This window comes from Geomicrobium sediminis (assembly GCF_016908595.1).
GTDB classification, from domain to species: domain Bacteria; phylum Bacillota; class Bacilli; order Bacillales; family Marinococcaceae; genus Geomicrobium_A; species Geomicrobium_A sediminis.
In genome coordinates this window covers 1-56177 of the sequence record NZ_JAFBEC010000008.1, presented here as the reverse complement: position 1 = coordinate 56177, position 56177 = coordinate 1, and the positions used below count along the sequence as shown (strand labels likewise).

General features: G+C 41.3%; 68 protein-coding genes, 3 tRNA genes and 1 riboswitch (1 of these 72 running past the window's edge). Of the genes, 54 read left to right on the top strand and 17 right to left on the bottom strand.

Annotated features, from left to right (window positions below; all coding sequences use genetic code 11):
* Positions 1-266 carry the 3' portion of a Fur family transcriptional regulator gene (locus JOD17_RS13735; RefSeq protein WP_042359492.1) on the top strand. 142 nt of this gene lie to the left of the window's left edge, so only the last 266 of its 408 coding nucleotides appear in the window; its start codon lies off the left edge, out of view; it ends in the stop codon at positions 264-266.
* 139 nt (positions 267-405) lie between these two features.
* Entirely contained in the window at positions 406-801 is a 396-nt protein-coding gene (locus JOD17_RS13730) for a hypothetical protein (RefSeq protein ID WP_052360883.1), read from the top strand.
* A gap of 32 nt (positions 802-833) precedes the next feature.
* On the opposite strand, the gene ispG is transcribed toward JOD17_RS13730, so the two are convergent.
* A complete protein-coding gene (ispG, locus tag JOD17_RS13725) occupies positions 834-1949 on the bottom strand; it encodes a flavodoxin-dependent (E)-4-hydroxy-3-methylbut-2-enyl-diphosphate synthase (RefSeq protein ID WP_204698441.1) in 1116 nt (371 codons plus the stop codon).
* Between the two features lie 180 nt (positions 1950-2129).
* A complete protein-coding gene (locus tag JOD17_RS13720; RefSeq protein WP_204698440.1) occupies positions 2130-2501 on the bottom strand; it encodes a hypothetical protein in 372 nt (123 codons plus the stop codon).
* A gap of 185 nt (positions 2502-2686) precedes the next feature.
* Between JOD17_RS13720 and JOD17_RS13715 the strand changes: the two genes are divergently transcribed.
* The 10 genes from JOD17_RS13715 (at position 2687) to JOD17_RS13670 (ending at position 12103) form a co-directional block, all read left to right on the top strand.
* Entirely contained in the window at positions 2687-3589 is a 903-nt protein-coding gene (locus JOD17_RS13715) for a DUF1002 domain-containing protein (RefSeq protein ID WP_204698439.1), read from the top strand.
* A gap of 240 nt (positions 3590-3829) precedes the next feature.
* The gene (locus tag JOD17_RS13710) at positions 3830-4480 is read left to right on the top strand and encodes an NfeD family protein (protein ID WP_204698437.1); all 651 of its coding nucleotides are present in this window, start codon (positions 3830-3832) and stop codon (positions 4478-4480) included.
* Positions 4481-4852: 372 nt separating this feature from the next.
* The gene (locus tag JOD17_RS13705) at positions 4853-6469 is read left to right on the top strand and encodes a Na/Pi cotransporter family protein (RefSeq protein WP_239575543.1); all 1617 of its coding nucleotides are present in this window, start codon (positions 4853-4855) and stop codon (positions 6467-6469) included.
* 18 nt (positions 6470-6487) lie between these two features.
* Positions 6488-6979, top strand: coding sequence for a DUF456 domain-containing protein (locus JOD17_RS13700; protein ID WP_204698435.1), 492 nt, complete (start codon positions 6488-6490; stop codon positions 6977-6979).
* Positions 6980-7042: 63 nt separating this feature from the next.
* A tRNA-Met gene (locus JOD17_RS13695) sits at positions 7043-7119 on the top strand.
* 20 nt (positions 7120-7139) lie between these two features.
* Positions 7140-7215 (top strand) — tRNA-His (locus JOD17_RS13690).
* Positions 7216-7220: 5 nt separating this feature from the next.
* Positions 7221-7297, top strand: a tRNA-Ile gene (locus JOD17_RS13685).
* A gap of 272 nt (positions 7298-7569) precedes the next feature.
* Positions 7570-8181: a superoxide dismutase gene (locus JOD17_RS13680; RefSeq protein ID WP_204698434.1), complete on the top strand. Its 612-nt coding sequence runs from the start codon at positions 7570-7572 to the stop codon at positions 8179-8181.
* Positions 8182-8704: 523 nt separating this feature from the next.
* Positions 8705-9985: an MFS transporter gene (locus JOD17_RS13675; RefSeq protein WP_204698433.1), complete on the top strand. Its 1281-nt coding sequence runs from the start codon at positions 8705-8707 to the stop codon at positions 9983-9985.
* An 84-nt stretch (positions 9986-10069) separates the two neighbouring features.
* Complete coding sequence (locus JOD17_RS13670) at positions 10070-12103, top strand: peptidoglycan D,D-transpeptidase FtsI family protein (protein ID WP_204698432.1); 2034 nt, start codon at positions 10070-10072, stop codon at positions 12101-12103.
* A 55-nt stretch (positions 12104-12158) separates the two neighbouring features.
* On the opposite strand, the gene JOD17_RS13665 is transcribed toward JOD17_RS13670, so the two are convergent.
* Together JOD17_RS13665 and JOD17_RS13660 are read right to left on the bottom strand one after the other, a co-directional pair.
* Complete coding sequence (locus JOD17_RS13665) at positions 12159-12614, bottom strand: hypothetical protein (RefSeq protein WP_204698431.1); 456 nt, start codon at positions 12612-12614, stop codon at positions 12159-12161.
* A gap of 2 nt (positions 12615-12616) precedes the next feature.
* The gene (locus tag JOD17_RS13660) at positions 12617-12961 is read right to left on the bottom strand and encodes a hypothetical protein (RefSeq protein ID WP_204698429.1); all 345 of its coding nucleotides are present in this window, start codon (positions 12959-12961) and stop codon (positions 12617-12619) included.
* A gap of 125 nt (positions 12962-13086) precedes the next feature.
* Between JOD17_RS13660 and rpmG the strand changes: the two genes are divergently transcribed.
* From rpmG to JOD17_RS13605, 11 genes are all read left to right on the top strand, one after another.
* The gene (rpmG, locus tag JOD17_RS13655; protein ID WP_042413522.1) at positions 13087-13236 is read left to right on the top strand and encodes a 50S ribosomal protein L33; all 150 of its coding nucleotides are present in this window, start codon (positions 13087-13089) and stop codon (positions 13234-13236) included.
* Between the two features lie 51 nt (positions 13237-13287).
* On the top strand, positions 13288-13851 hold the full coding sequence (locus tag JOD17_RS13650) for a 5-formyltetrahydrofolate cyclo-ligase (protein ID WP_204698427.1): 564 nt from the start codon (positions 13288-13290) through the stop codon (positions 13849-13851).
* On the top strand, positions 13848-14594 hold the full coding sequence (locus JOD17_RS13645) for a DUF92 domain-containing protein (protein WP_204698425.1): 747 nt from the start codon (positions 13848-13850) through the stop codon (positions 14592-14594). Before JOD17_RS13650 ends, JOD17_RS13645 begins: the two co-directional genes overlap by 4 nt.
* Before the next feature lie 45 nt (positions 14595-14639).
* Positions 14640-14822, top strand: coding sequence for a hypothetical protein (locus JOD17_RS13640; RefSeq protein WP_169963144.1), 183 nt, complete (start codon positions 14640-14642; stop codon positions 14820-14822).
* A 76-nt stretch (positions 14823-14898) separates the two neighbouring features.
* A complete protein-coding gene (locus tag JOD17_RS13635) occupies positions 14899-16464 on the top strand; it encodes a rhomboid family intramembrane serine protease (RefSeq protein WP_204698423.1) in 1566 nt (521 codons plus the stop codon).
* Positions 16465-16685: 221 nt separating this feature from the next.
* Complete coding sequence (locus JOD17_RS13630; protein ID WP_042413540.1) at positions 16686-17177, top strand: hypothetical protein; 492 nt, start codon at positions 16686-16688, stop codon at positions 17175-17177.
* A 25-nt stretch (positions 17178-17202) separates the two neighbouring features.
* On the top strand, positions 17203-17424 hold the full coding sequence (locus tag JOD17_RS13625; protein WP_204698421.1) for a YqgQ family protein: 222 nt from the start codon (positions 17203-17205) through the stop codon (positions 17422-17424).
* Positions 17421-18383 (top strand): ROK family glucokinase, encoded by a 963-nt coding sequence (locus JOD17_RS13620; RefSeq protein ID WP_204698419.1) that lies wholly within the window; start codon positions 17421-17423, stop codon positions 18381-18383. Before JOD17_RS13625 ends, JOD17_RS13620 begins: the two co-directional genes overlap by 4 nt.
* A gap of 5 nt (positions 18384-18388) precedes the next feature.
* Positions 18389-19282, top strand: a complete 894-nt coding sequence (rocF, locus tag JOD17_RS13615; RefSeq protein ID WP_204698417.1) for an arginase — start codon at positions 18389-18391, stop codon at positions 19280-19282.
* 20 nt (positions 19283-19302) lie between these two features.
* Positions 19303-20721, top strand: a complete 1419-nt coding sequence (aspA, locus tag JOD17_RS13610) for an aspartate ammonia-lyase (protein ID WP_169963128.1) — start codon at positions 19303-19305, stop codon at positions 20719-20721.
* A gap of 164 nt (positions 20722-20885) precedes the next feature.
* Positions 20886-23171 (top strand): NlpC/P60 family protein, encoded by a 2286-nt coding sequence (locus JOD17_RS13605; protein ID WP_204698415.1) that lies wholly within the window; start codon positions 20886-20888, stop codon positions 23169-23171.
* A 98-nt stretch (positions 23172-23269) separates the two neighbouring features.
* On the opposite strand, the gene JOD17_RS13600 is transcribed toward JOD17_RS13605, so the two are convergent.
* Positions 23270-24463 carry an ornithine--oxo-acid transaminase gene (locus JOD17_RS13600; protein WP_204698413.1) on the bottom strand — a complete coding sequence of 398 codons (1194 nt, stop codon included), beginning with the start codon at positions 24461-24463 and terminating at the stop codon, positions 23270-23272.
* A gap of 123 nt (positions 24464-24586) precedes the next feature.
* Here JOD17_RS13600 and JOD17_RS13595 point away from each other — a divergent pair, with 123 nt between their 5' ends.
* The 14 genes from JOD17_RS13595 (at position 24587) to JOD17_RS13530 (ending at position 34181) form a co-directional block, all read left to right on the top strand.
* Positions 24587-25942 (top strand): sigma-54 interaction domain-containing protein, encoded by a 1356-nt coding sequence (locus JOD17_RS13595; protein ID WP_204698411.1) that lies wholly within the window; start codon positions 24587-24589, stop codon positions 25940-25942.
* Entirely contained in the window at positions 25939-26577 is a 639-nt protein-coding gene (gene thiE / locus JOD17_RS13590; RefSeq protein WP_338028799.1) for a thiamine phosphate synthase, read from the top strand. Before JOD17_RS13595 ends, thiE begins: the two co-directional genes overlap by 4 nt.
* Positions 26570-27151, top strand: a complete 582-nt coding sequence (locus JOD17_RS13585; protein WP_204698410.1) for a hypothetical protein — start codon at positions 26570-26572, stop codon at positions 27149-27151. The genes thiE and JOD17_RS13585 overlap by 8 nt, the downstream gene beginning before the upstream one ends.
* Positions 27152-27308: 157 nt before the next feature.
* On the top strand, positions 27309-27698 hold the full coding sequence (locus tag JOD17_RS13580; RefSeq protein WP_204698409.1) for a hypothetical protein: 390 nt from the start codon (positions 27309-27311) through the stop codon (positions 27696-27698).
* 79 nt (positions 27699-27777) lie between these two features.
* The gene (locus JOD17_RS13575; RefSeq protein ID WP_204698408.1) at positions 27778-28062 is read left to right on the top strand and encodes a hypothetical protein; all 285 of its coding nucleotides are present in this window, start codon (positions 27778-27780) and stop codon (positions 28060-28062) included.
* Positions 28063-28237: 175 nt separating this feature from the next.
* A complete protein-coding gene (gene comGA / locus JOD17_RS13570; protein WP_204698407.1) occupies positions 28238-29188 on the top strand; it encodes a competence type IV pilus ATPase ComGA in 951 nt (316 codons plus the stop codon).
* On the top strand, positions 29185-30222 hold the full coding sequence (gene comGB / locus JOD17_RS13565; RefSeq protein WP_204698406.1) for a competence type IV pilus assembly protein ComGB: 1038 nt from the start codon (positions 29185-29187) through the stop codon (positions 30220-30222). Before comGA ends, comGB begins: the two co-directional genes overlap by 4 nt.
* An 11-nt stretch (positions 30223-30233) precedes the next feature.
* On the top strand, positions 30234-30374 hold the full coding sequence (locus tag JOD17_RS13560; protein ID WP_193745335.1) for a hypothetical protein: 141 nt from the start codon (positions 30234-30236) through the stop codon (positions 30372-30374).
* Complete coding sequence (comGC, locus tag JOD17_RS13555; RefSeq protein ID WP_204698405.1) at positions 30371-30700, top strand: competence type IV pilus major pilin ComGC; 330 nt, start codon at positions 30371-30373, stop codon at positions 30698-30700. The genes JOD17_RS13560 and comGC overlap by 4 nt, the downstream gene beginning before the upstream one ends.
* Complete coding sequence (gene comGD / locus JOD17_RS13550; RefSeq protein WP_204698404.1) at positions 30678-31145, top strand: competence type IV pilus minor pilin ComGD; 468 nt, start codon at positions 30678-30680, stop codon at positions 31143-31145. The genes comGC and comGD overlap by 23 nt, the downstream gene beginning before the upstream one ends.
* Complete coding sequence (locus tag JOD17_RS13545; RefSeq protein ID WP_204698402.1) at positions 31111-31383, top strand: prepilin-type N-terminal cleavage/methylation domain-containing protein; 273 nt, start codon at positions 31111-31113, stop codon at positions 31381-31383. The genes comGD and JOD17_RS13545 overlap by 35 nt, the downstream gene beginning before the upstream one ends.
* Positions 31365-31832, top strand: coding sequence for a competence type IV pilus minor pilin ComGF (locus JOD17_RS13540; RefSeq protein WP_204698400.1), 468 nt, complete (start codon positions 31365-31367; stop codon positions 31830-31832). The genes JOD17_RS13545 and JOD17_RS13540 overlap by 19 nt, the downstream gene beginning before the upstream one ends.
* Positions 31832-32173, top strand: a complete 342-nt coding sequence (comGG, locus tag JOD17_RS13535; protein WP_204698399.1) for a competence type IV pilus minor pilin ComGG — start codon at positions 31832-31834, stop codon at positions 32171-32173. The genes JOD17_RS13540 and comGG (JOD17_RS13535) overlap by 1 nt, the downstream gene beginning before the upstream one ends.
* A gap of 604 nt (positions 32174-32777) precedes the next feature.
* Positions 32778-34181, top strand: coding sequence for a hypothetical protein (locus tag JOD17_RS13530; RefSeq protein ID WP_204698398.1), 1404 nt, complete (start codon positions 32778-32780; stop codon positions 34179-34181).
* A gap of 167 nt (positions 34182-34348) precedes the next feature.
* Here JOD17_RS13530 and JOD17_RS13525 read toward each other — a convergent pair whose 3' ends face one another.
* Positions 34349-34759 carry a hypothetical protein gene (locus tag JOD17_RS13525; protein WP_204698397.1) on the bottom strand — a complete coding sequence of 137 codons (411 nt, stop codon included), beginning with the start codon at positions 34757-34759 and terminating at the stop codon, positions 34349-34351.
* A gap of 134 nt (positions 34760-34893) precedes the next feature.
* Here JOD17_RS13525 and JOD17_RS13520 point away from each other — a divergent pair, with 134 nt between their 5' ends.
* The 6 genes from JOD17_RS13520 (at position 34894) to JOD17_RS13495 (ending at position 36908) form a co-directional block, all read left to right on the top strand.
* Positions 34894-35184, top strand: coding sequence for a hypothetical protein (locus tag JOD17_RS13520; protein ID WP_204698396.1), 291 nt, complete (start codon positions 34894-34896; stop codon positions 35182-35184).
* Positions 35166-35633, top strand: coding sequence for a competence type IV pilus minor pilin ComGF (locus tag JOD17_RS13515; RefSeq protein ID WP_204698395.1), 468 nt, complete (start codon positions 35166-35168; stop codon positions 35631-35633). Before JOD17_RS13520 ends, JOD17_RS13515 begins: the two co-directional genes overlap by 19 nt.
* Complete coding sequence (gene comGG / locus JOD17_RS13510; protein ID WP_204698394.1) at positions 35606-36052, top strand: competence type IV pilus minor pilin ComGG; 447 nt, start codon at positions 35606-35608, stop codon at positions 36050-36052. The genes JOD17_RS13515 and comGG (JOD17_RS13510) overlap by 28 nt, the downstream gene beginning before the upstream one ends.
* Positions 36053-36086: 34 nt before the next feature.
* On the top strand, positions 36087-36296 hold the full coding sequence (locus tag JOD17_RS13505) for a hypothetical protein (RefSeq protein WP_042413578.1): 210 nt from the start codon (positions 36087-36089) through the stop codon (positions 36294-36296).
* A gap of 44 nt (positions 36297-36340) precedes the next feature.
* Entirely contained in the window at positions 36341-36571 is a 231-nt protein-coding gene (locus JOD17_RS13500; protein ID WP_204698393.1) for a hypothetical protein, read from the top strand.
* A 94-nt stretch (positions 36572-36665) separates the two neighbouring features.
* A complete protein-coding gene (locus tag JOD17_RS13495; RefSeq protein ID WP_042359225.1) occupies positions 36666-36908 on the top strand; it encodes a DUF2626 domain-containing protein in 243 nt (80 codons plus the stop codon).
* Positions 36909-36957: 49 nt separating this feature from the next.
* Here JOD17_RS13495 and JOD17_RS13490 read toward each other — a convergent pair whose 3' ends face one another.
* Positions 36958-37593 (bottom strand): MBL fold metallo-hydrolase, encoded by a 636-nt coding sequence (locus JOD17_RS13490; RefSeq protein ID WP_204698392.1) that lies wholly within the window; start codon positions 37591-37593, stop codon positions 36958-36960.
* A gap of 123 nt (positions 37594-37716) precedes the next feature.
* On the opposite strand from JOD17_RS13490, the gene JOD17_RS13485 reads away from it, so the two are divergent.
* Positions 37717-37884, top strand: coding sequence for a DUF2759 domain-containing protein (locus tag JOD17_RS13485; protein ID WP_081831512.1), 168 nt, complete (start codon positions 37717-37719; stop codon positions 37882-37884).
* Positions 37885-37938: 54 nt separating this feature from the next.
* On the opposite strand, the gene JOD17_RS13480 is transcribed toward JOD17_RS13485, so the two are convergent.
* On the bottom strand, positions 37939-38715 hold the full coding sequence (locus JOD17_RS13480) for a YqhG family protein (protein WP_204698391.1): 777 nt from the start codon (positions 38713-38715) through the stop codon (positions 37939-37941).
* A gap of 1 nt (position 38716) precedes the next feature.
* Complete coding sequence (locus tag JOD17_RS13475) at positions 38717-40336, bottom strand: DEAD/DEAH box helicase (RefSeq protein WP_204698390.1); 1620 nt, start codon at positions 40334-40336, stop codon at positions 38717-38719.
* 155 nt (positions 40337-40491) lie between these two features.
* Positions 40492-40588, top strand: a riboswitch (glycine riboswitch).
* 147 nt (positions 40589-40735) lie between these two features.
* Between JOD17_RS13475 and gcvT the strand changes: the two genes are divergently transcribed.
* Genes gcvT through gcvPB form a run of 3 tightly spaced genes read left to right on the top strand, consistent with a single transcriptional unit; the run spans position 40736 to position 44644 of the window.
* Positions 40736-41827 (top strand): glycine cleavage system aminomethyltransferase GcvT, encoded by a 1092-nt coding sequence (gcvT, locus tag JOD17_RS13470; RefSeq protein ID WP_204698389.1) that lies wholly within the window; start codon positions 40736-40738, stop codon positions 41825-41827.
* Positions 41828-41837: 10 nt separating this feature from the next.
* Positions 41838-43190 carry an aminomethyl-transferring glycine dehydrogenase subunit GcvPA gene (gene gcvPA, locus JOD17_RS13465; protein ID WP_204698388.1) on the top strand — a complete coding sequence of 451 codons (1353 nt, stop codon included), beginning with the start codon at positions 41838-41840 and terminating at the stop codon, positions 43188-43190.
* A complete protein-coding gene (gcvPB, locus tag JOD17_RS13460) occupies positions 43187-44644 on the top strand; it encodes an aminomethyl-transferring glycine dehydrogenase subunit GcvPB (protein WP_204698387.1) in 1458 nt (485 codons plus the stop codon). Before gcvPA ends, gcvPB begins: the two co-directional genes overlap by 4 nt.
* A gap of 43 nt (positions 44645-44687) precedes the next feature.
* Here gcvPB and JOD17_RS13455 read toward each other — a convergent pair whose 3' ends face one another.
* Complete coding sequence (locus tag JOD17_RS13455; RefSeq protein WP_204698386.1) at positions 44688-44915, bottom strand: DUF896 domain-containing protein; 228 nt, start codon at positions 44913-44915, stop codon at positions 44688-44690.
* 134 nt (positions 44916-45049) lie between these two features.
* On the bottom strand, positions 45050-45445 hold the full coding sequence (locus JOD17_RS13450; protein ID WP_420827941.1) for a rhodanese-like domain-containing protein: 396 nt from the start codon (positions 45443-45445) through the stop codon (positions 45050-45052).
* Positions 45446-45581: 136 nt separating this feature from the next.
* Between JOD17_RS13450 and JOD17_RS13445 the strand changes: the two genes are divergently transcribed.
* Entirely contained in the window at positions 45582-46418 is an 837-nt protein-coding gene (locus JOD17_RS13445; protein ID WP_204698385.1) for a lipoate--protein ligase family protein, read from the top strand.
* A 235-nt stretch (positions 46419-46653) separates the two neighbouring features.
* Here JOD17_RS13445 and dat read toward each other — a convergent pair whose 3' ends face one another.
* Entirely contained in the window at positions 46654-47511 is an 858-nt protein-coding gene (gene dat / locus JOD17_RS13440) for a D-amino-acid transaminase (RefSeq protein WP_204698384.1), read from the bottom strand.
* Between the two features lie 198 nt (positions 47512-47709).
* Between dat and mntR the strand changes: the two genes are divergently transcribed.
* A complete protein-coding gene (mntR, locus tag JOD17_RS13435; RefSeq protein ID WP_042413600.1) occupies positions 47710-48126 on the top strand; it encodes a transcriptional regulator MntR in 417 nt (138 codons plus the stop codon).
* Positions 48127-48142: 16 nt separating this feature from the next.
* Positions 48143-48697 (top strand): phosphoribosyltransferase family protein, encoded by a 555-nt coding sequence (locus tag JOD17_RS13430; protein WP_204698383.1) that lies wholly within the window; start codon positions 48143-48145, stop codon positions 48695-48697.
* A gap of 62 nt (positions 48698-48759) precedes the next feature.
* On the opposite strand, the gene ytvI is transcribed toward JOD17_RS13430, so the two are convergent.
* The 3 genes from ytvI to JOD17_RS13415 form a co-directional block, all read right to left on the bottom strand.
* Positions 48760-49863: a sporulation integral membrane protein YtvI gene (ytvI, locus tag JOD17_RS13425; protein WP_042413603.1), complete on the bottom strand. Its 1104-nt coding sequence runs from the start codon at positions 49861-49863 to the stop codon at positions 48760-48762.
* 141 nt (positions 49864-50004) lie between these two features.
* On the bottom strand, positions 50005-51030 hold the full coding sequence (splB, locus tag JOD17_RS13420) for a spore photoproduct lyase (protein WP_204698381.1): 1026 nt from the start codon (positions 51028-51030) through the stop codon (positions 50005-50007).
* An 11-nt stretch (positions 51031-51041) separates the two neighbouring features.
* A complete protein-coding gene (locus JOD17_RS13415; RefSeq protein WP_042359079.1) occupies positions 51042-51278 on the bottom strand; it encodes a transcriptional regulator SplA domain-containing protein in 237 nt (78 codons plus the stop codon).
* Between the two features lie 157 nt (positions 51279-51435).
* Here JOD17_RS13415 and JOD17_RS13410 point away from each other — a divergent pair, with 157 nt between their 5' ends.
* Positions 51436-52320 carry a patatin-like phospholipase family protein gene (locus JOD17_RS13410; protein ID WP_204698379.1) on the top strand — a complete coding sequence of 295 codons (885 nt, stop codon included), beginning with the start codon at positions 51436-51438 and terminating at the stop codon, positions 52318-52320.
* Positions 52321-52338: 18 nt separating this feature from the next.
* On the opposite strand, the gene JOD17_RS13405 is transcribed toward JOD17_RS13410, so the two are convergent.
* Both JOD17_RS13405 and JOD17_RS13400 read right to left on the bottom strand, forming a co-directional pair.
* Complete coding sequence (locus JOD17_RS13405) at positions 52339-52674, bottom strand: SA1362 family protein (protein ID WP_204698377.1); 336 nt, start codon at positions 52672-52674, stop codon at positions 52339-52341.
* A 14-nt stretch (positions 52675-52688) separates the two neighbouring features.
* On the bottom strand, positions 52689-53672 hold the full coding sequence (locus JOD17_RS13400) for a DUF1385 domain-containing protein (protein WP_204698374.1): 984 nt from the start codon (positions 53670-53672) through the stop codon (positions 52689-52691).
* Positions 53673-53834: 162 nt separating this feature from the next.
* On the opposite strand from JOD17_RS13400, the gene JOD17_RS13395 reads away from it, so the two are divergent.
* The 3 genes from JOD17_RS13395 (at position 53835) to efp (ending at position 56043) form a co-directional block, all read left to right on the top strand.
* A complete protein-coding gene (locus tag JOD17_RS13395) occupies positions 53835-54320 on the top strand; it encodes a YqhR family membrane protein (RefSeq protein WP_204698372.1) in 486 nt (161 codons plus the stop codon).
* Positions 54321-54394: 74 nt separating this feature from the next.
* On the top strand, positions 54395-55465 hold the full coding sequence (locus JOD17_RS13390; protein WP_042359083.1) for a M24 family metallopeptidase: 1071 nt from the start codon (positions 54395-54397) through the stop codon (positions 55463-55465).
* Between the two features lie 20 nt (positions 55466-55485).
* Positions 55486-56043, top strand: a complete 558-nt coding sequence (gene efp / locus JOD17_RS13385) for an elongation factor P (protein WP_204698370.1) — start codon at positions 55486-55488, stop codon at positions 56041-56043.
* Positions 56044-56177: the final 134 nt, after the last annotated feature.

Here is a 56177-nt window from a genome sequence, read left to right as displayed (position 1 = left end):
ATAACGGTTTGAGCTTTGATACAGTTTATCGTAATTTATCTCTATTCGCTGAAATTGGCATTTTAGAAGCTAGTGAATGGGAAGGGGAGAAGCGTTTTCGATTAAGCTGTATCGGAAGCCATCACCATCATATGATTTGTTTAACTTGTGGAAAGACGAAGCACATTGATGCATGTCCGATGGAGCAGATGAGGTTGTCCCAAGATGATTTCTCTGTAACGAGTCACAAATTTGAAGTATTCGGCTATTGCAAGACATGTCAATAAAGACCAATCAAGCAGAACAGCTTGATTGGTCTTTATTTTTTGTTGAAACCAAAAATTCCCTATAAAGTTGTCAGCATAAATCTTCATGATCATCACATAATAGTAATGCCCGCTTGAGCCGGGTAGGGAGGGAATGTAGGTGGCAGATGATGAACGTTACAATGAGCGTCCAGAAGAAAGACGTGAAATGACGGACCCACTCATCGATAACTACAACCAAGGTTATATGGAAGAAACCTCCGCGGAAGTCAGCTCACCGAATCTAGATTACCGCATGGACCGGACAGGTCCAGGTGACAGCGATTTGGAGACAGATGAAGAAAAGGGTCGTAGCTCTGTGGGAGCTGGATTAGGTACAGCAGCGATTATTATGTCGATTGTTTCCCTCTTTTTTCTTCCTGTCATATTAGGTGCCGCTGGGATCGTAACTGGTTTTTTTGCTCGCCAGCAAGGAGCTGTCGGTCTAGGATGGTGGGCGATCGGGATCGGTGCACTCTCGATTCTCATGACATTTCTGTTTGCACCGTTTATGTAAAACAAAAGAAACCCCGTACGGGGTTTCTTTTGTTATGTCGTAGAATTCGCTGCTTCTTGATCTCGTAATTTTTGATAATGCTCTTCAGCGAGTTTATCGACTTCTTTCTTTAATTCATCAACCATAATTTCTTCTGGTACTTTACGGATGATTTCTCCGTGTCTAAAGAGAAGACCTTCGCCTTTTGCACCAGCAATTCCAATGTCAGCTTCTCGAGCTTCACCTGGTCCGTTTACCGCACAGCCAAGGACAGCTACTTTAAGAGGTGCTTTTACGTGAGAAATATACTCCTCAACTTCGTTAGCGATGCTAATTAAGTCAATCTCAATTCGCCCGCAAGTTGGACAAGAAATTAACGTAGCCGCATTAGATGCAAGACCGAATGTTTTCAGAAGTTCACGAGCTACCTTTACTTCTTCAACTGGATCAGCGCTTAAGGAGATGCGCATTGTGTTACCGATTCCTTTACTTAGAATTGTTCCAAGTCCAGCGGCACTTTTAATTGTACCTGCAAAAAGTGTCCCAGATTCAGTGATTCCTAAGTGAAGAGGGTAGTCAAACGCTTGCGCTGCTTTTTCGTAGGCTTCAACTGCAAGATCAACGTTTGAGGCCTTCATCGAAACGATAATGTCATGAAAATCGAGTTCTTCCAAAATCGAAATATGGTGAAGAGCACTTTCAACCATCGCATCTGCTGTCGGATAGCCATATTTCTCAAGTAAGTGACGTTCTAATGAACCAGCATTAACGCCGATTCGAATTGGAATCCCTTTTTCTTTCGCAGCTTTTACGACAAGTTCAACTTTGTCACGCTTACCGATATTTCCTGGGTTAATACGAATTTTATCTGCACCGGCTTCAATGGCCTTTAATGCAAGTCGATAATCAAAATGAATATCGACAACGAGCGGAATGTTAATGCGAGATTTAATCTCAGCAAGTGCATCTGCTGCTCGTGGGTCAGGGCATGCAACACGAACAACCTGACAACCAGCTTCTTCTAGACGGCTGATTTCAGCGACGGTCGCTTCCACATCATGTGTTTTTGTTGTCGTCATACTTTGGATGATGACTTCATCGTTACCACCGATTACAAGGTTACCGACGTTAACTGGCCTCGTTTTCGTACGATGGGTTAGTTCACTCATTATTCCTTCGCCCCTTTAATGACGCTATTCTTTATAACAGGAAGTCCTGCTTAAAAGTTTAACATATCATAAAGAAGTCAAACGGCAGTCGATGTCGATGACTTCTTGCTCTACTCATTGTAGCAACGCCTCATGTGTATTGGCAAGCTAAGAGCGTCAACCTTAATATCTCGTTCACAATTATTGTCCATAGATAGGAAATGTATAAATCTCTCCAGCTTTTAATTGTTCATATTCCGTGCCATCATTTAACGTTTCAAAGTCTTGTTTAATGTCTTCAATAGAAATAACGATCGCTTCTTCATGGAGTTGTTCGAGTATGGTGAGTAGCGTTTGTCCACTTTCAACCTCAATGGCTACAGTATCAACAATTCGATCAGGCAGTGGAGCTATTTCTTCAACATGATCTGCCTCATCTTGTTCTACAGAATCTGCTGTAGCGGGTTCTTCATTTATAAATGAACCTTCTACTGGCAAACTCCCACGTGACAAATCATAATAGACGGCAACAGCAACGAGTAGAATTGACGCAACCCAAATCCATTTTTTCATCGTGTAACCTCTCCATTCGAATAACGACTATATAAATAACTTATCTATGTATAAGTATATGCTTGTCTTGTGGAAAAATGCTGTGAAAATATAAAAAAGCTTCAGATTTTCTTTTCATTTCACAAGACGTGTGGTAGAACCGAAAAGAAGAATAGAACGGAATTTGACAGGGGGAAAACACTCCAATGAAAAAACTTTCAATTTTGGGGATGGCAGCTTTATTAATCGGATCGAGTTTTGCAGTTCCACAAACTGCGAGCGCGGATGCAGGTCCAGGAGATGTCATTGTAACGCTCGGTGAAGACTTAACACCTGCTCAACGAGAGAGTTTATTAGCAGAAATGGGCAGTGATGAAAACGCCAATATTGTAACGGTCTCAAACGCAGAAGAACATGATTATTTAGGTGAATACATCCCAGCTGGAAAAATTGGGAGCAACGCTTTATCATCTGCACGCATTACGATCGAAGAGCCAGGCACAGGTGTTAATGTAGAAACGAATAACATTAACTGGGTATCTGAAGGAATGTATGCAAATGCACTTGTGACAGCAGGTGTAGAGGATGCAGACATTTATGTTACTGCACCGTCATCCATTTCAGGCACGGGTGCATTAACGGGTATTCTAAAGGCGTATGATTCAGAAGCGGATGGTCTTTCAGAAGAACGGATGCGTATTGCGAATGAAGAAATGGTAGAGACGGGTGAACTTGGTGATCGGATTGGTATGGAGGAAGCAACAGAACTAGTCACACAAATTAAAGAAACCATTGCAGAAGAAAATGTAGAAAATGAAGATGATTTACGAGCACTCATTCAACGTATTGCTTCAGATTTAGGCATTGAATTAACGGATGAAGAACTGGACGGTCTTGTCTCTTTATTTATGAGAATGCAAGATTTAAACATTGATTGGAACCAATTAGGAGAGCAAGTGAATCAGATTCGCGATAATATTGGTGATTGGTTAAGTCAAGAAGAAACACAGAATTTCTTTCAATCGGTAATGGATTTCTTTAGTGAATTAATCGATTCGATTGCTGATTGGTTCAACTCAAACGAGAGTGAATCTTCGAGTGGTTCTTAAATAATATAATGTATAAAACCCCGAAACCGTTATACGATTCGTATAACGGTTTCGGGGTTTTATTGTTACACGAGAAGTCAATGAATAATAATAAACGATATTCAAACAAAGGAACGTCTATTTGATGATGAGATTGTGCAGAATAAAGCATTTTTTGCTATAATATACTTAGATATGAAACCGTTTTAGCCTTCTTTACGTATAGAAAAGAAAGCAACGTTTTGGGAGGGGTGTATAAAGATGGCTTGGTTGGATTACAGTTTTGTCGGTTTTCTCGTTGTTGTACTTGCCACGATGTTTCTAATTGGAGAATTGCTCGTGAAGTCACGAGGGATTTTTGGTGTGGTTGGTGTCGTATTAATTACCCTTTATTTTGCTCATCATTTAGACGGATTAGGCAATGCGTGGGTCGTTGGGGCGTATTTGATCGGTTTAACGTTAATTCTTATAGATGGTAAGTTATTTGGAGATGGGATGGTTTCTGCACTCGGTGTAGGGCTAATGATTGTCGGTTTAGCGATTCCAGCACCAGACTTGTTGTATTCTGTTCTCGTCGGTTTTGGCGTGTTAATCGGTGGCTCTGGAGCGTTTTTATTTATGAAAGTGTTCCCTAGACGTGAACTGTGGACGAAGATGACATTTAAAGATACGTTATCTAGTGAAGAAGGCTATAATTCGATGAATGAATCGTATCGTGATCTCGTTGGAAAAACAGGGAAGACACTTAGTGATTTCAGACCTACAGGAACCGTGGAAATTGAAGGACAACCGTACAGCGCAACGACAGGTGCCAGTTGGTTGAAAGCGAACGTTGACGTTGAAGTGAAGTCTGTTGATGGTACACGGATTTTAATTGCGGAGATTCCGAAAGAAAACAAAGAAGAAGTGTAAAGAACCCTCAGTGTTGAGGGTTCTTTTTTTAAGTAAACGATTAAATGGTCGTAGAGGTTCCTACCGAAGTAGCGTATTTACAAAATAGAACGTCTCAAAACAGTAGAATCTTCTGATGTATAAAGGGATCTTTGCATCGTGGAGAGGATCTTTGGGCAACCTAACTTGGAGTCAGGTATAAAGATAGATGGTATATACAATTCAAAAATGTACAATAAAGGAAGTGAGATTATATGCGGAAAAAAGAATCGTATGATAATCTTTACATAATCTTTACAAACCTTTGATGATACATTAATAATTGACACGTATGATCGATTTTGGGTAAACGATCTAATACTAGGTTTTGAAGGGATGAGGAGTTTGGACGTAATGGATCTCCTGTTTCTATTTCTCGGGGGTATAGGAATCTTTTTATTTGGTATGAAGTTTATGAGCGACGGCTTAACGAAAATTGCCGGTGATCGCTTACGAGATCTTTTGGATCGCTTCACATCAAATCCATTAAAAGGAGTCCTTGTCGGGATTGTTGTAACAGTGTTACTACAATCAAGTACGGCAACAATTGTATTAACCGTTGGACTTGTTAATGCAGGTTTTATGACACTGACGCAAGCGATTGGTGTTATTATGGGTGCGAACGTTGGTACCACAACGACAGCAATCATTATCGGGATTAACATTTCTGCTTACGCACTACCGATTATTTTCTTAGGTACATTCTTTATTTTCTTCTTTAAGAACAAAAAATTGAACAACATAGGACAAGTTATATTCGGTTTTGGTGCGCTATTCCTAGGGCTTGAATTTATGGGTGATGGTGTAGAACCACTAAAAGACAACGCCTTTTTTGCGGAGTTAACGCTTAGCATGAGTGATAACCCAATTCTCGGTGTTATTGTCGGTACGGTGTTTACAGCTATTATTCAAAGTTCTACAGCAGCAATTGGTTTACTTCAAAGCTTCTACGATTCAGGAGCGATGGACTTAAATGCAGCGTTGCCAGTATTATTCGGTGACAACATTGGTACGACAATCACAGCTGTCATTGCTTCAATTGGAGCAAGTGTCGCTGCGAAGCGTACAGCACTCAGTCACGTTATATTTAACCTAATTGGTGCTACCGTCATTATGATTCTACTCGTACCGTTTACAAACCTTATTGTTTGGTTTGAAGAAACGTTAAACTTATCACCGCCAATGACGATTGCTTTTGCTCACGGTACGTATAACGTTGCAAATCTATTGCTACAAGTTGCCTTTATCGGTGTACTAGCAACGATTGTAACGAAATTAATACCAGGCAAGAGTGAAGAGATTGAGTACAAAGCGAAACACCTCGATCCGACGTTCATACAACGAGCGCCATCGATTGCACTTGGTCAAGCACGTGCAGAAACACTACGTATGGCGAACTTTGCTGAACTAGGATTAGAAGAAGTGCTCAAGTATCTGCATACGAACAATCGTAAAAATGCGGAACGAACGATCCAATATGAAGAAGCCATTAATAATCTTGATCGCACGATTACAGATTATCTAATGCAAATTTCTAACCGATCACTTTCAAGTGATGATTCATTCACGCATACGATGTTGCTCGATACTGTACGTGACATTGAACGAATCGGTGATCATATGGAAAACATTATGGAACTCGTTGACTATCAAATCAAAAACAAAGTAATATTATCTGAAGATGCAAAAGCAGATTTAGAAGAAATGTTTACTCTTACACGTAAAACGTTGAAAGACGCTGTCTATGCATTAGAGCATCATGATGTTGAAGCTGCTCGTGCAACCGAACAACAAGAAGATGAAATTGACAAGATGGAACGTAAAATGCGTAAGAAGCACATTATGCGTATGAATGAAGGTCGTTGTTCTGGTTCAGCAGGAATCGTGTTCGTCGATATCGTAAGTAACTTAGAGCGAATCGGTGACCACTCGGTGAACATTGCTGAAGCTGTTTTAAATGAAGAGAAGTAATAGAAGGAGATGAGTGAGATGGATATCGTATGGATTGTACTTTCAATTGTTTGCTTTGCGTTAGCAATCATCGGTGTGGTATACCCAATCATACCGAGTGCACCAGCGTATATCCTTTCACTCGTTTTTCTAGCTCTTTATACAGGCTTTGATTATTTTGGTTGGTTTTTCTATACAGCGCAAGGTATTCTCGTCGTTTTAATGCTCGTCATTGACTTTTTAACGAGTTATTACGGCATTACGAAAATCGGCGGATCAAAAGCTGCGGTATGGGGAAGTGTTGTCGGGTTACTTCTCGGCCCACTTCTTATTCCTTTACCGTTATTCAATTTGTTGATCGGTGCCTTTATCGGTGCAATTGTTGGTGAACTGATAGCAGGCGGCCGTAATCTTAAGAAGTTATCACAAATTGGACTTGGGTCATTGCTCGGATTTATCGGTGGAGTGATCGGTAAGTTTGTACTAATTTTTGTCGGCATGATTCTAGTAGCCGCTGCATTAATTTGGTAGATTATTAGAATTTAGCTTGCGGCATATAGTTTTGTGTGGTATATTAGCAAATGTCCAATTCATGGCGGTGTAGCTCAGCTGGCTAGAGCGTACGGTTCATACCCGTGAGGTCGGGGGTTCGACTCCCTCCGCCGCCACCAATTACATAATTGCGAATATGGCGGCTGTGGCGAAGTGGTTAACGCACCGGATTGTGGTTCCGGCACTCGTGAGTTCGATTCTCATCAGCCGCCCCATGTTTGGACCCTTAGCTCAGTTGGTTAGAGCAGACGGCTCATAACCGTCCGGTCGTAGGTTCGAGTCCTACAGGGTCCACCATATCGTAATCATTCAAATCATTAACGATTGTTAATGGTTTTTTTATTTTATAGTAGTGTTTATAAAAATAGCGATACTAGCTTCATGAAAAAATATGTTTAGTAAATAAAGATGTAGGGAAGCAAAACTATAAGCGCACGAAGTTAATTTACTTGCCAAAAGTTAGGTGCTTTGCTAATGTAAAATTGAGGTAAGTTGAATAGCAATGATGAATGTTATTGCTACCATACTCAAATTTAACATTACAATCGATTCGTAGGAGGAGATTTATTATGACTAATTATCAACTTCCCGATCTTCCATATGCAGCAAATGCGTTGGAACCACACATTGATGAGACAACAATGAACATTCATCATGGGAAACACCACAACACGTACGTAACGAAACTTAACGATGCGCTTAAAGGACACGAAAGTCTTGCAAGCCAATCTGTTGAGGATCTTGTGACGAACCTTGATAAGGTTCCAGAAGACATTCGTACAGCAGTACGTAACAACGGTGGTGGCCATGCTAACCACAAGTTGTTCTGGACAATCCTTAGCCCAGAAGGTGGCGGCAAGCCATCTGGAGACCTACTCGCTGCTATTGAGAACAAATGGGGCACATTCGATGCATTCCAAGAAGAGTTCACAAACACAGCACTAGGCCGCTTCGGTTCTGGTTGGGCTTGGCTCGTTGTGAACAACGGCAACCTTGAAATCCAAAACACACTAAACCAAGATTCGCCACTTACAGAAGGTAAAACACCTGTACTCGGTCTTGACGTTTGGGAGCACGCGTACTACCTAAACTATCAAAACCGTCGTCCAGACTATGTAGCGGCATTCTGGGACGTTGTAAACTGGCAAGAAGTTGCTCGTCGCTTCGACGAAGCAAAGTAATGGATTAATATAAGACGAAGACCAATCGGTCTTCGTTTTTTTTGTGTAGAGCAAGCAAGAAGGCAAAGTTAGGTGCAAGAGAAGCGGTGCGCGTAGCAAGAGGCGTGTAGCGTAGTGCAAGAGAAGCGGTGCGCGTAGCAAGAGAGGCGTGTAGCGTAGTGCAAGAGAAGCGGTGCGCGTAGCAAGAGGCGTGTAGCGTGGTGCAAGAGAAGCGGTGCGCGTAGCAAGAGGCGTGTAGCGTGGTGCAAGAGAAGCGGTGCGCGTAGCAAGAGAAGCGGTGCGTGTTGCAAGAGAAGCTAGGCGTGTAGCAAGACAAACCAAGTATGGAGCAAGAGAAGCATGCAGGGATAATCCTCGTCAGTTTTTTACACTCTCATCTACAAGGATCAAATTAACGCTTACCTATGAAAATATTCGGTGTCTGATTTGAGGGTAGATTACATCATTCCAAGAAGTCTTTTTTGGAAAATCATGTATGATTGACCTTGCATCTGCACACGCTACTTTCGAGGTGAGGTGGCGGATGCGGTTGTGGTTAAAGAATTTAATTCCAGACTTCGTTTATCATAATAAAGACTTTAAGTTGTTACTACTTACGGGGGGCTTGTATGCATTAAGTACAGCGCTCTCTAATACGTTTGTGAACGTTTACTTATGGAAGCAATCTGAAGATATTTTAGCGATAGCTTTGTACAATTTAGCTTCGGTACTATTCCAGCCGCTGGCGTTTTTTTTAGCGGGGCGCTTGACGAAACGCCTTGATCGTACGACGGTCTTACGGATTGGGGTTGGAATGCTAGCAGTATTTTATTTAGTTGTGTTACTAGCTGGAACAAATGCCAGTCAGATGCTTATCATTCTCGGAGCGATTTTAGGTCTTGGTTTTGGTGTTTATTGGCTTGCGTTTAACGTATTAACATTTGAAATTACAGAGCCTGAGACGAGAGATGTCTTTAACGGGTTTTTAGGGTTGTTCTCGTCGTTTGCGGGGATGATTGGGCCATTTTCAGCCGGGATCATTATTCACTATTTTCCTGGGTTTGTTGGCTACCAGACGATCTTCGCAATTTCTCTATTATTGTTTGCGATTGCGGTCGTGTTATCGTTTTACTTCAAACGCAGAAATTCGTCAGGCATTTTCAGGATTAGTAGTGTGTGGCAACGACGCCATGAAGATGATAACTGGAGAAGGATTCTCTTTGCGCATTTTTTTCAAGGGTTAAGAGAAGGTGTCTTTGTTTTTATTATAGTGATTTGGATTTATACGACGACAGGAAGTGAGATGGCGCTTGGGACGTATGGATTGATTACGTCAGCGATTTCGTTTTTTGCATACTTTCTTGTTGGTCGCTATTTAAAAGCAAAGTATCGTAAAAGTGGTATTTTAATTGGTGCGTTATTGCTTTATCTTTCACTATTTATCATCATCGGCGATCAGACGTTTACCCGCCTGCTTATTTATGGGATGATCATTTCATTTGCATATCCACTCGTGTTCGTTCCTTACGTTTCAATGACGTACGACATTATCGGGAAAGCGTATAAAGCTGCTTCTATGCGCGTTGAATACCTAGTGATGCGCGAATGGTTTTTAAACGCTGGACGTGCGTTTTCAATTGTTGGATTTATGGTTGCCGTCCAATATATGGGTGAAGAGCGTGGCATTATGTTTACCTTGCTTCTCTTTGGTGCAGGGCACTTGTTTTTATATATGGCCATCCGTCCGATCGCTTTTGGACGAGCTGCGAAAAAACAACAAGAGTTCTCATCAAAAGGGATGGAAGATGCAGAGCGGCAGTCGTAGTCACAAAATCGTCGTTTATCGCTAAAGACCCTCGTGATACAATAAGAACGGTTATGTTGAACACACAAGAGGGGAGCTTACATAATGGTGAATGATCGACGAAAAAATCACATCCCTTTTCGATTAAATGTGCTATTTTTCGGTGTGTTTATTTTATTTTCTGTGTTGATTTTAAGGCTAGGCTATATTCAAATTGTTGAAGGCGAGTCTTACGATTTAATGCTAAGTCAACAAGAAGAGCAAACAGCAAATGTGGATGCACCGCGGGGGTTAATGATTGATCGCTATGACAATGTCGTTGTAGATAACGATTTGCAACTATCCTTGACGTATACAAATACACCGCGTAATGATCTTGAGCGTTATGAAATTGCGCATCAACTCGTGGACTATTTAAACATTGAAGATGAGCAAATTGAATCTGTGAATGCAAGAGAATGGAAAGATTATTATCTTTACAAAGGTTCTATGGAAGAAGACGGACCGATCTCGACACACGTTTCTAGTCTAACGACAGATCAAGAAGCGAACGAATTGGACGATGATGAGTTTTATCAATTGCAATTAAATCGATTAGACGAAGAAGAGATTGCAGATAGCTTTGCATATGAAGAGCAACAAGCAGTTGTCATTTGGGCTGAGATGCTTAGCGGATACAATTATTCTCCGAATCGAATTGCAAGAAATTTAAGTGAAGAAGAAGCGCATCGACTCGGTGAAGTTTTGCATGATATGCCAGGGACGGATATTTTACGAGATTCTGAACGAATCTATCCTTACGGTAATTCATTTAGACGCCTATTTGGTGGGACAGGTAGCATTCCAGCAGAACAGTTGGATGGGTATGTTGGTCGTGGATATGAACGAAGCGACACGGTCGGCACGTCGTTTTTAGAGTCACAGTATGAAAATGTGTTACGTGGCGAAAAAGCAGTCATGCGAACGGATGCAGAAGGAAATGTAACGACAGATCCTGGTCGTCGTGGCAATGATTTAATCTTAACGATTGATATGGCATTGCAACAAGAAGTAGAAGAGATTATCAATCAAGAAATGACAGGATCATTTATTGCCGATCGAGAAGCGTATGTCATTATGATGGAACCTAACACAGGAGAGATTTTAACGATTGCAGGATATGAAGGTGAAAACCTGGGTGCGACGACGAGTACCTTTGAAATGGGTTCAACGGTGAAGATGGCGACGATGTTAGCTGGTTATCATCACGGAGTTGTTGATCACGGCACGGTCGTTCGAGATGCACCGATTACAATCCCAAGCTCGCCGACCATTCGTTCTTGGCAGACGATGGGATACATTAACGATATCGATGCCATCCGAAGATCCTCGAACATTTATATGACAGAAATCGCAATGAGACTTGCGGATTATAACATGTCTACGAATAGTTGGGGCGCATTATCAGAGTCTTATCAAGCACTGCGGGATCATTACCGACAGTTTGGATTAGGAACGGAAACGGGAATTGATTTACCGAGTGAATCAACGGGTTTAATTGGAAACAACCAACAAGGTGAGGTATTGTTCTTAAGCTTTGGACAATATGATACGTACACACCAATGCAACTTGCGCAGTATACCGCAACGATGGCAAACGGTGGAAAACGTATGAAACCTCAACTCGTTCGTGAAATTCGTGAACCGAGTAACGGGGAAGAAAACTCAGGAGCAATCGTAAGACAAAGTCAACCAGAAGTATTAAATACCGTGGATAATACAGATGCCGATTTTGAGCGCATGCAAACGGCAATGAGACAAGTGATTAGCGTTGGTGGCCAAGGAGGCGGGACGGCGAATAGTTACTTTAATTCTGCTACGTATGAAGCGGCTGGTAAGACGGGAACAGCTCAAATTATGACGAATGGTATGAACGGAAACAACCAATCGTTCGTAGGATATGCTCCTTTTGATGACCCAGAAGTAGCGATTGCTGTTGTCGTACCAAATGTAGCACTCGAACGTGCGGGTGGAAGACAAGGGATTGCGAACCATATTGCACGCGAATCGCTTCAAGCGTATTTCGATTTACAAGAAGATCGAAGTAATCCAGAACAAGAAGAAGATGAAGAAGAAATATACGGTGACCCAGAAGCATAAAGGAAATGAAAATGCCATCAAAGTAGCTAAACTTTGATGGCATTTTCTAATTCGGTTAAGGTGTTGTGAATGTCTCGATAATCTCATCGATCGAGTACTCATTGGTTACGTTATGAAGACCGGTTTGGATTTGCGTTTGTCGTTCTCGTTCATAAAGCGGTTCAATAAATTCATTCGTTGTGCTTATGAAGCCGCTATCAACGAGTAGTTGTGCAACGTCGTCACTCGTCATCCCTTCATGTATAACGACATAAAGTACCGTTTCTTCATTTTGTTCATCAACAATCCGTTCAGTTTCTGAGACAGGGAAATCATAGTCTCGCTCGAGCAATGCATTGTATAGTGTTTCATCGGTATAGTCATCAATTGAACTCGTCGGAGCAGCAGGACGGGCGGTTTCTGAGATCGCGTCACTTTCGTTGTCATCTTGGAAGAAGTATTGAAACGAAATGACAACAACTGCTGCAATGAACAAGCCAGATGCAAGTCCTCGTAATGTGTGAGATGTCATCGTTACGATCCTTTTAGCGATGAAGGAAGCAGATGTAGCACTTCATCTTCACTTAGTTGTAGTTGTTTAGAAATTTCTAATACTGAATGACCGTGTGAGATTTTTTCAGCGATCGTCTGTTTTAGTTGGTGCAATGAGCTCGTTTGTTTTTCTTTTTTTGTTGTAGTGACTAATAATTCTTCTTCAAGTCGCTCTACTTTCGTTTGTAACGTATACACATCACCCATAAGTTGCAACGTATGCTGCTCAACCGATTGATCTTGTTTGACGTCTTGTTTTTGCTTTATTATAGACAAAATAAAGCAGAGGACGCTTAGACTTAATAAGATAATAACGACAATGTCCAACAAGATCCCCCCTTTTTTTAACGATAGTGCCATTATACTACGTGATGTGTACAACTTCATCTTGATTTATTGCCTAAAAACTGTTAGTATATGTTGGTATGATTGCGATGATAGGAGGGATACGGATGCGCGTTCAAGTAACACTTGCATGCACGGAAACGGGTGACCGCAACTATATAACAACAAAAAACAAACGTACGAATCCAGAGCGTATTGAATTTAAGAAATATAGTCCAAGACTACAAAAGCATACGCTCCACCGTGAAACGAAGTAAGCAGCAGATTTTTTGCTGCTTCTTTTTATATGGAAAAAAGGTGAGGATACGGTGAATGAAAAAGAAATTCTTCGTAAATCGATACTAAATGCTCTTAAAACAATGACAGATGATGAGTTAGAACAAAGAGCTGAACCATTATATGAGCGCTTCATGAAGCAACCAATTATTCAAGATGCGAAAACAGTGGCGCTAACAATAAGCATGGCACATGAGTTGCCGACGAGGCCACTCATCGAGAAGCTATGGTCGTTGTCAAAAACGATTGTCGTACCGAGGGTCACGTGCTCTAAAGCAAGACTGATGGATTTTTACATACTTTCATCCTTTGAAAACTTAGTCACGTCTTCGTTCGGTGTGTTAGAACCGGACCCAACGACAGCAAAACAGATCGACAAAGCGTTAATTGATGTCGCAGTCGTGCCAGGTGTTGCCTTCAACAATAAAGGATATAGAATTGGCTATGGCGGTGGCTATTACGATACATTTCTAGAAGAGTATCCTAGCATTGCGACGATTAGCTTGCTATATGATTTTCAATTACAACAGAAGGTCCATGAAGAGCCTCATGACCAACGTGTGGATCACTTAATCATTGAAGGTGATAAAGGATGATGATATATAGTAGTGCAATTGCTCTGATTGCCATCGTTGCGTATCGTTTTAAATCGTTAACAGGTTTAGGCGCACTGACTGCGTTTTTGATCGGGGTATTAATTGCTTATTTCTTCGAAGTTCAAGGGTTAATCATATTAGCGTTATTTTTTATTACGAGTACGGTGTTAGGGAGGTTAAAAGCTTCTTCGTTTACTCGTGAAAAGGAACAACGAACATCGCTTCAAGTGCTCGCTAATGGCGGAGTTGCAGCTGTCGCAGCCTTGCTCGTGCCTTTTTTTGGCGACATTGCGGTGTACCTTTTTCTAGCATCACTTGCTGCTGCGACGAGCGATACGTGGGCCACTGAAATTGGAAGGCGTTATGGCGGAAAACCGTTTCATTTAAGACAAATTTCCAAAGATGAAATCGGTCGTTCGGGTGCGATGACGATTATTGGGACGATCGCTAGTCTAGCTGGCAGTTTCCTTATCGCGATTGCAGGTTTTGCATTGTTTTCGTTACCTGCCATTTCAATTGTGATTATTACGTTGGCTGGATTTATCGGTGCGTTTATTGATACGGTCGTTGGTGCTTTTATTCAAGAAGAACGTCGTTGTGTCGTTTGCGGTGACTTAACAGAGGACAAGCATCACTGTGAAAGGCAAACGGTGTTCGGCCGTGGTGTACCAAAGATCACCAATAATGTCGTCAACTTCATATGTACGAGTTCGGCGGCGCTCATCACTTTGCTATTTGTATAGTGTTTTTCTTTTTAAAGCAAACTAAAAAGAAAAAGGTGATGAGCAATGAAAAGACTACTATGTTTTCTACTCGTAATGGTCGTTACGACGATTCTTTATCAATACCGACATGTGTTTATTAATAAATTACTTATGAATGAAGCGAGAAGACGTTTTATCATTTCTACGATGATGAACATAAAACCGATTCGTCGGAGAATGTTAGCACGTTATTCTCCATTTCAATAGGAGATATTGTTCGCAACTATTCGTCAACTGCCTTAGTATTAGAGATAAGGGAATGAATAGATAAAGGATGAATGCAATGGAGGTTAGAGATCAAGACGTTCTCTTTTGGGAACTCGCCCATCATCTCGTTACTAAGAATAACTTTAAAGCCTTACACGTGAGTGGCGATCGTAAGCAACTATGGCTTGAAAGAGAGACCGACCACGACGTTACGGTCATCAGTATGTCTAAGATTGATATGGCGTACAGTCGTGGTCTAGAAGACCACATGAAAGAAGTGGCCAATCAATTTCAAGTGCTAAAGAAACCACCAAGAAAAAAAGAAGTGAATTACTATCATCTCTACGTAACGTCAATTGCACCAGTAGACAATTGGCAACAGAAAACGAATGAAATTCTTTATACAGATGCAAGCAAGAAGCGGCCTGTTATCACAAAATTGTTTGCCGCTTCAATTGGTGCACATCATGGGGACGACATCACTCGCTTTTTAGAAACCATTCAGGCAAGTGAAGGCTTTCCGACAAAAGAGCAGATGTTGCCTGATCACGAACAAGTAAAACAGCATCAAGTGACGAGAAAGCGCATTGAAGTTCTCGATGAGTTGGAACGTGAACAAAAAGAAATTCAAAAAGTTTTCGCCTACGGAAAGCCTAGGTTTACGATGGTGCTACTCGTACTCATCGCAACCGTCTTTATTCTTATTGAAACGCTCGCTAGTTCTCAAGACGTGTTAGCGTTGATTGATTTTGGGGCAAAGTACAATCCAGCGATCGACAACGGGGAAGTATGGCGTTTTGTCACATCGATGTTTTTGCATATCGGCATTTTTCACTTGTTAATGAACGCATTAGCGCTGTTTTACTTAGGGAATGCGGTTGAGCGAATTTATGGTACCGGACGATTTGTGTTTATTTATTTCGCAGCTGGAATTGTCGGTTCAATTGCGAGTTATGCGTTCACATCCCAAGTATCAGCAGGTGCAAGTGGAGCAATCTTCGGTTGTTTTGGAGCGTTATTATACTTTGGTCTCGTATATCGTGACTTGTTCTTTAAGACGATGGGAAAAAGCTTGCTCATCATCTTAGCGATTAATATTGTCTTTGGAACCGTTGTTCCGATGGTTGATAACGGTGCGCACATGGGCGGATTACTTGGCGGGTTTTTAGCCGCATCCATCGTCCAGTTACCGCACGTTAAACACGGATTACGAAGAGTCATTGGAGCGGTCGCATTAGTGGTCGTTGCCGCAGGTGTTTTTACATACGGGTACGTTAGTGAATCTTCGGTTAGTTCACTACCCCTTGTGGAAATGCAAATTAGCCAAGAATTAATGGAAGAAGAGCGTTTTGACGAGGCGTATGATGTGATGTCTGAAGTAATTGATCATACAGAAGCTCCCGAAGCGTACTTCGTCATTGGTAACAGTGAAGTGGGTCGACACAATTATGAAGAAGCATTGCACTATTATGAGCAAGCCGTTGCAGGGAATCCTGAATTCCATGAAGCGGTGTACAACTTAGGGTATACGTACTATCAACTCGGTGATGCAGAACAAGGCCGTGAGTACGTGGAGCAGGCGATGGAGATGAACCCGGACAATTCTCATTATGAGGATTTCTATGAGCGGATGGAAGGGTAAATATCTTCTCACGTATTCATTAAATCATCAAAGTTACGACGTTTACTAGACGTCGTAACTTTTTTTGATCGATTTTTTGTGAAGTTGCATTCACAACCGATCTCTTCCGAACCTGCAATCTTGCTTTGGTATTCAAAACGTAGCAGTCTTAAAACAAATGACAAGTCTTCGTTTTTCTGTGCATACACATGTACGACCTAAACAAAAAGGAGCCCATAATTATGATTGCTGCGTTTATGGTTGCTGTTGCCTTTGGGGCAATGCTCGTACATCAACGTGTCACGGATGTCGAAAAATGGATGCTATTAATCGTCCTCTTGTTTGGAGGTTGCGGTTATTTAGGGTTAGTACTTGCGAACTCTTACTTTGCGTTTTTGTCGCCATCTTGGTTAAGCGGATTTTGGTCAACGTGTACGATCATCTTTATTACTGCAGCTGTCGTTGGTTATCATCCGTATTACGGGTTTTTTGGACGGAAAGATGTACGGATTTGGGCGAGTATGCTCGGGTTATTTTTCTTAACAGGGGCGCTTGTGAACGTCTGGTTCTCGCAAATCCTCACGTTTATTTTACTTCTTATTATATTTGTCATTGGATTGTTTGCAGGATTTTATTTACAAAATCTACTCTCCTTACAATGGTCGCGTTTTCGGTATTTACCTTTTGTTCCTCTCGTATTTCTAGTTTTCGCGACCGCGGGAAAGTTGCTATAATGTAGCTATGGAAGATTTTAAAAATGTGTATGATATACGTCAATTCTTAATGAAATACAACAGTGTCATTTATACGAGAGATCCAATTACCGATTTATACTTAATGGAGGAAGAACTACGAGCGCTCTACGATGTCAAACTGATTGACCCAAAGCGCTACATGCACGGCAAGTTATTGCTCGGTCGTGAAGCAGAGCGCCTTCAAGCCGAACACAACAAAAAAACAGACGACATGGAGGAGTTATGAACGTCGTCGTAATTGGGGTGGATATTGGCGCGAGTACCATAAAGTTAGGCGCATTTACGACCTTGGGTCAATTGCAATACAAATGGTCGATCAAAACAAATGTTGCAAATAACGGTGAGTCCATTGCAAGTGATATTGCAACGAGTATAAAAAGTCAAATGCGAACGAGCGACAAGCTTTTAAGCATTGGTGTCGGTGTTCCAGGTTTTGTTCCTGCAAAAAGTGGCGTTGTTCACGGTGCAGTAAACGTTGGTTGGAAAGAGTACAACCTCAAGGCACGGATTGAACGACTGCTGGATGTTTCGGTCTTTGTGAACAACGATGCGAACCTAGCAGCGCTCGGGGAATATTGGCAAGGAGCAGGCCAACAAAGTGAAACACTCTTACTCGTAACGCTCGGTACAGGTGTTGGTGGTGGCATTATTCATCGTGGAGAAATAATAAATGGCCCAAATGGTACAGGTGGAGAGATTGGACATGTTACAATAAAGCCAGGAGGTAGACTTTGCGCGTGTAATCGACGTGGCTGTCTAGAAGAATACATAGGAACAAAAGGATTTGCGAATACGTTGCGTGACAAATTAAGTGAAAAACGTAACGTTACAACCGAGCTTGAGTGGGATGACTCTGTCGAGTCCATTGTAAAAGCTGCAAAATCTGGTGATCACGTCGCACTTGAGATTATCGAAGAGTGTACGTATTATTTAGCACTTGCTCTTGCAAACGCTGTCACGCTAATCAATCCGAACAAAGTACTGATTGGTGGAGGGATTTCAGCTGCTCGCGATTCGCTCTTTCAGCCACTTCGTAAGCACTTTTCTCGTTTTGCACTGCTTGAAACAGACCCTAAGACGTTAATTGTGCCTGCAAAACTGGGCAATGAAGCCGGGATTTACGGTGCAGCAAAGCTGGCACTAGATCGTCACAGCGCAGAGATTAATCATCTGAGAGGAGAATGAATCAAATGAATAAAGCGATATCAATTGTAGGTGTTCCGATGGACCTAGGACAAAGTCGAAGAGGAGTGGACATGGGTCCAAGTGCAATTCGGTATGCAGGCGCAGTCGAACGAATTGAGAATTTATCGTACGCAATTGAAGACTGTGGAGATATTTTGATTGAACGTCCTACTGAGAAAGAAGCATCTCCTTCCAACTTAAAACATTTACATACTGTTGTTAACGCAAGTCTTGCATTAAAACGTACAGTTTCTGAAATTGTAGAAAATGGCAAATTCCCGCTCGTTTTTGGCGGGGATCATAGCATCGCGATCGGATCACTCGCAGGAATTACGCCACATTATGAACAACTCGGCGTTATATGGTATGATGCTCACGGAGACCTTAACACTGAAGAAACATCCCCATCAGGGAATATCCACGGCATGCCACTTTCGGTAGCGCTCGGACGGGGAAATAAGCAGTTAACTGAACTTTTTCAAGATCATCCTTTAAAAGAAGAAAACATCGTATTAATCGGTGTTCGTGCGTTAGACGAAGCTGAGAAAGAATTTATTAGAACGTCTAATATTACCGTTTTTACGATGCATGAAGTGGATCGCCTCGGAATGACTGAGGTGATGTCACGTTCGCTTAAACATCTTGAACATTGTGATGGCATCCACCTAAGCTTAGATCTAGATGGTCTAGATCCACTGGATGCTCCTGGAGTCGGGACGCCTGTTGTAGGTGGACTGTCTTATCGCGAGAGTCATCTTGCGATGGAAATGTTGCACGAGTCAAAACGCATCACGTCGTGTGAGTTTGTTGAAGTAAATCCGATACTTGATGAGAAGAATAAAACAGCAGAAGCTGCCGTTGCTCTGATGGGTTCGTTATTTGGTGAGAAGTTAAAATAACTGGAGGGGACAATTGTCTCATGGAAGCAAAAGAATACCGCATTGAACGAGATTTTTTAGGGGAAAAACACGTTCCGGTTGATGCTTATTACGGCATTCAAACGGTACGAGCGATGGAGAACTTTCCAATTACTGGCTATCCGCCACATCCTGCACTAATTCAAGCATTTGGTTACGTGAAGAAAGCTGCAGCAATGGCGAACCGTGACGTTGGAAACCTGAACGAGTCACTTGCAAGTGCAATTATCCGCGCATCAGAAGAAGTCATTGAAGGACAACATAACGGTGAATTTGTCGTTGATGCTATTCAAGGTGGTGCAGGAACTTCATTTAACATGAACGCAAATGAAGTGATTGCCAATCGAGCAATTGAAATTTTAGGATACGAGAAAGGCGATTATATGAGATTGAGTCCAAACACGCACGTGAACATGGCTCAATCAACGAATGACGCGTTTCCAACGGCGATCCATATTTCAGCTCTAAAGCTTTCAAAAGGCTTGCAAAACGCGTTAGATGCGGTCATTGATACATTAGAGAAAAAAGAAGCAGCATTTGATGATGTCATTAAAATGGGACGTACACATTTGCAAGATGCCGTACCAATTCGTCTCGGTCAAGAGATGGGTGCGTATCGTCGCATGTTAGAGCGCGATCGTGGACGTATTCGTCGTGCGCTTGACAACTTGTATGAAATTAACATGGGAGCTACAGCCGTTGGGACAGGCTTAAATGCTCAGCCAGAGTACATTAAAACAGTTTCTGAGTATTTAGCGCAACTGACGGGTCTTCCACTCGTAAGTGCGAAGCATCTCGTCGATGCAACGCAGAACACAGACGCTTACACAGAGCTATCTGGCTCGTTGAAAGTCCTTGCCATTAACCTTTCAAAAATGGCAAATGACTTGCGTTTAATGAGTTCAGGACCGAAGACAGGCATTAATGAAATTAACTTGCCTGCACGCCAACCAGGCTCTTCAATCATGCCAGGTAAAGTGAATCCGGTCATGTGTGAAGTTGTGAACCAAATCTCATTCCAAGTAATCGGAAACGACCAGACAATCTCATTGGCTTCAGAAGCGGGGCAACTTGAGTTAAACGTAATGGAACCAGTGCTCGTATTTAACTTGTTGCAATCTTTATCCATTCTTGATAATGGATTAACCGTCTTCCGCAAGTATGCACTTGAAGGCATGACTGCAAATGTGGAACATAGTAAAGAGCAAGTTCATCGTAGTGTCGGTATTGTAACGGCCATTAACCCTCACGTCGGTTATGAAGTCGCTTCGAGAGTCGCAAAAGAAGCACTTTCAACCGGACGTTCAGTGAAAGAGATCTGCCTTGAGCGTGGCATTCTTTCTGAAGAAGAACTCGATGAAATTCTAGATGCACAAGAAATGACAAACCCAGGTATTGCTGGTAAACGTTTCATGGAATAATACATGACAGAGCTGTCTCGTAAATTACTTACGGGTCAGCTCTTTTTTTAGTTATTGTCGGTCAGTGATACTGTATGTTTAGAAAAGTAGGAATTCCCCATCGAGAAATGCTCCAACAATCCCTATACTAAGAGTTCATTATAGTTTATTAAGGTGGTGAAGAAGTGAAGCAATTAAAACGATTCGTCTCGTTCGTTTTTCTAATTATACTTGTTCCCGAACTAGCTAATGCAGAAGATTCAAACGATCGAGTAACAAATCTCGCTCTTGAGATGGTTGGAGAAAATCAACAAGAGTTTTTAACGTCTGAGTTTGTCCAGTATGTGTATGAAGAAGTGATCGGTGTTCATCTACCAAGATTCGCAAGAGAACAACAACAAATGGGACAAGCCATCGAGCGACGTGACTTACAGTCTGGCGATGTCGTATTTTTCCAAGGCTCTTCTTTGATGTCTGGGATTTACATTAACGATGGACGCTTTGTGATTGTCACGAGTGAAGGCATTTCAGAGCGCAATTTTAATCATAGCGATTATTGGTCAGACGCCTATCATGGCGCGGTGAGATTTAGTCAAGACGAGGAGATTGATCCGGCAGCGGAACTGGCTTTAGAAAACGTTGGTGAAAACGATCAAAGCTTCATTACCTCAGAGTTTGTTCAGTTTATTTATGAAGAAGCGAGAGGGATTTCGTTGCCTCGCGCAGCAAGTGATCAATGGATTGAAGGCGATGACGTTGACGAATTACAATCGGGAGATGTTGTGTTTTTTCAAGGCAGCTTCTTAATGTCTGGCATCTATATCGGAAATGGACAGTTTGTCATCGTAACGACTGAAGGTATTGTCCAACGAAACATGGAGACGAGTAGTTATTATCAAGATCGATACGTCGGGGCTAAACGATATGATGGCGATTCATCCCCGCCTACGGATCATGACATTGTGCAGTTGGCACGTGAACTCATAGGTACACCGTATAATCGCACTGGTTCAAGTCCAGAGGAAGGGTTTAATTCAGGCTCATTTGTCTATTACGTGTACAAGGAAATCACCGGAAGTTGGCTTTCAAAACGAACGCCAGCATTGTATGAAGCTGGTATGGAGGTTGAACGAGAAGACCTGGAACCAGGGGACCTCGTCTTTTTCGAAAATGATGATGGGGAGTTGATCGCTGGAATCTATTCAGAAGATGATCAATTTGTCATTGCAACGTCATCTGGCGTTGAAGAGCGGCATTTGGATTACAATACGTATTATTCGGACCGTTATGTCGGTGCTGCACGTTATACCGATGACAGATTGGAAAAATCAAATCCACTGACCTATGAGGAGCATGAGAACCCAATTATCAGGGAGGCGATGAACTATATCGGAACGCCGTATTTAATGACCGGAAGTACGTTGGATGCATTTGATTGCTCCTTTTTTGTACAAATGGTTTTTAGGGAAGCGATGGATGTTCATTTACCCCGAATCAGTTATAAGCAATGGGAAGTCGGAGAAACAATGCTTCCTGAAGGCACGGACATTAATGACGTTGAATTAGATGAAGAATTGCGTCCTGGAGATGTCTTATATTTCTCAGGAACGTGGCAAGAAGGCATCTCTCACACTGCCATTTATTTAGGAGAAGATTACATCATTCACGCAACAGGAGAAGAAGGACAGACAACGATTTCTTATATGAGTGAGTATTGGCGAGATCATTTCACCGGAGCAAAACGGTTTGATGATTTGACGATCCAGTACGACAATGAGGCGATTTTTGAAGCTTATCAATTGCTAGGCACGGATTATAAACAAGGTGGTACTACCCCAGATGATGGTTTTGATACAGGAGGGTTTGTACAGTACGTCTACAACGAAGCTTATCATTACGAGCTTCCTCGTTTTGGGAGAGAACAGTGGGAAGAAGGAACAGAAGTTTCAATTGAAGCAGCTGAACCGGGAGATCTTCTGTTTTTCCAAGGTTCGAGCATTATTCCCGCTCTGTATATCGGAAACAATCAAATGATCGTGACGACCGTTTCAAACGGTGTAACGGTGATCGATTTGACAACGAGTGAATACTGGCCACCTCGTTTAATCGGTGCAAGAACGTATAATACAGATCGACGTGACCTTGAAGTCGTTCAAATTGCAAGAAGTTATATTGATGAATCGTTTGTTGATACGTCGGCAACATTTATGCAACAGCTGTTTTACGAAGCGTCAGGCATTGAATTACCAGATAACATCGATGACTTACAACAAACGGGTGAGAGCATCCATGTTGAAGAACTAAACGAAGGTGACCTTCTGTTTTTTGAGAATCCGAAGTTAGTTGGAATTTACACTGGTGATGGTCAATTCATTACAATTGTACAAGATCAAGTATCTGAACAATCATTAGACGGAGAACAGCGATGGATTGATCGATTTGTAGAAGGAAGAACGATGAATGACGTGTGAAACGTTAGCTAGTTAAACGTTCTGAATACATTTAAACGAGCTCATCGAATTCTTCGATGAGCTCGTATTATTAAATTGCCTAATTGCTGTCTGAGAGATTAGCTAGCAAATACTTCGTTAAGTTTCGCAATCGCAAAATCAAGATCTTCTTTCGAGATCGTAAGAGGTGGCGCAAGGCGTAGTACATTTTCGTGTGTTTCTTTACAGAGCATGCCTTTTTCCATTAAGCTTTCGCAATATTTTCTTGCGGGTTCATGCAATTCGATTCCGATAAACAACCCTCTTCCGCGTACTTCTTTAATGGCAGGGTGCTTAATTTTTTTGCACTCTTCCATAAAATAATTGCCTAATTTTTCGGCACGTTGAGCAAGGTCTTCTTCAATAATGACGTCCATGGCAGCGATGGATACGGCACATGCAAGCGGATTACCACCAAACGTTGAGCCGTGCGAACCAGGTTCAAAGAGGTTGAGCACGTCTTCGTCTCCACAAACCGCAGAAATTGGCATAACTCCCCCGCCAAGTGCCTTCCCGAGAATGTAAAGATCAGGCGTAACATTTTCATGTTCGCAAGCGAACATTTTCCCGGTACGAGCGAGACCACATTGAATTTCATCAGCAATCATCAGTACATTTTCTTTTGTGCATAACTCACGAACGTCTTGCAAAAATCCAGTCGGTGGAATTAGAATTCCCGCTTCACCTTGAACTGGTTCGAACATAAATGCAGCCGTGTTTTCTGTGATGGCAGCTTTTAATGCATCGATATCACCGTAGGGAATGACTTTGATCCCTGGAAGAAGTGGACCGAAGTCTTTTTGGTATTCTTCGTTTGATGATAACGACACGGCAGCGAGCGTACGGCCATGGAAATTATCTGTACAAACGATAATTTCAGCTTGGTTGTTGGCAATACCTTTTACACGGTAACCCCATCGACGTGCCGCTTTAATTGCTGTTTCTACGGCTTCTGCTCCAGTGTTCATCGGTAGAATTTTATTTTTACCTGTTAAGTTAGATAGCTTCTCATAAAATGGTCCAATTTGGTCGTTATGGAAAGCGCGAGAGGATAAAGTTAATCGATCGGCTTGCGCTTTTAATGCATCAATAATTTTAGGGTGACGATGACCTTGGTTGACTGCTGAATAAGCGCTTAGCATATCAAGAAATTCGTTGCCATCCGCGTCTTTCACCCAAGAGCCAGTTCCTTCAGAGATCACGACAGGAAGTGGATGATAATTTGGTGCTCCGTAATGATCGTGTTGTGAAATTAAGTTTTTAGTATTCGACATGTATAGTCACTCCTTTTCTCACCTTTATTCTTATGCAATTTTCAAGCCAACTATAGAAGAGGTGTGTCAAAAAATGCTGGATTTGCTATAATAAAAGAATCAATTGGGAAAGGGGAACGTCCTATGGTTATGAGCCGGGAAAGTGTGTGTCATTTATTATCTTTACTTGACGTTGGCGTCCATATTATTGATCAACGTGGAGTGACGATGTACTACAACGATCAGATGGCAACGATTGAAGGCATGGACCCACAAGACGTCATTAACCGGCCAGTCCAAGAGGTTTTCTCTTTCAAGCGCGTTGAAGACAGTACATTGCTTACGGCGATTCATACAAAACAAAGCTCACGGTCTAGAAAACAATCATACAAAAACGCATATGGTCATGATGTGACAACGATTAATCGGACGAGCCCATTGTATGACGCGGATCGATGCATCGGGGCGGTCGAGTTGTCTCGAGATGTGACACGGTTAGAGCATTATATGGAGCAAAGTGCGACGAAGCGGCAGAGTGAACGGTTTACGTTTGCTGATATTATCGGACATTCGAAAGCGTTGCTTCGTGTGATTGAAGAAGCAAAGCGGGCTACTCGAACGACGTCTTCGGTTTTAGTTATCGGTGAAACGGGGACGGGAAAAGAGTTGTTTGCTGAAAGTATTCATACTGGAAGTGAGCGACAAAACGGCCCATATGTGACCCAAAACTGTGCCGCCATCCCAGAGACGTTGCTTGAGAGTATTTTGTTTGGAACCGCCACGGGAGCTTTTACCGGTGCGAAAGAAAAGGCTGGCTTGTTTGAACAAGCGAATGGGGGCACGTTGCTTTTAGATGAGCTTAATTCCTTGCCGATGGTGCTCCAAGCGAAACTACTACGCGTCTTGCAAGATAAGCGCGTGCGGCGGGTCGGTGCAATTCAAGATCAAAAAGTCGATGTAAGGGTCGTTGCGACGATGAACGAAGACCCGATTGTAGCAATTGAAGAAGGACGACTTCGTCGTGATTTGTATTACCGTCTAAACGTCGTTAGTCTGCACGTACCCCCTCTGCGGGAACGAAAAGAAGACATTGAGCCACTCGTTTTCTCGTTCGTTAATAAATTTAACAAGCGATTCAATTTAAAGATACGAGAAATGAGTGAAGGGTTTATGCACCAGGTGCACGATCATGATTACCCGGGTAATGTAAGAGAACTGGAGCATGTTATTGAAGGAGCAATGAATTTTATCGACGACGAAGATGTTTGTTTACGACAAGAACACCTGCCAAATTATTTTGCAGTAGTAGCAGAACGTTCTGAGTCAGTGACAACATCGCAAACCTTTCATGATTACATGTATGAACAAGAACGGCAGTACTTACAACGTGCTTTACAAGAACATCACGGAAACATTTCGCAAACAGCGAAAGCCATTGGTATGAGTCGGCAGACACTTCAATACCGAATTAAAAAACTAAACATAAAGGAAGATACATGATGCTTCAAAATGGTCTATACGCAATTACAGCAGAGGAGTTGCATCCTGGACGCCCTCTTCTTGAAGTAATGGAAGAAACGCTTCAGGGTGGCGCTAAAATGATTCAATATCGTGACAAAAATGGTTCTAAGAAACAAGTCATCGAGAATGCAAGGGCGCTTTCTGCATTAGCCAAAAGCTACGATGTTCCGTTTATTATGAACGATCATTTAGATGTGGCACTGATTATTGATGCTGACGGGGTTCATTTTGGTCAAGATGACGTTCCGCTCACCGAAGCAAGAAAGCTACTCGGACCGAACAAGCTCATCGGAATCTCTACACATTCACTCGAAGAAGCAGTACGTGCAGAACGAGACGGGGCGGATTATATCGGTGTAGGTCCGGTATTTGCTACGGCTACGAAAAAAGATGCGCAACAAGAAATCGGCCTTACATTGTTACGAAAAATTGTCGAAGGTGTTGCCATTCCAACGGTTGCTATTGGTGGAATTAATCAGCAAAATGCATTGTCAGTCATTGAAACAGGCGTAACACAAGTTGCTGTTATTAGTGATGTGTTACAAGCAACATCGGTAAAACAAGCAGCGCAGACGTTTCAAACTTTATATGATCAGGGGAGAAAAAATGTTTAAAGGTAGCAACAAATGGATGTTAATTATACCAGGGGCGTTAATGGTTTTCCTTTTCGTCGGGGGATACTTTTATGTTTCAAGTGCAGATCGTATTGATCATGAAGAATTAAAAGAGACACTAACGTTAGAAGGGCACATTGAAGAAGAAACGGTATCTGTTCATTGGGACTGGGGAATGCTTCCTGATGGAGAGATTGAAGGCGAAGAGTATGTTGGTGTGATTTTTTATGATGACAACGATGAACAAATTCACGGATCAGAAGTCGTAGATGCATCGGTCACGTTATACCAAAGCGGAAATGAAACGAATGAACTTGAAGGAGATATTGTTGACGATGGTGTTATCTTCTCATTTCCAAACCGTCTAGATGCCTATACTGTATACGGGGTTGAAGGAGAAGCAACAATTGAACTTGAAACAACGGTCGATCGTGCAGAAGTGTATTACTTGCACACGTGGGAAAACCATGCAGGACAACGTGGAGACGACCCATCTTTTGAAGAGCCACCGTTCCCTGGTATGGACGCTTATGATTATTTCTACTGGGTGAAAGAAATAGAGATCACGAACTAAATTGAACAGCTTAAAAAAGACTGCAGCAAATGCATTTTGCTGCAGTCTTTTTGCTGTTTCGTGAGTGCTTATAAATGATGTGAGTCTAAAGTCTTGTTTCGATTGAACGATGATTGGGTAAAGTTACCTACTTAATTGAAATTGGAGGGCTTTTTAAATGTATCGAATTACCATTGTAAACGTTGAGCATAAAGTGATTGGCATTCATTGGACGAGTGAATTAACTTCAGAAGGAGTTGAAGAAGCTAATCGTGACATTGAACGACTCATTCAACAATTCTCTACACCAGGATTTGATGTGCTCGTTTATATGCAAGATGTCACTGCATTCCAACCAGAAACGCAAAAGGCAATCGTATCCCATCAGGAATGGCTATTAGAAGTTGGCATGCAACGAGCAGCTGTGATTGTAAAAAGTCAAGTTGCTAAATTACAGTTAAAGCGAACAACAAGGCAATCCAAACATAAACGAGAATTGCATTTTTTGACTGAAGACGAGGCGTTGTCATTTTTAATAGAAAACCCCGTGCATGAACAAATCACCTAAGATTAACTCAAAAAATAATGCAAAAATTAAGAAGTTGGATTACTCTAACAGAAACAACTAAACATATTGAGGGATCGTTATGTGGGTAATCGTAGGGGTTGTTGCTATAGTAGCAACGATTACTAATCTTTGTATGTACAAATCAGGTAAGGATTATAAGCTTGCCATGGCGATGGGGTTGTCATTTACGGCGTTAACACTTTGTGCAGAATATAGTCTTGTATCAGAGTGGGTAAAAGTCGAAGATTGGGCAGCTTTATTGGACGTCGTACCGGGTATGGAGAGAGCTTTATGGGTTTTTACAATCGTTTCTATTCTACTAAATATAGCTCCAATTATTTTGGAGCGAAAAGCTAAGAAATAAAGACAAGCTAAACAAACAGAACTCCTGCTTTTGTGGGATTCTGTTTTTTAGTATTGATCGTAAGCGTCATATTCTTTTCCGAAAATAGAACAAAACAAAAGAAGGAATCTGTAGTTCATTGTCGAATCTTTACGGTTGAGAGAGTTGACAAGAAGCTAGAAAGGAAGGTGAAGCGTTGGTTGGGATTGTGTATGAAGATGTTCATTCACTATTTCAAGCGGCATTTTTAGAACGTGCGACAGATGTACACTTTCATCCGCTTAAAGAGCAAACAATCGTTTATTTTCGGAAGCAAGGTGTTTTAATGGAACATAGTCGCCTACCCCGTAAGCTTAGCGATAAGCTTATTGCACATTTGAAGTTCCAGTCAGGCATGGATATTGGGGAGCGAAGGATGCCTCAAGACGGTTCGCTATCGTTTCAGTTTGGTGAAGAACACGTTGCGATTCGGCTTTCAACGATGCCCATTACTTTTGGTGAACGCTTAGCTGCTCGATTACTTCCGCTTTCAAATCAATATCAAATCGAGACCGTAACGGCGGACGTTAACGCTAAGAAACAACTGCAGCAATTTTGTACACTTACCCACGGATTAATTCTACTCACAGGACCAACGGGTTCTGGTAAGACAACAACGATGTATGCCCTTCTTGAAGAAGTATCAAATGATCAACTCCGCCACATCATTTCTGTAGAAGACCCTATTGAAAAACCAAATCCACTTTATACCCAATTGCAAGTGAATGAACAAGCTGGACTAAGTTATGCGAACGCATTAAAGGCGGCGCTTCGTCACGATCCGGATGTGCTGATGATCGGAGAAATTCGAGATGAAATTACCGCCAAAATTGCAGTGAGAGCCGCAATGACAGGTCACCTCGTGCTCACTTCATTACACACGAGACATCCTGCAGGTGCACTCGTGAGATTGATGGAATTCGGCCTTAGTGCCAATTATTTGTATGAAAGTGTCGTTGCAGTTGTATCTCAAACGCTAGTTACTCATCCGTCAGGCAGGGTGGCATCTTATCAGTTTTTGAGTGGCGAGCCTTTGCTATTGCAAATTGCACGTTGCCAAGAACAGAATTTACTTGATCATGAATTGCCACTCGGTACGTATGTATGAAGAAAAAGTGGAAAGCGAGTGACAAAGCGAACTTTTTCTTGAATTTAAGTCGGCTGCTTGAGCGAGGGTACACGTTGCATCACGGCGCGTCGTTATTAGGAATACAAGACGGTCCCTATGCGAAATCAATCATTGCGAATTGGTTGACGGCACTCGGGGAAGGAAAGTCGTGGGGAGAGGCGTTGGAGCGGTTAGAATTGCCTAACGATATTCAAGCTTATTTATTTTTTTCGGAACGATATGGACGACTAAATCGAGGGTTTTATTACGCTGGACGGATGTTAAAAGAGCGTGAAAAAATCAAACAACAATTCATGACGATTGCACGATATCCAATTTTGTTAATTTGGATCATCGCAATGTTATTCTCCTTTATGGTTTTCTTCGTGTTTCCTCAATTCGAAGCTTTATTTCAAACGATGGATATTGAATACCCCGCCATTACAACGATGACCTTCCTATTCTTTCAATCCATTCCTTATGGTTTCCTTCTGCTTTTGATCGTGATCACGATCGGTGTGATCTATTATTATGGGTCATTTAAGAACAAAACGAGCCTACAACAATATCATCTCATACTAAAAATCCCTCTCATCAACCGACTGCTTCGTATGTACTTGACGTATTCGTTTAGTCTCCAGTTCGGGCAACTGTTAAAAGGAGGACTGCATGTTTTAGATGTGCTTACTGTGTTTGTCGACCAAAGCCGTCTGTCTATTTTTAAAGAAGAAGGAGAACGAATGAAAGAAGAATTAAACGAAGGATTGCAGTTTCCAGACGTTGTCGTCAACAGTGGCTGCTACACAGCAGAGTTTAAAGAAATTATTCAACACGGTCAGCAAACGGGAAAACTTGCAGATGATTTGATTCACTATAGTGAAATGCTCTGGAAGGATCTATTACAACGTGTGCAACAAATCACGATGACGATTCAACCGATTTTATTTCTCGTTATTGGACTGTTTATGTTGTTGCTCTTTCTGTCTATATTCTTACCGATTTTTCAATTGATTACGTCGATCGACGCCTATTAAAGGAGGGCAATATGCTCATTCATGAACAAAAACGAAGTGAAGTAGAACATGCACTTGAACGACTTGAACAGCGGATGCACCGACTTGAAATACAGCAATGTTTAGACATAGAACTGCTGCTTAAACGCATGTATGAGAGGGAACAGCGATGATGAATCTAATTCGGCGTTTTTATCATGATCAAAAAGGGTTTACGCTCATTGAAATGATGATCGTGTTGCTAATTATTTCGATTTTGTTGCTCGTTGCGGTTCCGAATATGGTGAAAAATAGTGATGTGGCCCACTCAAAAAGTTGTGAAGCGACAATCGATCTGATTCAATCTCAAGTCGGTAGTTTTTCAGTGGAATCGGGGAAGAAAGCTGAAGACATTACATTGAACGATTTAGAAGGGTATGTCGAGCGAACAACATGTTCAGACGGTACAGAGTTAGAAATTGTCAACGGCATTGTACGTGGAAAAACGTCTAATTCGTAACGAAGGCTTTACGCTCATTGAAATGGCGATTGTCTTGTTGATCGTAAGTATTTGTGCGTTCGTCTCAGTCGCTATTTCAACGGAGTTAATGAAACAACGAGCAACAGATGCGTTTATCGAGCAATTCGTCACGGATTTGTATTTTGCTCAGCAACAGGCGATGGCAAATAGCCAAACCGTACATGTTCATGTTCAAACAGAAGCATTGCAATATGAAGTGAAAATGGATGAGAAAGTTCTTACGTCCCAACCGTTCCCTGAAGACATGAGAGCTGCGGGCTTAACGATGGCACCAGATCTCATTATGTTTAGAACGAATGGCAACTTGCGGTTTTCAGGCTCATTTCAGTTTGAAGGGAAACGTCACAATTATCGATTTGTGTTTTTAATCGGTTCAGGGAGATTTTATTATGTTAAATCAAAGTCAAGGGTTCACACTCATTGAAGTTGTTTCGGCGTTGTTGTTGCTGTCCATTTTAAGTGCCAGTATGATTCCCGTCTTACATGCGATTTATGAAGAGAGAGCTGACGTGTCTCATGAATTTAAAGCAATCTCCATGCTCATTAGTGATGAAAAGACGACCGGAACGATGTATCAATCGTTTACCGATGGTGAAACACAATGTCTCTCTTGGGAGCATTGGCGTAAAAGGGAGCGATTCGTTTGTCTCGAACTTCCGTAAATAATCAAGGGTTTACGTTACTTGAAACGGTGATTGCGATGATGATTTTCTTTTCAGTTCTTTATGTTGTCCCACTTTTATATGGGGCGATTAATCCGCCACAAGCTGAACGGAGTGAGCAACGTCAAGAGCTACTCGTCTTATTCCAACAACTTCAAAAAGAAAGCCTATACAGCGTGTCTTATGACATTCCAAACCCGCACCGTTTAGAAATGACCGATGTCGAAGGGACGGTGCGAACGATCCAAATGCAAAATAATCAACTGATTATGAGAGTAAACAATCAAGGTCATACGATTATGTTGAACGCTTTAGAGCGCTTTGAAGTGAAACGAGGCAATCGTGGGGTCGTCATAACAATTACCCTTCAGAATGAGCGTCATTCGCTTGCTCTTTCAGACGTGATCATCGAGAAAGGAGAATGGCTATCGGTGAAAAGGGAGCTATAATGCCGTATATTCTCGTATTATGCTTCGTATTCAGTGCGCTCGTTGCAACGCAAGCGCTCCTCTTTTTGACTGAAAAACAAATGGTTACGTCGTACCAGCATTATATGCAAGCCTCATTGCTCATCGAGAAGTCAAAAAAAGAGTGGTGGCGCCAGTTTGAACGTGGTGATGACAAACGAGCGGGAACGTATCACTATGATTCTGGAACCGTGAGTTATACACAAAAAGCAACAAACAGTGACTATGATGAAGTTGTGATTATTGCAAAGTTGAACACAGATACGGTAGTTAATCATCGTTTTTTTATAAAGCGGTTATACGTTGAAGAAGAAGTAGAGTAAGAGATTCAATATAAATTTAATTCTTTCTAAGTAGATTGTAAAAAGAGAATTATTAACTTCAACCTAACCTCTAAGTCCTTATGTGGGGGTTAGGTGGTTTAAACTTTTAAACTACAAGAAGGTTTATTTTTTGAACTATTAAATTTCAATATATAATTGTAAGACTTACTTGAAAGTTGTTCATTACTTACACCGTAGTCACTTGAATGGCTAGTAATTCTTACACGAAAATTGGCCCATATCATTAGTGAAATCTTTCATAATTATTGTTGGACATTTGTTTTTTTTAATTGAATATTTATTAACATATAAAAACTAGTCTTCATTGTATGAAAGATTGCACCTGAACTAATGTTTTAAGAAGCCTCAATGAATAGGGACAATAAATTGGTTGGGTTAAAAGCCTTAATAGGAAACAATGTAATTAGATGTATGAAAACGAGATAGTTATAATGAAATTCGAGATAAAAGTTTTGAATATTAAATTTTATAAATTTGTAATTATATAACGTATTGACCATAATATGACAATAATATACACTGTGTCTTAACTTAAATATGTTTAATTTTCATATTTAAGAATTTAATTTTTGGAGGTTTTATTTTGAATAATTTATCTATTCTGTTATCAGGCTTATTAATGGCTTCTTTAACTAGTGAAGTTGATGCCAATGATGCAGATAAGATTGAGTTTACCGAAATTGAGGGAGAAATTACTGAAATTGAAGGGTTTACTGAAACACAATCAGATGGTTCAGCAATACTTAGCAACCTCGAATTATTTCACAATCAAGGAGAGGTTGATGCAAAAGGGTCTTTTTTATTAAATGGTGTAGAATCTGAATTGGAGTTTGAGGGTTTACTTTACCCTTTTGGCGGTAAAGGATTTCGAGATGATGATGTAATTGGTGATATTGAGATAATGGACGAAAATTATAATATCTTACAGTTTCTAATTGAAAATGAAGGTAAATTTTTAACGATTTTAGTTGAGGATGTAAAAAATCAATCATGGTTTAAATTCGAAGAAGAGTTAGACAACTCATTGTTCGATAACATACTTAAAGGAGCGGAAGTATCTTTAGAAGCGAATAGTTTAAATGATAGAGAACAATTTGAAAAAGTGGCACCTCTATATAATGTGAATAATAATTCAGATATCATAAGTGAGGAGTCAGAAACAGACACCTTAGAGCAAAGCTATAATGCTAACACAGATAAAGAAATTGACATTCAAAGTAGGGATATTTCTGTTCAAAACGTATCTGAAGTAGGTGTTGCTCTAAATGAGTTAAAAATAACTGGTAGCGCAAATTTGGATGATTATTCTATCCCTAATAGCGTTTTTAGAAATTCTGGATGGTCATATGATTCCAGTATAGCAGATTATTCTGACGGTGGTGGTACTTATCATTCTTATAGTACCACGCAGGTTGGTTCTACAATAACTCAAATTAGTTTTATGGATACGGGAGCATATTTTCAAGGATTTACATCGTCAGGTGTGAATAGATTTGACGTTACAACAACTCTTGCTGATTCATTAATGGTTGAATTAGATCATAATACTAATGAGTTAAGTATCCTCTATTACGGTGGAGGAGTTGATATTCGAGATTTTGAAAATGGTATGTTTGCATTGACAGGGGAAAATGTTTTTAGAAATCAAACATTGAATGGATCAAACGTATCTGAATCAGGTAATGGTGCAGTAAGTTTCTTAGTTGGATTAGTTCCGCATGGAAGCACAATTACAGATTTGGTAGATATAATTGGGGATAATGGTAGTGATAATTTAGGTAATACAATAGGATTTACACATTCGACTTTTGAAGATCAGAGACGAAACTTAGATGGTAGGGTTTATCGGGGTATTAGAGCGGTCGCTAGTAATCATACTTTAAGCTCAGAAGGTGCTAATCTCACTTTTCAAGGCGAAATCCACTCACCTGATCATGACATAACGCTTGATTATTCAATTAAGCATGTAGCAAGACATAACCTCTAATAACAAGAATTTTAGACAAAAGCATTTTAGGAATAAGAAAACCGAACTAAATTCATCATTCTAAAATTGGAATGGTGAATGAGTTCGGTTTTTCTAATAGAGAACTTTATAAGCTGTAATCATCGTCTTTAGTGTTAGGCAATTTCAGTTATTTCACAGTCTATTTGTTATTTGTCGAGTACATTATCCTCTATACTTTTTCGAAGATAATTATCTCCTTGAATATCAAAATAATCACCATACATAAATATCTGATTTTCTTTGAGATGAATAAAATGGGGTTGATCTGAACCAGTATCAATAATAATACTAAACATTCTTTCATTTGGGCTAAAGGGCTCTCCGCTTTTTAGTTTCATATCAGTTGCCCTTTCTATAAGATACAAAATGAATTCTTTATCTTCTACTAAAACAGAGTCTGCATTTTCCTGTTCAATTATCAGTGTATCGATGGACCCGTTTTTTTTCGTGAATTCATTAATTTTGTCACCAAATGTAGTTACATTTATGTAGTTAATGCTAAGTAAAGCAATTATGATTGCAATAACAATTGATATGAGTAACCATATTCTTTTCAAATAACTCACTCCATTATTATAGATAAAATCACTCTAAATATACGATATTAGAACACATAATTAAACAGTAATTGCCAAAAAAGGTACAATATTATTATTAAGAGGATAATATTTTTTATTTAGTAATACAATATATGTTCTTACACCCGTATATTGAAATGGCGATTGTCTTGTTGATCGTAAGTATTTGTGCGTTCGTCTCAGTCGCTAATTCAACGGAGTTAATGAAACAACAAGCAACAGATGCGTTTATCGAGCAATTCGTCACGGACTTGTATTTTGCTCAGCAACAGGCGATGGCAAATAGCCAAACCGTACATGTTCATGTTCAAACAGAAGCCGTATTTACAAAAGGCGAATTACAGTGTCTTTCTTGGGAACATTGGCGTAAAAGGGAGCGATCCGTTTGTCTCGAAGTTCCGTAAATAATCAAGGGTTTACACTGCTTGAAACGGTGATCGCGATGATGATTTTCTTTTCAATTCTGTATGTCGTCCCTCTACTTTATGACGCGATCCATCCTCCGCAAAGTGAACGAGGTGAGCAACGCCAAGAGCTACTCGTATTATTCCAACAACTACAAAAAGAAAGCCTTTACAGTGTGTCTTATGATATTCCAAATCCGTACCGTTTAGAAATGACGGATGTTGAAGGAACGGTGCGAATAATTCAAATGCAAAATAACCAACTGATTATGAGAGTGAACAATCAAGGTCACACGATTTTATTGAACGCTTTAGAGCGCTTTGAAGTGAAACGAGGCAATCGTGGGGTCGTCATAACAATTACCCTTCAGAATGAGCGTCATTCGCTTGCTCTTTCAGACGTGATCATCGAGAAAGGAGAATGGCTATCGGTGAAAAGGGAGCTATAATGCCGTATATTCTCGTATTATGCTTCGTATTCAGTGCGCTCGTTGCAACGCAAGCGCTCCTCTTTTTGACTGAAAAACAAATGGTTACGTCGTACCAGCATTATATGCAAGCCTCATTGCTCATCGAGAAGTCAAAAAAAGAGTGGTGGCGCCAGTTTGAACGTGGTGATGACAAACGAGCGGGAACGTATCACTATGATTCTGGAACCGTGAGTTATACACAAAAAGCAACGAGTAGTGATTACGATGAAGTCGTGTTCACATCAAAAACGACAGCCGACACGACAGTCGTTCATCGGTTTTACATCATGCGGATTGATGTTGAAGAAGACGAGGCGAATGAAGACGATTACGAACCTTCCAACCACGAGTTGGAAGGTTCTTTTAGGTTTAACAATCGTTTCGTTTGCATAGAGTAAGAACAAACGTTCTTTTTGAAGGTGGTGGAGGTCTTTGCAAACCATTCTCGAGACATCGTGTGTAAAACGTCAGAAGCTTTGTATGATCTACAAAAGTGAAGGTGGTAATTTCACAAAGCGGGTCGTACGTATTCAAACGTATGACGACCGTTTAATAAATGCGTGGTGCTTTAAGAGTCAAGCGTACCGACGATTTTTACGGAAAAATATTTTGGCAATCGAACCTGTAAATACGTATGGATAAATCGTCACAAAACCGTCAATGATAAGGAACAGGAGTTGATCTAGATGAACCCGAATCCTTATTTAAAATATCTAGTTGAATCATTTCTAAAAGGGCTAGAGAACTTTTTTTCGCATGAAACAAGTTATTGGGAGCGCAGAAAGGCGCGAAAGAAAAGGAAAGTAAAGCTGTTTACGATGTTTGGAATGGTGCCGACTGCAATGAAAATTTCGTACCGTCAAGCAAGAAAAAAGCAACCGACACGTTTTATCTTGGCAAACCGCAGGGAAAAGTAATTTACAACGACACAAAAATTCATATATAATGTGAGTATCGAGATGGACAATCTTTTGAGTTTCGCAGCAAGGAGGGAACAATATGAACAACGAAATGGGCCGGATGTTCCGTGTTATGGGGTTCTGGACAGGGATCTTTGCTGTCTTGTTCTTCGTCGGGAACATGTATGAAATGGCACTTATTTTCTTTGCGAATACGGCAGCTTTTGTTGGATTAGGCTTTATGAACTTGTCAGAGCGTAATTACATTTACATCTTTGGCGCTTACTTAACACTGTTTATGGTCGTGTTTTCCGTATACTCGATTTTCATTATGGAACCGTCATTTGGCCACTAAACAAAATGAACATACATAAAAGGCGGTTTTGGCCGCCTTTTCGAATGTTCTATAGACCGTTTAAAAACGGGTTCTGTTCCGTTTCTTGTTGAATTGTTGTAGTCGGACCGTGACCTGGAGCTACTTCTGTCGTTTCAGGAAGTTCTAGCAACTTCTCGTGAATACTTAAAAGGAGCTCTTCGTGATTTCCGCCTGGAAGATCGGTTCTGCCGATTCCTCCTTGGAAAAGCACGTCTCCAGAGAACACAGTACCTGACGATGCATGATAATAAGAGACACTCCCTGGTGAATGTCCTGGAGTATGGTAAACGTCAAATGCGAAATTACCGACTTGAAGGTTTCCTTCATCTGTAATCAGCTTCTCAGCTGCCTTTACGGTGAACCCTTGTCCGTTTAGGAAGTTACTTGAACGGTTCAGTTCATCGTCTGTTAGCCAATCTGCTTCGATGTCGTGAATATAAACGGGAATGTTAAACGCTTCTCGAATATGATCGACCGCACCGATATGATCAAAGTGTGCGTGTGTAAGCAAGATCGCAATTGGTTGTAACGAAGCGTTTCGTATTGCCGTTTCAAATGCTTCACCGTCCCCACCAGGATCGAAGATGATAGCTTCTAGGTTTTCATTGTAAAGCACATAAGCATTGGTTTGCAGGGGCCCTAAGGGCACTTGAGACCATTTCATTTAATGAATCCACTCCTTTTCCTATTTCAATGCTATTGTACACAGTCGCATTGTTTTTGAAAAGGAATGGCGCTCTTACGTGTTGAACTTTACGATAACTTCTTTGTAAGGAGAGAATGACTTATGGCAATGGGTTCAATTACATTAGCGGTTGCGATTCTTTCAGCGATTGCGTTAGTTAGAGAATTAAAGCGTCGTAACTTCCTAGGAGTTGCGGTTTCACTAGCGAGTATTCTCGTTTTCGGATTCTTTGGGATCATGACGCTAATTACAGGTGCTCCAGAAGCATAACGAACAAAAAGGCTGTTCACAATGTCAATGACGTTGTGAGCAGCCTTTTTTATTTTACGAACTTTGAAGGTAAAACACCCCGCCATTAATAAAGTTGAGTTCAATGGCTGGTTGGTATTGTTCTTTGATTGCTATTTGCTCTAACTGATAGGCTTCTTGATCACTTGCTTCTTGATCTTGGTAGAAACGATCAAGAAGCAATAAATCATCTTCCATACGCCGTACGGCTTCGTCTGCCCACGCATGCTTTGTTGAAGAAAGTTCCTTTAGAACGTATTGTTTAATGCGAGCGACCGCACTTTTCGGTTGGATGAGTCCAGCCATTTTAAATGCCATTTCTGGGATGCTCGATTGCACATTACGATTACGCAAGACGTCCATAAAGTTATCTACCGTTTCACCATTAATAAGTTGGACGCCAAATGAGCGTAATTCATCTCTTCTACGGTGACACGTGTACGAAATACGAACGTTTAAACAGAGCCACGGATATAGTGCTGTTCGAGAATGAGGGGCGGTCTGCTCGTAAAGCCTCGTAAACCGGCCTTTATTTAAAGCAGAAGAGAAAAACTGATGCAACCTTGGTGAGCCAAAGTGCACTTTTTCAAATCCGTTTGAGTTCTCGACGTTTGTTGTCATCCGCATTTGCATCGGTTGCGGAGTTGCTCCGGTTTTATCAAGGTAATGCCAATAAAAGGGTCGATTCATTAACTCTTCATCAAGTTCACGCGTGAGTTGTACTTCAATGTCTTCGGGACTTCGTGATAAAAATTGTGCACCTGACGTTGTTAAGTAGCGCTCAATGTAACGATGGACTTTCGCTTGATTCACCTTACGCACCTCCTTTTTTCATATACGTTGACAATTGTTGAAGCTTTTCTTGTGCGATCACTTCGGACTCTTCGGAGAGCGCATCTTGAACGTAGTGTTCAAGCTTCGTGGATTGTGAGCGTTCTAAGATGTCATCAAGGTGTCCGATGACGCCTTCAAACATTTCGATTTTCTCGTAAAGAAGTCTTAGAATCCTCTCTTCGATCGTATTGCCGACGGCATAGTTTGTAATGTGTACTTCGTGTTCTTGTCCGAGTCGATGGATTCGGCCAATTCGTTGCTCCACACGCATCGGATTCCACGGCAGGTCGTAGTTAATCATATGGTGACAAAACTGCAAGTTAAGCCCTTCGCCGCCAGCTTCCGTTGCGATCATTACTTGTGCATAGTCACGGAATAGTTGGCGCATCCAATCTTTTTTGCTACGTTTAAAGCCTCCTCTAAAAGGAACGGACTTAATGCCGTTCTGTTGAAGAAACCACTGCAAATACGCTTGAGTAGCACGGTATTCGGTGAAGATAATCGTTTTTTCTTTGCTTTCGTGAAGTTGCTTTAGTACGTGTTCTGCTTTCGCATTCCGATTCGCTTGTTGCATCTTTGTAATTAACGGTTGTACGAGTTCCTCGGTAAGAAACCCTTTTTTTAACATGTTAGACAGCGTGACGCCTAACGCTTGTTTGCTTGAACACGTTTCACGTAGAAGTGTCGTAAGTGATAAACCGTGCATGTTCGTATCTTTTAACCGTTTTACTTCTTCATACAAGTCAATTTCCTCGTTCGTAAATGTGACCATGTAGTTTTCTACGTTGCGCTTTTTCCAGTCGATTTTCGTATCTGCTCTTCGGTTGCGGACCATCACGTGTTGAACGAGTGTTTTAATGTCGTCGTTGCTCAAGTCTTTTTGGTCTTCTTTGTATTGGCGTTTGAATGATTGTTCATCGCCTAAGTGACCAGGCTTTAAGATTGAGACGAGATGAAACAGTTCTTCAATGCGATTTTGAACAGGCGTCGCTGTGAGTAGGAGGCAGAATCGTTTTTTTAGTTGTCGGATAAATTCATAGTTTTTTGTGCTTGCGTTTTTGAGTTTGTGTGCCTCATCGATAATAATCATGTCGTAAGGTTGTTGCAGTACGATATCTCGGTGAGGTTGTCTTTTGGCGGTTTCCATCGATGTGACAACAACGTCTGCTTGTTCCCAAACGTACGATTTCTTTTGTGGGATGGCAGGAATGTGGAATTTCTCGTTTAACTCGCTTGACCATTGATTTACTAGTGAGGCGGGTGCTAGGATTAATACTTTTTTTACGAGACCACGAATCATATATTCTTTCAGCACGAGTCCGGCTTCAATCGTTTTTCCAAGACCAACTTCGTCTGCTAATATGGCTTTGCCATTCATGTCTTCCACAACCCGGCGAGCGGTTTCTAATTGATGCTCGTACGGGGTTAAGTTCGGTAAGTATGATGGAGCAACGAGTCCATCAAACGATGGCACAGCACGATGTTCTTCTGCTTCGAACGCTAAATTAAACATTTCCCAAGAAGCGAATGGACCGTCGTTGTCGAGGCGTTTTTGAAATTCTTGTTCCCAATCAGTAGAAAAGTCAATATCGATATACATGTACTCTCCTCATTTACGATAAAATCATTGGCAGTCGGTTAGCATGATGCTAAACTAGCAATATAGTACGTACGAGTAGTAAAGATTTCGTAGTCGCAACATACTTCATAGTATGTAATTTTCCTAAGCTTTCTATACAACTGAATCATTGGCGGGTGATGACAGAGGGAGAGTTCGCAAGTTTCAAAGCGGCGCCGAAGGAGCAAGCACTACATGTGTGAATCTCTCAGGCAAAAGTACTTCTGTTTGACGCAACTCTGGAGAGTGCTCATGTATTGAGCCACCCACGAAGACACACCGATGATTGAATCATCGGAAGAAACTTTCTGGTCAACGGACAGAGCTTTTCAACGATTGTTGGAGAGTTCTGTCTTTTTTTATTAAAGAATTGTGGAGGCGATGACAAACGTGACGAATTTGCGTACAGCTTTATACGATGCACACGTAGACTTAGGCGCAAAAATGGTGCCATTTGGTGGATGGGAGATGCCCGTTCAGTATACATCGATTAAAGAAGAGCACTATGCCGTTCGAAATCATGTAGGGCTCTTTGATGTCTCTCATATGGGCGAAGCTTTTGTTGAAGGAGAGGGCGCACTAGAGACGTTACAAACGGTCATGACAAATGATGTATCAAAGCTAACACCGGGAAAAGCTCAATACTCACTAATGTGTACAGAACAAGGTGGAACGGTTGACGATTTACTCGTCTATTGTTTTGATAACGAGCGTTACCTCGTGATCCCGAATGCAGCAAATCGAAACAAAGACATTGAATGGATCAAGGCACATCAAAAACCGAATACGACGATTACAGACGTTTCTGATGACTATGCACTATTAGCGTTGCAAGGTCCGAAATCTGAAGAGGTATTACAATCACTCGTTTCTGAACCTTTGAACGAGCTTGGATTTTTTCAATTTTTAGCTGAATCGAAGCTTCTCGGTACATCTGCGATCATTTCAAGAAGTGGGTATACCGGAGAAGATGGATTTGAAATTTATTGCAAATCAGAAGATGCGAAAACGATTTGGGATGCACTCCTTAAACAAGAAGTGACTCCTTGTGGTCTCGGCGCAAGAGATACACTTCGACTTGAGGCGCGTTTGCCATTATACGGTCAAGAATTGTCAGACTCGATTAGCCCACTTGAAGCAAAGCTAGGGTTTGCTGTTAAAACGAAAAAGACTCAGCCGTTTATTGGTCAAAAAGCCTTGCAAGAAGAGAAGGAACAAGGTGTTAAGCGCCAACTCGTTGGCATTGAAATGATTGGCAAAGGCATACCGAGAACCGATTATCCTGTGTACAACGAACGAGAAGAAGTGATCGGTCATGTGACAAGTGGTACGCAATCGCCAACACTTGGCACGAATGTAGGACTTGCACTACTTGATGAAGCTTACGCTGCCATTGACACGACTGTCCGTGTTGGCATAAGAAAGCGAATTGTTGAAGCGAAAGTCATCCAAACACCGTTTTATAAACGCTAGGAGGGAAAACATGTCAAACCATCGTTATTTACCAATGACTGAAGAAGATCGTAAAGAAATGTTGCAAGTAGTTGGGGCAAACGACGTCGCCGATTTATTTGCGGATATTCCAACAAAAGTACGTCCAGCAACCTCTATGAATATTAAACCAGCATTAAAAGAGCGCGATTTACTTAAGCACTTTACAGAGTTAAGTAATCGAAATGTATCAACGAAAGATTTCCCGTCATTTTTAGGAGCGGGTGTCTACGATCACCATATCCCAGCAACCGTTGATGCCGTCATTTCTCGTTCGGAATTCTACACAGCTTATACGCCATACCAACCGGAAATTTCTCAAGGTGAATTGCAAGCAATTTTTGAATTCCAGACGATGATTGCAGAGATTACAGGAATGGACCTTGCGAATTCCTCAATGTATGACGGTCATACGGCTCTTGCTGAAGCGGTCGTAATGGTTGCAGGTCATCTGAAAATGAAAAAACAACGCGTGCTCGTCTCTGACACTGTACATCCAGAAGCACGTGATGTGATTGATACGTATGTATTAGGCCCAAGATTGAATGTCGCTTCTGTGAATGAAGCGAAAGGAAAGACAGACGTAAATGACCTTAAAGAAAAGCTTGATGATGACGTGTGCGCGGTCGTCGTACAATACCCGAACTTCTACGGTGGAATTGAAGATTTAAAAGCGATTCGCGAGGCGTGTGATGAATCGGGTGCGATGATGATTGTAAAAAGCAACCCTCTCGCATTAGGTGTGTTAACGCCACCAGGAGAGTTTGGTGCAGATGTAGTTGTTGGTGATACCCAGCCATTTGGTATTCCTAGTCAGTACGGCGGTCCTCACTGTGGATACTTTGCAACGAAAAAAGCATTGATGCGAAAAGTACCTGGTCGTCTTGTAGGGCAAACAGTCGATGAAGATGGGACACGTGGGTTTGTGCTTACATTACAAGCGAGAGAACAACATATTCGAAGAGACAAAGCGACATCGAATATTTGTTCAAACCAAGCGTTAAACGCCCTTGGTAGTTCTGTTGCGATGACGGCACTTGGAAAGAGCGGATTAAAGGAACTCGCGGTTCACAACTTAAAAAAGGCGCATTATGCAAAACAACAAGTTGAGAATGCTGGATTTACGATCGTCAATGAAGGTCCTCATTTCAATGAATTTGTTGTTGATGTAGGAAGTAACGTTGTTGAGGTAAACAAAAAGCTGATCGATAAAGGGTTTATCGGAGGCTTAGATCTTGGACGATTTGATCAAGCGAGTGACAATCATATGCTCGTCTGTGTAACAGAGATGCGAACAAAAGAAGAAATTGATCGATTCGTTAAAGCATTGGAGGAGAGCAAATGAGAACGAAAGAGCAGCCGCTTATTTTTGAATTAAGTCGTAAAGGTCGTAAAGGCGATTCACTTCCAGAACTCGATGTGCCTGACGTATCAGTGGAAGAATTGCTTGAGGATTCCTACATTCGAAAAGAAGAAGCAAAATTACCAGAAGTGTCTGAGCTTCAACTCGTTCGCCATTATACGGCGCTTTCTAACCGAAACTTTGGTGTTGATTCTGGGTTTTACCCTCTCGGTTCTTGTACGATGAAATACAACCCGAAAGTGAACGAAGTCGTCGCGAGAATGCCAGGTTTGTCTCACATTCATCCGTATCAGCCCGAAGAGCAAGTACAAGGGGCATTAGAATTGATGCACGAATTGCAAGAGTCATTAGCAGAAATGACAGGGATGAAGGAAGTGACGTTGCAATCAGCAGCAGGTGCTCAAGGAGAATGGACAGGGTTAATGATGATCCGTGCGTTCCATGAAGCTAATGGTGATGTTGAGCGTACGAAAGTGATTGTACCTGACTCGGCTCACGGTACGAACCCAGCATCGGCGAGTGTCGCTGGTTTTGATTCAGTGACGGTGCGTACGGATGAGCGAGGTCTCGTTGACTTAGATCATTTACGTGAAGTGGTTGGTAAGGATACGGCAGCGCTCATGCTTACGAATCCAAATACCCTCGGGTTATTTGAAGAAGATATCGTTCAAATGGCTGAAATTATTCACAGCGCCGGTGGTAAATTGTATTATGATGGAGCTAATTCTAATGCCATCTTAGATAAAGCACGTCCTGGTGATATGGGCTTTGACGTTGTGCATTTGAACTTGCATAAAACGTTCACCGGACCTCACGGAGGCGGCGGTCCTGGAAGTGGTCCAGTCGGAGTTAAAGAAGATTTAGTGCCATTTTTACCGAAGCCACTCCTCATTAAAAAAGAAGAACAATATACGTGGGATTACGATCGTCCGCAATCAATCGGACGTGTTAAGCCGTTTTATGGAAACTTCGGTATCAATGTACGTGCGTATTCTTATATTCGTACGATGGGTCTAGAAGGCTTAAAGCAAGTATCTGAAGATGCGGTATTAAACGCGAACTATTTAATGAAGCGTCTTGAGCCGTATTATGATGTGCCGTACTCTCAATATTGCAAACATGAATTTGTCGTGTCAGCAAAACGACAAAAAGATCAAGGCGTACGCGCATTAGACATTGCAAAGCGCCTGCTTGATTATGGGTATCATCCACCGACGATGTATTTCCCGTTAAATGTAGAAGAGTGCATGATGATTGAACCGACGGAGACAGAGTCGAAAGAAACGTTAGATGAATTTGCTGACGCTTTGATTGCTATTAGTAAAGAAGTAGAAGAGAACCCTGATTATGTATTAGAAGCGCCACATCATACTGTTGTTTCAAGACTCGATGAAACGACAGCGGCAAGAAAGCCAATTTTAAAACACGAGCAATAATAAAAACGAAGCACAAACTCACAGATTGAGTTTGTGCTTCGTTTTAATGAGAACGTCGACGTTCTTGTTCATTTTTTAATTTTTCAGGAGTTACATCTGTACCTTCTTCATCGACGACAGTCACATTAGAAATTGTGTCTTTTACTTGGCCACGAATATAGCCGAGGTATTCTTGTCTGAGTTTCGCTTGCTCGTTTTGCTCATTCTCAGTTAGGCCAATTTCTTTGGACTTTTTGGCAAGTTCGTTAATACGTTCAATAATTGGAATCATCGTGTGCTCCTTCCATTGATCTTTCATTTATACGTAACGATTGTAATTACATGCATACTTAAAGAGATAATTTTATCATTTGTTTGTAACGTTTGCAATAAAATGCCCTTTCTAATGAATGAAAGGGCATTGGCTTATTTCTTCTTCACTTTTCCTGTCCATTTACGAAAGCCACCCTTTAAGTAGAAAAGACGATCGTTGTTAGTCTTTTTCTTAATCATACGAGCAGCTTGACGACTTCTTGCTCCAGAGTGGTCATACAAATACACGTCTTGGTCAGGACGAACTTCAGACAAACGTTGTTTTAATTGGGAAAGTGGAATGTTCCGAGCGCCTAAAATGTGGCCGCCATCGTATTCCCGTTGTTCACGCACGTCAATCAATTGGGATTTACGATATCCTTGAATAAATTGATCTTGCGTTAATGGGCTTAAGAATTTCGGTGTTGATAGTCTTCTAAACAAAAACACAATCAAGAAACCAATTAATAGCCCCCATAAAATATAACTGATCACGTTCATAACATCCATGTATGTTCCCCCTACGAAAAGCTAGTACATCCTTTTCTATTATAAGTCGGAACTGCACGTTACGCAAAGGTTGTCTTCGCCGATGCAAACAAGTGTTACTTTTGCTACACTTAATAAGATTGGAGAGGTGAAATGTATGCAAAAAGAAACATGGCTTTTTCTAGAGTCGGGTGCATGTTCCCCGTCTTACAACATGGCTTTAGATGAAAAATTGTTGCAGTGGCATAGCGAAGGGAAGATTCCACCAGTGATTCGCTTTTATGAATGGAATCCAGCATCTCTTTCTCTTGGCTACTTTCAGAAGATACATAAAGAAATCAATATTACCGCAGTAGAAGAACATGAACTTGGGATTGTGCGCCGTCCTACTGGAGGACGTGCAGTGTTACATGACAAAGAATTGACGTATAGCGTCATCGTCAATGAAGACCATCCTAAGATGCCTGAGACAGTAACTGAAGCATACCGTGTCATTTCAGAAGGATTGCTAGAAGGGTTCAGACAATTAGGATTAGAAGCGAATCTATCGATTCCGAAAACGAAAGAAGATACCGATGCATTGAAAAACCCAACATCTGCCGTTTGTTTTGATGCTCCATCTTGGTATGAGCTTGTTGTTGAAGGGAAAAAAATAGCAGGAAGTGCGCAAACGCGTCAAAAAGGCGTCATCTTACAACACGGCGCAATTGTGCTTGCTTTTGACGTCGATCAACTATTTAGTGTGTTCAAGTTCAAAGATGATCGCATGCGAGAACAAATGCAAAAGCGGTTCCTTCAAAAAGCCGTTAGCATTCAAGACCTAACAAGCACTGACGTAACCATCCCTCAATTGAGAGAAGCTTTTAAAGTCGGCTTTGAGCAAGGCCTTGACGTTCATTTAGAACCAATGATGTTAACGGAAGAACAAAAGCAAGAGGTAGAATCGTTAGCGATTGAGCGCTATCAATCAGACGACTGGACGTATCGTAGATAATAAAAATAAGGCTAGTACGACTCTGAAGTGATTTCAGAAAGTGTTTAGCTACATGTAGTTTTTTGAAAGCAGAGTAACATCTCCAGAGCAGGAGTATGCCTTAACTAAGGAAAACCGTACAATGGCAATCAAAGCCTATATATTTCTTAATGGTTTATCAAAAAAAGAACGAGCACCCGTTTAAGTTCGGGCGTTCGTTCTTTGATTTTGTCTTGTTCAGTGCATTTATATTACGTTACTCGCCTTGTTCAGTTTTAACTACGTCTTCATCAAAACGCTTTTGTAACGATTTCGTTAATGGTCCGACAGTTAATTTATGATGCACGGTACCTCTTAACTCAACGATCGGAGTAATCTCACTTGTCGTACTCGTAATAAAGGCTTCATCAATGTTCTTCATATCTTCGACTTGAATGGGTTCAAAGACTACGGATTTCCCGTGTTCTTCAATATAGTCGAGAACGAGTTGGCGAGTAATGCCATTTAAGATGTAATTGTTTGCAGGGTGAGTTTGTACAACATCGCCTTTAATGATGAATAAATTCGATGAAGAACCTTCAGTCATTAAGTCACCACGGTGCAATAAGGCTTCTTGACAGTCGTGATCAGCGGCTTTGCGTTTGGCCATGACATTGCCTAGCAAGTTTACCGTTTTAATGTCACAACGTAGCCAGCGTTCATCTTCGGTTAAGTACGTAGCAATTCCTTCAGACATCGCTTGTTGTGGTCGCTCCATTGGCTTTGTGAATGCAAAGATCAAAGGTTCAGTATGGCGCTCATATAGATGGTTACGATCAGCGGAGCCGCGGGAAAGTTGGACGTAAATGATTCCTTCGTTTAATTCGTTTTCTTTAAGCAGCTCTAGAAGGGAGTTCGTTAAGCTTTGCTTAACATCGTAATCAAACGGGATGTCCAATTCTTCAGCGCTTCGTTGAAAGCGTTGCATGTGCATTTCCATTTGGAAAGGAAATCCTCCATAAATTCGAATCACCTCGTAAATGCCATCACCAAAATACATGCTGCGATCATCAAATGAAAACGAAGCTTCTTCTCGATTAATGAGTTGTTCATTTATTAATACTTTCTCACTCAACTGATTCCACGCCTTTCATATGTGCTCTAATGAAGAACACATCACGATTATTCTGACTTCTATCATACCACGATTTGCTTTCTTTTCGAAGTGATGCTTTTCTTGAATCTGTCGTTGTTTGTCATGCGCCAATTCGGTACAATAAAGAATGTGATAAAAGAGTTGTGCCCAGAACGCAATTGAATGGGGGAACACACGATGGCAACAGCTAGCATGGAAGACTATTTAGAACGAATCTATCAATTGATTGAAGATAAAGGGTATGCTCGGGTGTCTGATATCGCAGATACACTAGAAGTGCATCCATCTTCTGTAACGAAAATGGTTCAAAAGCTTGATAAAAGTGGTTACGTCGTTTATGAAAAATACCGAGGACTGATCCTAACATCAAAAGGTAATAAAATTGGAAAGCGGCTTGTCTATCGTCATGAGTTGTTGGAAGAATTTTTACAGTTGATTGGTGTCGATGAATCGTTCATTTATCAAGACGTTGAAGGGATTGAGCATCATATTAGTTGGGATGCGATTGACCGCATAGGAGATCTTGTTCAGTACTTCAAAGACGATCCGGCGCGTCTAAACGCGCTAAACAACTATCATAAAGAAGAAGAATAGATAAGGGGTGGAAGAGGTGCAGACTTACACGATGATCATAGCCGGCGTGACGAGGCACCTACCGATCGTCCCGATCTCAGAACATACAGCGATTGCCAGTTTCGTGATGCTTGGAGATACAGTGCTTACAAAAGCAACAGCAAAGGCGCTCGTCGATCAATTGCCAGAAGCTGATGTTTTAGTTACGGCAGAAGCCAAAGGCATTCCGTTGGCACAAGAACTCTCGAGTTTGTTGAATCACGATCAGTATGTTGTTGCACGTAAAACAGTGAAACCTTACATGAGTGAACCACTCGTACTAACGGTAAAATCCATTACGACCGATGTAGAGCAGACACTCGTATTGGATGAACGAGATGCTCAAAAGCTTAAAGGCAAGCGGATCGTGCTCGTAGACGATGTTGTATCAACAGGCGAATCGATTGCGGCACTGCAAGAACTTGTTGAAAGGGCAGGGGGTAACGTTGTTGCCAAAACCGCTGTACTTGCAGAAGGCAGTGCAAACGATCAACAAGATCTCATTTATCTAGAAGAACTTCCTTTGTTTCCAATTGAAAAAAAGCCGATTTAGCGGTTTGCTCCAAAAGTTCGTAAAAACAATTTTTGGGCAAACGATGCTAAATCGGCTTTTTTTTATTCTTTTTGTGCAGGTGTTGGTTCTTCTTTTGGTTGGTCCTCTTTCAAATTGATTTGAAAAAGTCCTGCTTCTTTCGCGCTTAAGATCGCCATATAAACAAATGGACCTAAGATTAATCCCATCACACCAAAGAATACGAAACCGAAGTACATCGATAATACGGTCGGCAAAGCATTCATGCCAATCGAGTCTCCGAGTACTTTAGGTTCTAAAATACGACGAATGATGAGGAGAACGAGCGCTAAAATGTTTAATTGAATCCCCATCGTGACATCACCTAAGATCATCGCTAACAATCCCCATGGGACGAGTACGAGGGCAGGGCCTACGTAAAGTGGAATAATGTCTACGACCCAAATGATGAGTGAGAGTATAAAAGCAGAGCCTGGTGATATGTAAAGAAGACTGATGTACGTGAGAATAAAGACTCCTAAGCTAAGAATAAATTGAGCTTTCCACCAGCCTAAGAATACTCGACCCATCCGGTGAAAGACGAATCGTAATTTCTCGGATGTTTCCGTTTTGAAGAAGTTAAAGAAATTCCCAAGAAGTCGAGGTAAATCCAAACTAAATAGAAACAGCGTAATTAAGTAAATAAGCACTACGAAGAGCATATTTGGAATCGCAGACAAAAACGAACCGAGTAGCCCGACAAGATTGGTCGTAATGCTAAGCGCGAAATCAATCGCATCTTCTGAAAGACGCTCAAGTTCACGGGCGATTTGATACCCTTGTGGTAAATCTCTCAACAATTGATTAAATTGAATAATCAAGTCGTTCGCAAACCGTTGCAATTCAAGTGCGTATTGTGGGAGTTGTTGTGACCAACTTACAATACTTCTCATTAGACTTGTCACAGCAAAGTACAGCCCGATTGCACTAATGGCTACAAATAACAAAAATACAATCGTAACAGGCAGAAGGCGCTTTTCAGTTTTTAACTGCTTTTTAAAGAAGCGAACAAAAGGTTCAAAAATCATGGCAGTTAATAACGCTAATAGTAGCGGCATAAATGCCGAAAAATTGTAATAAACAAATAGCCCGATCAAGATGAGGGCAATGATGATTAAAATCCGTTTGACTAACGTTTTAGTTAACAACAGGTGCCTCCTTCGCTTCGTTGAAGCGCTATAATGCAAAAATCCTTATCTCTATATTATACGGCAAATTTTAGGATGTAAAATGGAATCGGAAGTTTTTTTGCATAAACGTAGAAAAGCAACAAACATTTCGTTTGTTGCTTACGTAAAGTATTCAATTTTGGAATTGGGAAAATAGTGGTCTACGTAGCGATACAATGTATCTTTCATCACTTCTTCTTGGTCTTTTTCATACACGTATTTGTGAATTCCGTAGCGCCCCCATTTTTTCCTTCGTTTCGTTTTATCAAGTTCTAACTTTGTCATCGGATAGTTTTTTTCGATGACGCGTTTCGCAGGTTGTGTAAACCGATGTTGGATAAATTCAAATGTAATGTTGTCTCGACCGTTACTCGGAAGTTGGTTAGACAGCTTTTTAAATAAGGTTTCATAGCCTTCTTCCCAACCGTCATGTAAATAGATCGGGGCGACGATAAAGCCGAGTGGGTAGCCTGCTTCTTGAACTTTAGCAGCGGCTTCAATTCGTTTATCAAGCGTTGACGTTCCAGGCTCAAAGTACCGAATTACAAAGTCAGCATTAACACTGAATCGAAAGCGGGTTTTTCCGCGGTGATCTGCATCCAACAAATGGTCAACATGTTCGAATTTCGTGACGAAGCGAAGCTTTCCTAATTCGCTTTTGGCCATATGTTCAATCGCATGCTTAAGAGAATGAGTAATATGATCAATGCCAACAATGTCTGACGTACAAGAGGCTTCAAACCTGGTCTGTTCAGGAGCTCTTTCCAACATGTAGTTGTCCGCTTGTTTTAAGATTTCATCGGTGTTCACATACGTTCGAATGTACGGTTTACTACCCATCGTTGTTTGCAAATAACAATAATGACAATGACCCATGCAACCAGTTGCTAAAGGGATTGCATATTCAGCCGACGGTTTAGACGTATCAAACTTTAATGTTTTTCGAATGCCAACGACAAGCGTTGATTTTGCGTTTCGATATTTTTGAAAATGGTTGTCACCAGGTAAATTGCGGATTTGGTTGTGTGACGTAGTCTCATGTATTTCAGTTCCTAAGTCTTTGAAATAATCATAGAGTTTCTTGCCTAGTGGGTAGTCAAAAGCTTTTGGTTCTATATAAATTCGCTCAGGCATAAATGGCTTCATGGTTTTCCCCCTTACATTGGTTCTGGGTCGGTGCCAAAGTAGTAAGAATACGCTTCCTCAGCCTCTTCATAACTGTTAAAAACCGCAAGTTCTTCAGTAATTGGATAAAACTCATCCATTAAATAAATCGTTTGTGAAAGAGGATCTTGTGGGTCGTTAACGACAGTTGCTTCACGGATGTTTGCAACGTCTTGCGTGTGGGGATTACGGTGGATCACATACAGCGTTTCACCTGCTTTGTAGTCCATCAAACGTTCTCCTCCTTTCTCTATAACTAACTTGTGCGTATCTTTTTCGTCGTACGCTAGGAGTGAACTGGCGATCAATCCTTACATTTCCTGTAAGGACAACACGCAACTTCTTCTTTGTGCGCATAGTGTGTAGGTGTGGGGAGTTGGTGTTTCAATGCTGATTGACGGTGTCTTTGCAGGTGGTGGTGTAAAAGCCTTTGCCTTCATTGGCGCATTGCAGGCGATGGAAGAAAAGAACTTCACGTTTTCTAGAATCGCAGGTACGAGTGCAGGAGCCATTATGGGGAGCTTAATGGCTGCGGGATATACGAGCAAGGAGATTCGAGAGATGTTCGATGAAGTGGAACTTAAGATGTTCCTCGATCCTACAGCTTGGGCGAAAACATTTCCACATTTACTCAAATGGGTAGGCGTCTACTTTGGGCTTGGATTATATAAAGGAAATAAATTAGAAGAGTGGTTAGCGAATAAGCTTGAGGCAAAAGGGGTTCGAACGTTCGGTGATTTGCCAAATGATCAACTAAGAGTTGTGGCAGCAGATATTTCAAAAAGCCGAATGCTCGTTTTGCCAGATGACCTTGAGCATTACGGCATCATTCCAGACTCGTTCCCTGTCGCTCGCGCGGTACGAATGAGTTGTAGTTTACCATTTTTCTTCCAGCCTGTTCGGTTGTTTGATAAAGGTGGAACGTCATCATTAGTCGTTGATGGTGGGATTTTAAGTAATTTTCCGATGTGGTTATTTCGAAAGCATCGTTCAAAGCGACCATTGCTCGGTTTTCAACTTAATCCAGAACCGGCGGATCATGATAAAAACTCGATTACAAATGCACTCGAGTTATACGGATCGATTTTTGAGACGATGCAAAAAAGCCACGATTCACGATATATTGATTCTGGTCACGAGAACAACGTCGTGTTTATTCCGATTGAGACGGTTAGGACGACGAGTTTTTCTTTAACGGATGAAGATCGAGAAAAGTTGGTTACTCTAGGATATGAGACGACAAAACAGTATTTGAAAACGTGGAGTCGCTAAAAAATGCGCTGACGAAAATTATCGTCGCGCATTTTTTTTCTTGCCATTAACGACCTTTAAGTGGGTCGGATTTCGCTTTTTCTTTACACTAACCGCATCGGGGTTTTTATTGTTTGTTTTTCGTCGTTGTTTGTCTTGTTTGAGTGCACGCTTGTAATTCGGGTCCACCCGTTGACCTTGAACTTGTGGACGAATAAAGCGAGTGAGAACGAAATAGAGAATTACCCCGATTACAGCAGTGATGACGAGCATTAAGAGCAGTCCAGATGGATTGAAGATCAGTTGAGAACCAAGTCCAATCACTGCAAGGAAGCTAATAATCAAAACGAAAGGGTTTTTTAGAAACGACTGCAAACGCTCATCTCCTTTTAAACGATGTTACTGCCGGCTTTTTCTGCCTTTAGTTGCTCATCGCGTTCTAGCAGTTTTTCAAAAGAAGCAATCGATACTTCAACTTGGTCGTCTTTTGGTTGTTTCGTTGTAAGTAGTTGCAACCATAAGCCAGGGAGCCCGAGCCATTTTAACACAGGGATGTCTCGTAACTTGTTCGTAAACTGCAACACTTCATAGGAAACTCCGAGAACGACTGGAATGAGTAATAAACGATGTACAATTCGCTCAAACAAATTATCAAACGGTACGAGCAAATAAATCAGCACACCGATAATGACGGTAAACAGCATAAAGCTACTACCACAACGGTAATGCAATCGAGAGTGCTCTTGTACATTCTCGACCGTCAATGGTTTATTTGATTCATACGTGTTGATCACTTTATGTTCGGCACCGTGGTATTGAAATACCCGTTTAATGAGTGGGGTTAACGAGATCAAATAAATGTACCCAACGAGAATAATGGTCTTAAATAAACCTTCAAGTAAGTTCTGAGCTACATGTCCAGGGAAAGGTCCGGATAAGAGTTCAGCTAAAAAGACTGGGACGAGTGTAAAGATGACAGTTCCGATTAAAAATGCAAACACTGCCATGGCAGCGACACCTATAAAGCTCACGATCTTAGAACGCTGCTCCTCAGTAACGATATTCTCATCATCATCGGGGTGAACGTCATAACGATCAGAGGCAAAGTTCATATGTTTACTTCCCATCGCTGCTGCTTCAATCAGAGCAACAGTACCTCGAACGAAAGGAATTTTCTTTAGCTTCTGTAGTGTAGGCATTGGCTTTCGGACGTTTTCGAAGTATTCGATATCACCGGTGTTCCGGCGTATTGCAGAAACAGTCGTTTCTTTACCTGCAAACATTACACCTTCAATGAGGGCTTGACCACCATAGGCGGGTTTTCCTGTAGAGGGAGACGTTTGTTCTTGTTCTTGTTTTTGTTCTTCGCTCATGTTGGCACCTATCTTTCAACTCTTTGGTTTGCTATGGTTTCTATTCTACAACAAGATGCAACTCACCTCCACGACACAGTTTTAAAAGAGAGAAAATCTACTGTGAAGAGAATGAGCACAACTCATTTGTACCATACTATGGATCAATGAGGTGAGTAAATAATGCCAACAAAACAAAATCGAAAAACAGATACGAAAGATTTGCCGTATAGCGTAAAAGTTCTCTTAATAGGAGCTGTAGGAGGTCTTTTGTGGAGTTCCATTTGGTACGGAGCTTATTTTTTTAATTTTACAGATGTCGGTCCGAATTTATTTTGGATGGCATGGTCACTTGGAGATTGGACAGAAGAGAAAACAGGTCAATGGCTTGCTATTCTCATGATTACGATCGGCTCGATTGCAATCGCCTTTCTTTATCGTTATAGTCTTGCGAAGATTAGTAGCATGTGGATGGGAATTGGCTTTGGAGCCGTACTATGGGTGCTGATTTTTTACATTGCTAATCCGTTATTTGTCGGGTTAGATTCAGTTCAAGAGTTAAGTAATATCACAATCACGAGTACCATTTGTTTGTTTATTAGTTACGGTCTATTTGTCGGATATTCCATTGCTTATGAAGAAGAGTTGCAAAAATACGGAGGAACATAATGGCTAGATTTCCTAAACATGTGCTAAGATAGAGGTGATGTAATCGTAAGTTTTGCGAGGAGGAACGAAAGCGAATGAAACGAGTTGACAATGTTAGAAAACAGTTTCAATCATTAGGCATCGATGCGTTTATCGTTGAGAGCGAGGCCAATCGTAGATACCTTTCGCATTTTACTGGGAGTGCAGGGGTCGTTTTTTTAACGGAAAGTGAGTCATATTTTATTACCGATTTTCGTTACGTCGAACAAGCAACGAGTCAATGTGTTGGTTACACGATTGTTGAGCACAAAGGTTCGGTTGCTACGGAAATACAAGAACTTGTAAAGAAGCATAACGTGAAGGCAGTCGGCTTTGAGAAATCGTATACAACCTTTGAGAAGTATGAGTTGTATAAGCACGAACATTCGATTCCATTGGTTCCTTTAAGTGGGGTTGTGGAATCATTGCGTCAGTTCAAAGACGAAGAAGAAATTGTGACGATGAAGAAGGCTGCAGCAATTGCAGATGAAGCTTACGCGCACATTTTAAATTACATAAAGCCTGGAATGCGAGAAAAAGAAGTTCGTGATGAGCTAGAGTTTAAAATGCGACAACTTGGTGCTGATGGATCATCATTTGATATGATTGTTGCTTCAGGAGCACGAGGTGCATTGCCTCACGGTGTTGCAAGTGACAAAGTCATCGAGGAAGGTGAACTTGTTACCCTTGATTTTGGTGCGATTTATGAAGGGTATTGCTCAGACATTACACGTACTCTCGCTGTCGGAGAACCTAGTGAACAAATGAAAAAGGTCTTTGACACGGTATTACAAGCACAGTTAAAAGGTGTAGAGCAAATTAAACCTGGAATGACAGGACAAGAAGCAGACGATATTTGTCGTTCGTACATTTATGAACAAGGGTATGAAGGCAAGTTCGGTCACGGTTTAGGGCACGGGCTTGGCATTGAAGTTCATGAAGAACCGAGACTTTCTCCGAAAGGTAACGTCGTATTGCAACCAGGAATGGTCGTAACCGTTGAACCTGGGGTTTATTTACCAGGGATCGGTGGCGTACGAATTGAAGATGACATCGTCATTACAGAAACCGGGAATGAGCGTTTAACGACGTCTGATAAAACGCTTAAGTATGCGGGGCAAAACTAGAAAAAGGTGGATATACGAAGATGATTTCAGTAAACGATTTTAAAACAGGTCTTACGATCGAAGTAGATAACGATTTATTTTCAGTGTTAGAATTCCAACATGTAAAACCAGGAAAAGGCGCTGCTTTTGTTCGTTCAAAATTAAAGAATTTGCGTACTGGTAACATCGCTGAGAAAACATTCCGCGGTGGGGAAAAAGTAAATAAAGCTCATATCGACCGTGACAAAATGCAATATCTCTACTCAAATGGAGATGAGCATTCTTTTATGAACATGGAGTCATTTGAGCAAATTGAGTTGCAAACGGAGCAAATTAAGTATGAACTAAACTTCTTGAAAGAAAATATGGAAGTTCACATTACGCAATACGGCACAGAAACACTTGGGGTTGAGCTACCTAACTCTGTAGAGCTGACGGTAACTGAAACAGATCCAGGAATTAAAGGGGATACAGCTTCAGGTGGTCACAAGCCAGCAACACTTGAAACTGGATTCCGGGTAAACGTTCCGTTCTTTGTTAACGAAGGCGACGTTCTTGTTGTTGATACACGTAAAGGGGAATACGTTTCCCGCGCATAGTAAAGAAAAAAGCACTTTAAACGTTTCTGTTTAAAGTGCTTTCAGGCTGTTGAGAAAGTCATTTCTCAACAGCTTTTTCTTATTTATAGACGCCGAATCATAACCACGCTTTGTTATAATAGAGAAAAGAACGG

Coding starts and splice junctions, on each gene's coding strand:
- JOD17_RS13645 (WP_204698425.1), top strand. CDS start 13,848: ATGATGATATATAGTAGTGCAATTGCTCTGATTGCCATCGTTGCGTAT.
- JOD17_RS13675 (WP_204698433.1), top strand. CDS start 8,705: ATGCGGTTGTGGTTAAAGAATTTAATTCCAGACTTCGTTTATCATAAT.
- JOD17_RS13665 (WP_204698431.1), bottom strand. CDS start 12,614: ATGACATCTCACACATTACGAGGACTTGCATCTGGCTTGTTCATTGCA.
- JOD17_RS13410 (WP_204698379.1), top strand. CDS start 51,436: ATGCTGATTGACGGTGTCTTTGCAGGTGGTGGTGTAAAAGCCTTTGCC.
- comGB (WP_204698406.1), top strand. CDS start 29,185: ATGAAGAAAAAGTGGAAAGCGAGTGACAAAGCGAACTTTTTCTTGAAT.
- JOD17_RS13635 (WP_204698423.1), top strand. CDS start 14,899: ATGGAGGTTAGAGATCAAGACGTTCTCTTTTGGGAACTCGCCCATCAT.
- JOD17_RS13400 (WP_204698374.1), bottom strand. CDS start 53,672: ATGAGCGAAGAACAAAAACAAGAACAAGAACAAACGTCTCCCTCTACA.
- rocF (WP_204698417.1), top strand. CDS start 18,389: ATGAATAAAGCGATATCAATTGTAGGTGTTCCGATGGACCTAGGACAA.
- JOD17_RS13670 (WP_204698432.1), top strand. CDS start 10,070: ATGGTGAATGATCGACGAAAAAATCACATCCCTTTTCGATTAAATGTG.
- efp (WP_204698370.1), top strand. CDS start 55,486: ATGATTTCAGTAAACGATTTTAAAACAGGTCTTACGATCGAAGTAGAT.
- comGG (WP_204698399.1), top strand. CDS start 31,832: ATGCCGTATATTCTCGTATTATGCTTCGTATTCAGTGCGCTCGTTGCA.
- JOD17_RS13630 (WP_042413540.1), top strand. CDS start 16,686: ATGATTGCTGCGTTTATGGTTGCTGTTGCCTTTGGGGCAATGCTCGTA.
- JOD17_RS13395 (WP_204698372.1), top strand. CDS start 53,835: ATGCCAACAAAACAAAATCGAAAAACAGATACGAAAGATTTGCCGTAT.
- JOD17_RS13390 (WP_042359083.1), top strand. CDS start 54,395: ATGAAACGAGTTGACAATGTTAGAAAACAGTTTCAATCATTAGGCATC.
- JOD17_RS13445 (WP_204698385.1), top strand. CDS start 45,582: ATGCAAAAAGAAACATGGCTTTTTCTAGAGTCGGGTGCATGTTCCCCG.
- mntR (WP_042413600.1), top strand. CDS start 47,710: ATGGCAACAGCTAGCATGGAAGACTATTTAGAACGAATCTATCAATTG.
- JOD17_RS13495 (WP_042359225.1), top strand. CDS start 36,666: ATGGGCCGGATGTTCCGTGTTATGGGGTTCTGGACAGGGATCTTTGCT.
- JOD17_RS13715 (WP_204698439.1), top strand. CDS start 2,687: ATGAAAAAACTTTCAATTTTGGGGATGGCAGCTTTATTAATCGGATCG.
- JOD17_RS13640 (WP_169963144.1), top strand. CDS start 14,640: ATGAAAAGACTACTATGTTTTCTACTCGTAATGGTCGTTACGACGATT.
- JOD17_RS13600 (WP_204698413.1), bottom strand. CDS start 24,463: ATGTCGAATACTAAAAACTTAATTTCACAACACGATCATTACGGAGCA.
- JOD17_RS13415 (WP_042359079.1), bottom strand. CDS start 51,278: ATGGACTACAAAGCAGGTGAAACGCTGTATGTGATCCACCGTAATCCC.
- comGG (WP_204698394.1), top strand. CDS start 35,606: ATGGCTATCGGTGAAAAGGGAGCTATAATGCCGTATATTCTCGTATTA.
- JOD17_RS13560 (WP_193745335.1), top strand. CDS start 30,234: ATGCTCATTCATGAACAAAAACGAAGTGAAGTAGAACATGCACTTGAA.
- comGC (WP_204698405.1), top strand. CDS start 30,371: ATGATGAATCTAATTCGGCGTTTTTATCATGATCAAAAAGGGTTTACG.
- JOD17_RS13710 (WP_204698437.1), top strand. CDS start 3,830: ATGGCTTGGTTGGATTACAGTTTTGTCGGTTTTCTCGTTGTTGTACTT.
- splB (WP_204698381.1), bottom strand. CDS start 51,030: ATGAAGCCATTTATGCCTGAGCGAATTTATATAGAACCAAAAGCTTTT.
- JOD17_RS13580 (WP_204698409.1), top strand. CDS start 27,309: ATGTATCGAATTACCATTGTAAACGTTGAGCATAAAGTGATTGGCATT.
- JOD17_RS13500 (WP_204698393.1), top strand. CDS start 36,341: ATGAACCCGAATCCTTATTTAAAATATCTAGTTGAATCATTTCTAAAA.
- JOD17_RS13595 (WP_204698411.1), top strand. CDS start 24,587: ATGGTTATGAGCCGGGAAAGTGTGTGTCATTTATTATCTTTACTTGAC.
- JOD17_RS13450 (WP_420827941.1), bottom strand. CDS start 45,445: ATGGATGTTATGAACGTGATCAGTTATATTTTATGGGGGCTATTAATT.
- JOD17_RS13455 (WP_204698386.1), bottom strand. CDS start 44,915: ATGATTCCAATTATTGAACGTATTAACGAACTTGCCAAAAAGTCCAAA.
- JOD17_RS13475 (WP_204698390.1), bottom strand. CDS start 40,336: ATGTATATCGATATTGACTTTTCTACTGATTGGGAACAAGAATTTCAA.
- JOD17_RS13680 (WP_204698434.1), top strand. CDS start 7,570: ATGACTAATTATCAACTTCCCGATCTTCCATATGCAGCAAATGCGTTG.
- JOD17_RS13720 (WP_204698440.1), bottom strand. CDS start 2,501: ATGAAAAAATGGATTTGGGTTGCGTCAATTCTACTCGTTGCTGTTGCC.
- JOD17_RS13545 (WP_204698402.1), top strand. CDS start 31,111: ATGTTAAATCAAAGTCAAGGGTTCACACTCATTGAAGTTGTTTCGGCG.
- JOD17_RS13575 (WP_204698408.1), top strand. CDS start 27,778: ATGTGGGTAATCGTAGGGGTTGTTGCTATAGTAGCAACGATTACTAAT.
- JOD17_RS13620 (WP_204698419.1), top strand. CDS start 17,421: ATGAACGTCGTCGTAATTGGGGTGGATATTGGCGCGAGTACCATAAAG.
- JOD17_RS13700 (WP_204698435.1), top strand. CDS start 6,488: ATGGATATCGTATGGATTGTACTTTCAATTGTTTGCTTTGCGTTAGCA.
- JOD17_RS13520 (WP_204698396.1), top strand. CDS start 34,894: ATGTTCTTACACCCGTATATTGAAATGGCGATTGTCTTGTTGATCGTA.
- JOD17_RS13485 (WP_081831512.1), top strand. CDS start 37,717: ATGGCAATGGGTTCAATTACATTAGCGGTTGCGATTCTTTCAGCGATT.
- aspA (WP_169963128.1), top strand. CDS start 19,303: ATGGAAGCAAAAGAATACCGCATTGAACGAGATTTTTTAGGGGAAAAA.
- gcvT (WP_204698389.1), top strand. CDS start 40,736: ATGACAAACGTGACGAATTTGCGTACAGCTTTATACGATGCACACGTA.
- gcvPB (WP_204698387.1), top strand. CDS start 43,187: ATGAGAACGAAAGAGCAGCCGCTTATTTTTGAATTAAGTCGTAAAGGT.
- JOD17_RS13585 (WP_204698410.1), top strand. CDS start 26,570: ATGTTTAAAGGTAGCAACAAATGGATGTTAATTATACCAGGGGCGTTA.
- rpmG (WP_042413522.1), top strand. CDS start 13,087: ATGCGCGTTCAAGTAACACTTGCATGCACGGAAACGGGTGACCGCAAC.
- gcvPA (WP_204698388.1), top strand. CDS start 41,838: ATGTCAAACCATCGTTATTTACCAATGACTGAAGAAGATCGTAAAGAA.
- ispG (WP_204698441.1), bottom strand. CDS start 1,949: ATGAGTGAACTAACCCATCGTACGAAAACGAGGCCAGTTAACGTCGGT.
- thiE (WP_338028799.1), top strand. CDS start 25,939: ATGATGCTTCAAAATGGTCTATACGCAATTACAGCAGAGGAGTTGCAT.
- JOD17_RS13705 (WP_239575543.1), top strand. CDS start 4,853: ATGGATCTCCTGTTTCTATTTCTCGGGGGTATAGGAATCTTTTTATTT.
- JOD17_RS13490 (WP_204698392.1), bottom strand. CDS start 37,593: ATGAAATGGTCTCAAGTGCCCTTAGGGCCCCTGCAAACCAATGCTTAT.